This window comes from Nonomuraea sp. NPDC050783, assembly GCF_040802095.1.
GTDB lineage: Bacteria > Actinomycetota > Actinomycetes > Streptosporangiales > Streptosporangiaceae > Nonomuraea.
On the sequence record NZ_JBFAHK010000006.1, the window covers coordinates 467721 to 523703 of the forward strand.

Genomic DNA, 55983 nt, shown 5'->3' on the forward strand with positions numbered 1-55983 from the left:
CCGCGGGCGATCGGATGGCCGGGGGAGACCGTCCACACCAGCTCCCGCTCGCCGGCGTCGCGCCAGTTCAGGGTGCAGGTGGTGCCCATCAGCGCGCGGAAGATCTTGGAGTAGTGGCCGGAGTGCAGCACCAGCAGGCCCATGCCGTCCAGCACCCGCCGCCGTACCCGCTCGACGACCTTGTCCTCCACCTCCTCGTGCGCCATGTGCCCCCACCAGGTCAGCACGTCCGTCCCGGCGAGGGCTTCGTCCGTCAGCCCGTGCTCGGGCTCGGCCAGCACCGCGGTGCGCACCCGTACCCGCTCGCCCAGCACCTCGCGCAGGCCGGCGGCGATGGCGCCGTGGATGCCGTCGGGGTAGCGGCGGCGCACCTCCTCCTCGCGCGGCTCGTGGTAGTTCTCGCTCCAGACGGTGACGTTGACGGGGGCTCTGTCTGGGGCTCTGTCGGGGACGTCGGCGGGGACGTGAGCAGGGGCGTTGGCCGCCATGCGCTTCCTTCCGGTCGTGGCTCGTCGCCTCCTTCCTGCCCCGCCGCTCCGGTCCCGGAACGACCGCCTTTGTGATCTACCACGTAAAGTCGCCCGGATTATGATCCTCTTTACGAATATGTCGTAAGCGGAGCTAATATTTCGTCCATGGATAAGGCGGATCTGCCGGACGCCTTCGTCGGCGTCCTGACCGGCATCCACCGGCTGCTGCGGCGCAGGCTGCGCCAGGAGCTGCCCGGGCCGCGGCTGCGCGGCGCGCAGGTCGAGCTGCTGCGCCTGGTCTCCGCCAGCCCGGGCATCGGCGTCTCGGCCGCCGCCAGGGAGCTGTACCTCGCGGGCAACTCGGTCTCGACGCTGGTCAACCAGCTCACGGCCGCCGGGCTGCTGCACCGCGAGGCCCGCCCCGACGACCGGCGCTCGGCGAGCCTGCGGGTCACGCCGGAGGCCGAGGCCCGGCTGCGGGCCTGGCAGGAGCGGCGCGTCGCGCTCGTACGCGAGCAGGTGGAACGGCTGGCCGAGGAGGACAGGGCCGCGCTGACCGCCGCCCTCCCGGCCCTGCGCAGGCTGGCCGACGGCCTGCGGGAGGAGGCGACGACCCCATGACGGACGACCCCATGACGGACGACACCGCGCAGGACGACCCTGCGCAGGACGACCCCGCGCAGAACAAGCGCCCGGGAGACGGCCTGGCCGGGGAAGGCGTCGGCGGGCCCGACGCGCTCACCTGCACCGGCCTGCGTTACTCCTTCGGCGGCACCCCCGCCGTGGACGGGCTCGACCTGACGGTCGGCGCGGGCGAGGTGTTCGGCCTGCTCGGCCCGAACGGCGCGGGCAAGACCACCGCGATCCGCTGCGTGACCACGCTGCTGCCGGTGCCGCGCGGCATGGTCAGGGTCTTCGGCCACGACGCCGCGGCCGAGCGGATGGCGGTGCGCCGCCTGCTCGGGTACGTCCCCCAGCAGCTGTCCGCCGACGCGGGCCTGACCGGCCGCGAGAACGTCGCCCTGTTCGCCCGGGTCTTCGACGTCCCCCGGCGCGAGCGGGCCGCCCGCGTCGGCCAGGCGCTGGAGGCCGTCGGGCTCGCCGACGCCGCCGACCGCATGGCCGGCACCTACTCCGGCGGCATGGTACGCCGCCTGGAGCTGGCCCAGGCGCTGGTCAGCGCGCCGCGCCTGCTGATCCTGGACGAGCCGACGATCGGGCTCGACCCCATCGCCCGCACCGGCGTGTGGGAGCACATCCTGGCGGTGCGCGCCGCCGGCGGGATGACCGTCCTGGTCACCACCCACTACATGGACGAGGCAGACCAGTACTGCGACCGGGTGGCGCTCATGCACCGGGGCCGGGTACGGGCCGTGGGCACGCCCCGCCGGCTCACCGAGGACCTGCGCGCCCGCCGCGGCGACGGCTCGTCCCCGACGCTGGAGGACGTCTTCCGCGACGTCGCCGGCAGCGGCCTCGACGAGCAGGGAGGAGAGTTCCGCGATGTCCGCCGCACCCGCAACACCGCCTCCCGCGTCGGCTGACGCGACCGGCCCGAACCTGCTGCTGCTGCCGCCCCGCCGGCGGCCGTGGTGGCGGGTGGTGCCCGCCCGGGTGGCCGCGATGTGCGTGGTGGAGCTGCAGAAGCTGCGCCACGACCGCACCGAGCTGTACACGCGGGCGATCCAGCCCGCCCTGTGGTTGCTGATCTTCGGGGAGACGTTCACCCGCATCAACGTGATCCCGACCGGCGGCATCCCCTACCGGGACTACCTGGCGCCGGGGATCATCGCGCAGTCCACGATGTTCATCGCCATCTTCTACGGCATCCACATCATCTGGGAACGCGACTCGGGCGTCCTGACCAAGCTGCTGGTGACGCCGACGCCGCGGGCCGCGCTGGTGACGGGCAAGGCGTTCGCGGCCGGGGTGAAGGCGGTCGTGCAGGCGGTGGTCGTGGTCGTCATCGCGGCGCTGCTGGGCGTGAGCATGGTCTGGAACCCGCTGCGGCTGGCCGGCGTGGTGGCCGCCGTGCTGCTGGGCTCGGCGTTCTTCGCCTGCCTGTCGGTGACGATCGCCGGGATCGTCCGGACCAGGGACCGGCTGATGGGCATCGGGCAGGCCATCACGATGCCGCTGTTCTTCGCCTCGAACGCGCTCTACCCGACGACGGCGATGCCGGCCTGGCTGCACGCGATCAGCTCGGTCAACCCGCTCAGCTACGAGGTGGACGCGCTGCGCGGCCTGCTGCTGGGCGTCCCGTCGCACCTGCCGCTGGACTTCGCGGTGCTGGTGGTGGCGGCGGTGCTGGGGATCACGGCGGCGTCGGCGCTGCTGGGCCGCCTGGCCCGCTGACCGGCTCCCGCCGCGGCTCCCGGGGTGATCATGAGAGTGCTCTAATGAAGCGCTCACGGTGGTCTCACCGCGGGCTCCGAGAGTGAGCCCAGGTCGCAGCGCAGAGCAGCCGGGGGTGTCCATGGGGCAAGGAATGCGGTGGTTCCTGTCCACTGTCGCGGTCGCGTTCGTCCTGGTCTGCTGCCCGCTCTCCTGGACGGGCCCGCACCCGCCACCGCTGCCCTTCCCCGCTCCGGCCGCCGCCCACGCCGACGATGACGACGGCGGCGGCGGCGACGACGATGACGATGATGACGACACCGGCGCGCGGCGGCACCGGCCCCAGCCCGGCAGCCGCCCGAGCAGCCAGAACTCCCGCCCCCGCACCTCCACCACCAGGCGACCCGGAAGCCCTTCCTGCATCGCCCACGGCGCCCTGTGCGGCGCCTCCACCACCACCACGACCACCGGCGCTCCGGCGAACGGAGCCGGCAGCGCCTCAGGAGGAAACCGCACAGCCGCCGACCTCCCGGCGACCACCGCCCCCACACCGAACCAACCACCCCCTGGAAACCCGCACCCGAGCGCCCCGAACGGCGGGAACGGCCCCAGCGGCCGAAGCGGCGCAACCGGCACGAACGCGGCTGGCAGGAGCGCAACCGGCAGGAGCGCGGCCGGTGCCGGCCCGAGAAGCGCCGGCACCTCCGTAGGCAGCGTCACTCCCTCCGGCGCCGCCGTCCCGCCGGGCGGCCGCCCCACCTCGACCCCGCCCAATCCGCCCGCCACCACCAGCGGCCCTGCGCCGACCGGCAGGGCCTCCGGCGGCACCTCAACCACAAAAGGCCCCTCCACCACCGCGAAAGGCGCACCGGGCACCGACGGCCCGGCACCCGCCGGCGGCCCGCCCGCCTCCCAAGCCCCCATGACCACCACCGACCGCTGGGCCGCCGCCCCCGCCCAGCCCCCAGCCCAGCCCTCGGCGGCCCTGCCCCCGGCTCAGCCCTCGGCTCAGCCCCCGGCCCGCTCCGGCGACCCCGCCGCCGGAGCGGGCTCCCCCGATGACCTTGCGAGCGCCGGCGGCGGCACACCGGCCGACGCCGCCCTGCCTTCCCGCTTCCCGCACCAGGCCCCGCACCAGGTCATGCCGCCCCCCGTCGCCGAGACCGTGAGCGGCGACGGCCATCAGGCCCTGTTCGGGTTGCTCACCATCACGGGCGTCGCCACCTGCCTGGGCGGCGCCGCCTGGCTCGCGGTCAGGTACAACCCCCGCCTGGCCTTCCTCCTGTCGACCCGGCACGACGGCCCCGCACCACTCCCCGGCACGGCGGCGACGGGCGGCCCCGTCGAACGGCAGGGGAGCGGATGGCGCTGGCGACGCCCACCATGACGGCCGCCCCCGATGCCCGTCGCCCTCGGCGGCGCGGGTCGAGGGCGGCCGTAGGCTCAGCGCCGCTCCTGGACGCGGACCATGTTGCCCGCGGGGTCCCGGAAGGCGCAGTCCCGAACGCCGAACGGCTGCTCGATCGGCTCCTGGATCACCTCCGCGCCGCCGGCCTCCACCCGTGCGAAGAGGGCGTCGAGATCGTCGGTGGCCAGCAGGATGCCGGCATAGGTGCCCTTGGCCATCATCTCGGCGATGGTGCGGCGCTCGGTGTCGGTGACGCTCGGATCGGCGCTCGGCGGCTGCAGCACGATGGACGTGCCGGGCTGGCCGGCGGGGCCGACCGTGATCCAGCGCATCCCCTCGTAGCCGACGTCGTCGCGCACCTCGAAACCGAGGGCGTCGCGGTAGAACGCCAGGGAGGCGTCCGGGTCGTCATGGGGCAGGAAGCTGGCGTGAATCGTGACGTTCATGCACGTCACGCTAGGGCCGGCCGGGCACGCGCGCTTCTCGATTCCTGATCAGCCCGTCGCGGCCACCTCGTACGTGGACTGGACGACGCCCGCGCCGAGCACCCGGGTCGAGACGTGAACGAGCGGCACGTCGCCGCCCACCGGCCCGAACAGCGGACGCCCGGTTCCCAGCAGCACCGGCACCGTGGTGATGGTGATCCGGTCGATCAGCCCGGCGCGCAGGAACGTGCGGATGGTCCGGCCGCCGTCGACGTAGACGTTCTTGGCGCCGCGCTCGGCCAGGGCGTCCACGAGGGCGCCGAGATCGTGGTGGACGGTGACGCGCGGGTCGGCTCCGGGCCGCAGCGTGGTGCTGAGGACGGCGACGTCTCTGCCCTCGTAGGGCCACGGGTCGAAGCTCAGCCCCGTCTCGTAGGTGCCGCGGCCCATGACGATGGCGTCGATGCCGTCGATGAACTCCTGGTAGCCCAGGTCCGTGCCGGCCGCCTCGCCCCGGCTGGTGAGCCAGCCGAGGTCGCCGTCCTCGCGGGCGATGAAGCCGTCGAGGCTCGTGCCGATGAACACCGAGGACGTGAACGGGTGCCCGGAGGCCATGAGTGACTCCTCTAACGTTTATAAATGTTCGTTCGTTTATAAACGTATCCAGTGCCGGCGCGTTTGTAAACCGGCGTTCATGAACTGTGGTTCTGTCGGTGGCGCCGGGCATGATGGCGGTCATGGCTTCATGGCAGGAGTTCGAGCGGCAGGCGCCCCGGCTGGGCGGGATCGCCCGGGGGCTGATGGAGACCTACCGGCACAAGGTCCTGGCGACGTTACGCAAGGACGGCTCGCCCCGGGTCAGCGGCATCGAGACGAGCTTCAAGGGCGACGAGCTGTGGATGGGGTCGATGCCCGGCGCCGTCAAGGCCCTCGACCTGCGGCGGGACGCGCGCATGGCGATCCACGTGACCTCGCGGCAGCCGGAGGGCGACGACCCGTCGGCGTGGGAGGGTGACGTGAAGCTGTCCGGCCGGGCGGTGGAGATCACCGACGCCGGCGTGCTGGCGTCGTTCGGGCTGCCCGACGAAGGGTCCCACCTGTTCAGGATCGAGGTCACGGAGGTGGCCTGGACCCGGGTCGAGGGCGACGAGCTGGTGATCGACGCGTGGCGGGAGGGCGCCGGCGTGCGCCAGGTATGCCGTAAGTGATCTACTTTGTAAAGGCGCTTCTTCGTTAATGGACGAAGAAACCCCCGTCCACGAACAACATCTGGCCGGTGACGAAAGCGGAGGCGTCGCCGGCCAGGAAGACCGCCGCTCCGGCGAAGTCGGCGGGAAGGCCGTTGCGGCCGATCATGTGGCGGGCGGCCAGGGCCTCGACGCGGCCGGGGACGGCCTGGGCGGGAGCGGTGAGCGGGGTCAGCACGAAACCCGGGATGATCGTGTTGACGCACACGCCGCTGGGGGACCACGCCTCGGCCTGGGAGCGGGTGAGACCGGCGAGGCCGGCCTTGGCGACGCCGTACGCGCCGCTGTCACCGAAGGCGCTGATCGACTGCTGCGAGCCGATGTTGATGATGCGCCCCCAGCCGCGCGCGGCCATTTCCGGGCCGAAGCGCTGGCCGAGGAGGTAGGGGGCGGTGAGGTTGACGGCGAGGGTGAGCTCGTAGTCGTCGGTGGTCAGGTCGGCCATGGGCTTGCGGATGTTGTTGCCGGCGTTGTTGACCAGGATGTCGATGTCGCCGGCGGTGTCGCAGACGCGCCGCACGTCGTCACGGTCGGCCAGGTCGGCGCTGATGCTGGTGGCGGTGACGCCGTGCCGGTCCAGGCGGGCGACGGCCTCGCTCAGCTCGGCGGGGCGGCGGGCGACGAGCACGACCTCGGCCCCGGCGCGGCCGATCGCCTCGGCGATGGCGTAGCCGATCCCGGAGCTGCCGCCGGTGATCAGCGCGCGGCGGCCGTGGAGGGAGAACAGCTCACTCAGATAGTCCGACACGGTGGCACAAGCTAGCACCCGGTGGTGGGGGTGGGCGGGCCGGGGCGCTCGTACGGTCGGCACGTCCGGAAGGACGGGTCGCCCGGCTCGCATCGGCCTGCGGAGACGTCGTTGCGGGGTGCTCGCGTGCGCACCGGGACGTTCGGCGCGGGCCGGCGCGTCCGTCCGGGGACGGGGCGGGCCCGGCAGGGCGGGTGCCGGTCGGACGGGCCGTCTGCCGAGCGGTCTGCCGGGCCGTCTGCCGGGGTCCTCTGCCGGGCGGTCTGCCGGGCCGTCTGCCGGGGTCCTCTGCCGGGCGAGGCCGGTTGGCGAGACGAGACGTCGCCGGCGGACCGGCCGCGGGAGCACCCGGCGGGCCGATGCGCGCGGATCGGTCCTCTACGCCGGTCGCGGTCGGCCGGTCGCGGTCGGCCGGTCGCGGTCGGCCGGTCGCGGTCGGTTGGTCGCGGTCGGTTGGTCGCGGTCGGTCATGGTCGGGAGCGGGCGGGTAGGCCGATATAGGACGTCCAGACGAGGAGGGGCGGTGTGGCCGGTGCCGGTCGTGGGCGGCGATGATGTGCCCTGACGGCGCCGGGACGGCCCGGCGGGATGATCGATGGGCGTTCCGGGTGACCGGGTGGGACGATCGGCAGGTGACGTCCAGGAGAGAGGCGGGGGGATGGCCACGCGCGAGCGGCCGCGGCGGGTGACGATCGCCGATGTGGCGCGCCATGCCGGAGTGTCGACGACGGCGGTGTCGAAGGTGCTGCGCAACGCCTACGGCGTGAGCCCCGCCATGCGGGACCGGGTGAAGGCGGCGATCGAGGAGCTGGGGTACCGGCCGCACGCGGCGGCACGGGCGATGCGGGGACGGACGTTCACGATCGGGGTGCTGCTGCCGGACCTGCGTAACCCGTTCTTCCCGGACATCCTGGACGGTCTGAACGAGCAGCTCGCCGGCACCGACTACCAGGCGATCATGGTTCAGGGCGGGCCCGGCACCGAGGCGGAGGCGCGGGCGATCGACGCGCTGGTGGACCGGCAGGTGGACGGCATCCTCATGATCGCTCCTGAGCTGGGGCGGGCGCGGCTGGAGGAGGTGGCCGCGCAGACGCCGACGGTGGTGCTGGGGCCGCACGAGCGGTCGGCGGTGTACGACGCGGTGCACGACGACGACGAGCTCGGCGCTGAGCTGGTGGTGCGGCACCTCATCGCGCTCGGGCACCGGCGTATCGCCCACATCGGGCACAAGCCGGGCGTACGCGTGCGGGCGTCGGTGGCGCTGCACACGATCAGGGCGGCGACGTACGAGCGGGTGATGCGCGAGCACGGGCTGGAGAGCGAGATCGCCGTGGCGCTGACCTCCTACAGCGAGGAGGGCGGCTACGCGGGCGCGCGTGAGCTGCTGGCCCGCTCGCCGCGCCCGACGGCGATCTTCGCGGGCGCCGATCTGGCGGCGCTGGGCGCGTTGCGGGCGCTGCACGAGGCGGGGCTGTCGGTGCCGGGGGACATCTCGCTGGCCGGGTACGACAACACCCGCCTGGCGGCGCTGTCCAACATCTCGCTGACGAGCGTGGACCAGGACGGCACGGCGATGGGACGCACGGCGGGCCGGCTGCTGCTGGAGCGGATCGAGGGACGCGGCTCGTCGGTCCGCTTCTCGGTCACGCCGACCCTCGTCCCCCGGCACTCGACGGCCCCACCGGCGGCCCGCGAGGCCCCGCTGTGAGCCCGTCCTCTGAGCCCGTCCCCGGAGCCCGCGCTGTGAGCCCGCGCTGTGAGCCCGCACTGTGAGCCCGCACTGTGAGCCGACGCCCGTGATGCCGGGGCCCGCCGGGGGCTGTCTTATCGCTTATCGCGGACGCTGCTCGGCCTTGGCGAAGGCGCGCAACGCCTCCGCGTCCGAGTGGACCTGCATCACGTACTCGTCCACGAACTGCGCGATCCCCTCGAACCCGCTCTCGGCGATCAGCCGCTCCCCGGTGCGCCGCGCGTCCAGCGGGGTGTTGCGCAAGGTGACGCTGCCGCTCTCCCCGTCCAGCAAGGCCCAGTGCGCCCCGGGTCTCCCGTAGGGCATCCCCACAGATCCCGGGTTGACCGCCATCACCCGGTCGGCGAGCCGGACGAACGGCATGTGCGTGTGCCCCATCACGATGAGGTCGGCCTCCTCCCCGGCCAGCACCTCGGCCCAGCGCTCCAGGGCGCTGTCCACGAGGATCGTCTCCTCGTCGCCGCGTGGCGTGGCGTGCACGAACAACGCCGTCCCCAGCCGTCCGGCCTGGACGACCTGCCGCTCGGGCAGCGCGGCCAGCAGCTCGACCTGGTCCTGGCGCAGCCGCTGGCCCGCCCACTGGGAGATCGGCCACGGGCTCGCCCGCCCGCGCGCCACCTCCACCAGCTCCCGGTCGGCGTTCCCCCGCACCCAGAGCGCCCGCTCGCCCAGCGTGGTCAGCAGGTCGAGCGTCTCCACCGGCAGGGGCCCGGCGGCGATGTCCCCGGTGAGCACGATCAGGTCGGCGGTGGTGACGTCCGGCTCGGCCAGCACGGCCTCCAGGGCGGGCAGGACTCCATGGACGTCGGAAAGCACGGCGATGCGCATACCGTGACCTTCTCGTGTGCGGCCCGGCCGCGGGAAGACGTCCAGCCGAGAGCGAAAGCGCCCGCCGAGGACGCCGCCATCGTGCGGGACGTCCGGAACGGCGGGCGCCGGGGGGTCCGCGCCGGCCGCGGCCGGGGGGACCGGCCGGGCCCGAGGGCGCGGGTGTCAGTCGGTTCGGATGTCAGTCGGTGTGGGTGTCAGTCGGTGTGGATGCCCGTCCGTGCGGACGTCAGTCGGCGCAGATGGCGAAGACGCTGATGCCGACGTCGCTGTAGCCGTCCTGGCGGCCGAGAGCGATCCAGCCGCGCGCGTCGTCGGTGGGGAACGAGCCGACCAGGATGGCCCGGTTGCCGCGGGCCTCGGCGCCGCCGCCGAGGACCCTCTTGGCGCCGGGGCAGTACAGCGTGCGGCGCTGGAAGTTGGGGACGTTGGCGTTGGGCAGTATGACGAGCTGGTAGCCCGGGGGGAGGGCGGACTGGCGGGCAGCGGCGAGGGGGGCGACGGGAGTGGTCGTGGCGCTGGCCACGGTGGCAGTCGTCACGCAGGCTCCTGCTGCGAGAAGGGTGAGCGGAAGGGCCAGGAGCTTCTTGAACTGCATGGCTTCTCCTTGTTCGTGCCGCCGGCGAACGCACTCCGGGCAGCACGAGACACGCCGGCGAATGCGGTGCTGGGGGAGTGGCCGCGGGACAAAGGGGCTGACACGCTCAGTATCCGCTTCATCACCACCCGTGTCCATAGGTGTCCTGTGCGGATGTTGGCACCCAACTGACCTGGGACGTTGCCTCGCCGCGAATGGCCCTATTCCCGAAATCAGCCGAACCTGACGATCGCCGGCGGAGAGAGGTGGGCGGCGGCGCGAAAGGGCGCGATTGCGCGGGCGCACGGCCGGGGGTAAGCTCGAATGCTCCACCCCTACCAAGGACTTTCACAGCCCTCCCGTTAGGAGTATACCACCCGATGGCTAATCGTCAAGATGGTCTCGCTGAAGCTCTTGACACCGAGCAGCGCACCGTGTCGTGGCTCTACGGCCTGCTCGACCTCGCCAGGGAACACGCGCAGACGGCGCTGCGCCAGGTGTACGGCCACCGCGGCATCGGCCGCCAGGCGATGGTCGAGCGCGAGGTGCGGGCCTCGGAGCAGGCGCGGCGGCTGGCGCAGCTCAACGCGGTCGAGCGCGGCCTGTGCTTCGGCCGCATCGACGACGGGTCCGGGCACAGCGCCTACATCGGCCGTATCGGGCTGCGGGACGAGCGGCACGAGACGGTCCTGATCGACTGGCGGGCGCCGGCGGCGCGGCCGTTCTACGTGGCCACGGCCACCGACCCCGGCGGCCTGGTGCGCCGCCGGCACCTGCACCTGAAGGACCGCAAGGTCACCGCGATCGACGACGAGGTGTTCGACCTGGAGCGGATGAGCGAGGGCGACCGGCGCGCGCTGGTGGGGGAGGCGGCGCTGCTGGCGGCGCTGCGCCGGGGCCGCACCGGCCGGATGGGCGACGTGGTGGCCACCATCCAGACCGAGCAGGACCGGGTGATCCGCGCCGACCTGCAGGGCGCGCTGGTGGTGCAGGGCGGGCCGGGCACCGGCAAGACGGTGGCGGCGCTGCACCGGGCGGCGTACCTGCTCTACACCCACCGCGACACCCTGGAGCGGCGCGGCGTCCTGGTGGTCGGCCCGAACGCGACGTTCCTGCGCTACATCGGCCAGGTGCTGCCGTCGCTGGGGGAGACGCAGGTGGTGCTGACGACGGTGGGCGAGATGTTCCCGGGCGTGCGGGCGGTGGCGTCCGACCCGCCGGAGACGGCGGTGGTCAAGGGCGACGTTCGGATGGTGGAGGTGGTGGCGCGGGCGCTGGAGCTGCGCCAGCGGGTGCCGCGGGGCGACCTGGTGGTGGAGCTGGACGGGCACGCGCTGCGGGTGCCGCACGCCACGTGCGCGGCGTTGCGCGACCGGGCGCGCGCGGTGCGGCTGCCGCACAACATGGCCCGCAAGCTGTACGTCACCGAGCTGCTCAAGGAGCTGGCCAAGGCCGAGGCGCGGGCGCTGGAGGAGTCGCTGCACCTGGAGGAGCTGGTCGAGCTGGATCCCGGGCTCGACCCCGAGCTGGCCGAACCGCTCGACCTGGAGGGCGACCTGGACGAGCTGGACCTGGAGCTGGCCTCGCAGCGGTTGTGGGCCGAGCCGGTGGTGCGCCGGGCGATCGACGAGCTGTGGCCGGAGCTGACCCCGCAGTCCCTGATCTCCGGCCTGCTGGCCGACCCGGACGCGCTGTGGTCGGTGGCGCCCTCGGGCCTGGACTGGCCGTGCCTGGTGCGCCCGGCGGACGCGCCGTGGACGGTGGGCGACGTGCCGCTGCTGGACGAGGCGGCCGAGCTGCTGGGCGAGGACGACTCCCGGCGGCGCGCGGCGGCCCGGCTGGCGCACGCGGACGAGGCGGAGCAGCTGCTGTACGCCAGCGAGGTGCTGCAGACCACCGGCGTGGCCGAGGAGGGCATCTTCGCGCGGGCGGACGTGCTGGCCGAGCGGCACGCCGACGACGGGGCGGAGCTGACCACGGCCGACCGGGCGGCGGCCGACCGGAGCTGGGCCTACGGGCACGTGATCGTGGACGAGGCGCAGGAGCTGTCGGCGATGGCCTGGCGGATGGTGATGCGGCGGGTGCCGGCCAAGTCGCTGACGGTGGTGGGCGACATCGCGCAGACGGGGTCGGCGGCCGGGGCCCGCTCGTGGGGCGAGGTGCTGGACCCGTACCTGAAGGGCCGCTGGCGGGTGGAGCACCTGAGGGTCAACTACCGCACGCCGGTGGAGATCATGGAGGTGGCGGCGGACGTGCTGGCGGCCTTCGACCCGCACCAGCAGCCGCCGGAGTCGGTGCGGTCGGGCGAGTCGGCGCCCCGGGCGGTGCGCACGCCGGTGTCGGGGCTGCCGGAGCTGGTGGCGGGGGAGCTGGCGGCGATCGGCGAGGGCCGGGTGGGGGTGGTGACCCCGGACGCGCTGCACGAGCGGGTGGCGCGGCTGTTCCCGGCGGCGGACCTGGACGCGCCGGTGGCGGTGATGACGGTGACGCAGGCCAAGGGGCTGGAGTTCGACGCGGTCGTGGTGGTGGATCCGGCGGGGATCCTGGCGCAGTCGCCGATGGGCGGGCGGGACCTGTACGTGGCGGTGACGCGGGCGACGCGGCGGCTGACGGTGGCCTACGAGGGCGAGCTGCCGGAGGTCCTGTCCCGCCTCACCGACGAATCTACAAAGTAAAGGCGGCTGATTTTTTCACTCCAGCCCGTCCACCCCGTCGAGCTTCTCGGCGACAGCGTGGATGGCCCGGGTGACCTGGTCGAGGGCGCGCAGGGTCTCGGTGTCGAGGTGGTCCATGATGCGGCGCATCTGGCGGCTGCCGACGTTGCTGACCTCTTCGAGGAAGGCGGCGCCTGCGGGGGTGAGCTCGACGCGGCGTACGCGGCGGTCGTGGGGGTCCTCGTGGCGGCTGACGAGGCCCTGGGCGACGAGGCGGTCGACGATGCCGGTGACGGTGCCGAGGCCGACGCCGAGGCCGGCGGCCAGTTCCTGGCCGCTGGCCGAGCCGCTGGCCGACAGGAGCATGACGACCTTGAGCTGGCGCATGGTGAGGTTGGAGGTGAAGAGGGGGGAGTGGTGCTGGGCGAAGACGCGTCCCAGGCTGCGTTGTGTCTCGGAGATCCGGTGGATCAGGTCTTCGCGTTCGTCGTTCACAATCACCTCTCGCTTCCTGAGAAGGTTATCAGGATTGCTTGACGGGTCTAAATATTCGTGTGACGCGAAGTGTTAGTCTGGGCCGAACTCTTGGGAGGGGGAGCCTATGACCGCTTTCGCCAGATTGAGCTTGGTCAACCGCACTCTTGTGATCTTGATCGCGGTCGTGCTCAGCGCGTTCGGCGCGTTCACGATCCCGCAGCTGAAGCAGCAGTTGTTGCCGTCGTTGTCGTTCCCCGGCGCGTTCGTGATCGCCCCGTACCCGGGCGCGTCGCCGGAGATCGTGGAGGAGCAGGTCACCAAGCCGATCGAGGACTCCTTCCAGGGGCTGGCGGGGATGGAGGAGCTGACCTCCACCTCCCGCGAGGGCATGTCGCAGGTGCAGGTGGCCTTCGAGTACGGCACCGACATCGAGGCGTCGCTGAACCGGATGCAGCAGGCGCTGAACCGGGCCACGCTGCCCGAGGGCGTGGAGGCGCGGGTGGCGGCGGGCAACACCGACGACATCCCGGTGCTGGTGCTGGCGGTGGGCGACGGCGGTGACGAGCGGGCGATGGCCGACAAGCTGCGCCGGCTGGTGATCCCGGAGTTGCAGGGTGTGGAGGGCGTGCGGGAGGCGACGGTCACCGGCACCCGTGACGAGGTCGTCACGATCGAGCCGGACGCCGGGAAGATGGCGCTGGCGGGGGTGTCGGCCGCGCAGATCCCGGAGGTGCTGCGGGCCAACGGCACGCCGATCCCGGCGGGCACGCTGACCGACGGCGGCAAGACGCTGACGGTGCAGGTGGGCACCCGGGTCGACTCGATCGAGAAGCTGAAGGACCTCTACCTGACCCCCGCCCAGCCGCAGGCCGCGACCCAGCAGCCGGCCCGGCAGCCGGGGCAGGGGCAGCAGCCGGGCCGCTCCCAGGCGGGCACCCCGCAGGCCCAGCAGGCCCAGCAGCAGGCGCAGGCGCAGGGGCCGGCGCAGCAGGCGCGGCCGCGGGCGCCGAAGCCGGTGAAGCTGGGCGACGTGGCGACGATCACCCGGGGCCTGGCCGAGGCGACGACGATCACCCGTACCGACGGGCGTTCCAGCCTGGGCGTGTCGGTGACGATGGTGCCCGACGGCAACGCGGTGGCGATCTCGCGCGAGATCAACGAGCTGCTGCCGGACCTGACCAAGGCGCTGGGCGACGGGTCGGACACGGCGGTGTCGGTCGTCTTCGACCAGGCGCCGTACGTGGAGCGGTCGATCGAGAGCCTGACGACCGAGGGCCTTTTGGGGCTGGCGTTCGCGGTGCTGGTGATCCTGGTGTTCCTGCTGTCGGTGCGTTCGACGCTGGTGACGGCGGTGTCGATCCCGCTGTCGGTGGTGATCGCGCTGATCGTGTTGTGGGCGGGTGACTACTCGCTCAACATGCTGACGCTGGGCGCGCTGACGATCGCGGTGGGCCGGGTCGTGGACGACTCGATCGTGGTGCTGGAGAACATCAAGCGCCATCTCGGCTACGGCGAGGCCAAGCTGCAGGCGATCCTGGCGGCGGTGCGCGAGGTGTCGGGCGCGGTGACGGCCTCGACGCTGACCACGGTGGCGGTGTTCCTGCCGATCGCGGTGGTGGGCGGCATGGTGGGCGAGCTGTTCAGCCCGTTCGCGGTCACGGTGACGGTGGCGCTGCTGGCGTCGCTGGTGGTGTCGCTGACGGTGGTGCCGGTGCTGGCGTACTGGTTCCTCAGGGCGCCGCGGGTGTCGCCGGAGCAGGCGCGCAAGCTGCGCGAGGAGGCCGAGGCCAAGGAGCTGCGCTCGCCGTTGCAGCGGGCCTACCTGCCGGTGCTGCGGTTCGCGACGCGGTTCAAGCTGGTGACGGTGCTCATCGGGGTGGCGGTGTTCGTCGCGACGATGGGGATCGCCGGGGGGTTGCAGACCAACTTCCTGGACTCCTCCGGGCAGAACACGATCTCGCTGTCGCAGCGCATGCCGGTGGGCACGGACCTGGCCACGACCGACCGGGCGGCCAAGAAGGTCGAGCAGGTGCTGGCCGGGGCCGACCAGGTCGAGATGTACCAGGTGAACGTGGGCGGCGGCGGCGCGATGGGCGGCGCGTTCGGCGGGGGCGGCAGCTCGGACCGGGCGTCGTACTCGGTGACGTTGAAGGACGGCGCCGACACGCCCGCGGTGGAGCAGCGGCTGCGCGAGGAGATCGCGAAGCTGTCGGGGGTGGGCGAGGTCACGGTCGGCGCGGCCGGCGGCGGCGGATTCAACGCCGACACCATCAGCGTGATCGTGCGCGGCCCGGACCTGGAGACGTTGCGCAGCGTGTCCGGCCAGGTGGTCAAGGCGATGGGCGAGGTGCCGGGGCTGCGGGACGTGTCGTCGAACATGGAGGCGTCGGCGCCGCGGGTCGAGGTCGTCGTGGACCGGGAGAAGGCGGCGGCGCGCGGCCTGTCGGAGGCGCAGATCGGGCAGTCGGTGGCGCAGGCGTTCCGCGGCGCGCCGCTGGGCCAGGTGACGCTGGACGGGCGCAGCAGCGATCTGGTGCTGCGCGGCGGGGACGCGCCGGAGGACGTCGAGGCGGTGAAGGACCTGCGGCTGGTGACGGCCTCGGGCCTGGTGAAGCTGTCGTCGGTGGCGGAGGTGCGGCAGGTGGCCGGGCCGACGCAGGTGACGCGGATCGAGGGTGAGCGCTCGGCGACGGTGACGGCCAAGGCCGTGGACGCGGGCAACCTGGGCGCGGTGACGCAGGACCTGGACGCCAAGCTGAAGGGGCTGCAACTGCCGGCGACGGCCTCCTACAAGCTGGGCGGGGCGTCGGCGGACCAGGCGGACGCCTTCTCCGACCTGGGGATGGCGATGCTGGCGGCGATCGCGATCGTGTTCCTGATCATGGTGGCGACGTTCCGGAGCTTCGTGCAGCCGCTGATCCTGCTGGTGTCGATCCCGTTCGCGGCGACGGGCGCGATCGGGCTGCTGGTGGCGACGGGGACGGCGATGGGCGTGCCAGCGCTGATCGGCATGCTGATGCTGATCGGCATCGTGGTGACCAACGCGATCGTGCTCATCGACCTGATCAACCAGTACCGGGAGCAGGGCATGGGCGTGGTCGAGGCGGTGATCGAGGGCGGCCGGCGGCGGTTGCGGCCGATCCTGATGACGGCGGTGGCGACGATCTGCGCGCTGACGCCGATGGCGCTGGGCGTGACGGGGTCGGGCGGGTTCATCTCCCAGCCGCTGGCGATCGTGGTGATCGGCGGGCTGGTGTCCTCGACGCTGCTGACGCTGGTGCTGGTGCCCACGCTCATCGTGGCCACGACCAGGAAGCGCGATCGGGGGCCGCGGGCGCCGCAGGGGGCTGACCGGGCGCGGGAGAGCGCGGACGGCGCCGGTACCGGGGCCGGGGCCGGGACGGAGAACCTGGCCGGCCAGCGCGCCTGAGGTCTTCCCGTACGGGCGTGGCGGGGTGCCGGTCCCGGTGGCCGGTGGCCCGCCGCGTCCGTACCGGAGGGGGCGGTTTCTGGCATGTGTCCAGGTATGTGATGAGATAGACACGTCCGAACGTGGTTACGCGAAAGAAGCTTCGTCATAAGATTTTCGGGTAACGAGCGGTTCGTCACTCGGCGAGAGTGACGCGCGACCGGAAAGGAGGTGGGAACGGCATGAGTCCGGCGGGTGAGGCCCCGGCCACCTGGACCTTCCTCACCCATCACGCCCGGGTGCTGATCGAGATCGCCCGCGACCCGCGGGTGCGGCTGCGGGACATCGCGGCCCACATCGGCATCACCGAGCGAGGGGTGCAGAACATCGTCACCGATCTGTTCGAGGCCGGCTACCTGCACCGGGAACGCATCGGCCGCCGCAACCACTACAGCCTCAACCTCGACCGGCACTTCCGCTACCCGACCGAGGCCGGCCTGCCGGTGCGCCTGCTGATCGACATCTTCACCAGCCGCGACGCCGACTGACGCGCGCCCCTCGGCGAGCCGTGGGCCGTGTCGGCCGCGGGCGCGGCTGGTGCCTACACTTGTCGAACGTGACTTCCAAGCCGCGCATCCCCAACGTCCTGGCCGCCCGCTACGCCTCGCCGGAGCTGACCCGGCTGTGGTCGCCCGAGTACAAGATCGTCGCAGAGCGGCGGTTGTGGCTGGCGGTGCTGCGGGCCCAGGCCGAGCTGGGGATCGCGGTGCCGGAGGGCGCGGTGGCCGCCTACGAGAAAGTGGTCGAGCAGGTCGACCTGGAGTCCATCGCCGCGCGGGAACGGGTGACGCGCCACGACGTCAAGGCGCGGATCGAGGAGTTCAACGCGCTGGCCGGGCACGAGCAGGTGCACAAAGGCATGACCTCGCGCGACCTGACCGAGAACGTCGAGCAGCTGCAGATCCGCGACAGCCTGCTGCTGGTGCGCGACCGGGTGGTGGCGCTGCTGGCGCGCCTGGCGCGGCTGGCCACCGAGCACGCCGGCACGGTGATGGCCGGCCGCTCCCACAACGTGGCCGCGCAGGCCACGACGCTGGGCAAGCGGTTCGCGACGGCGGCCGACGAGCTGCTGGTGGCCTACGGCCGGCTGGAGGAGCTGCTCGGGCGCTACCCGCTGCGCGGCGTCAAGGGCCCGGTGGGCACCGCCCAGGACATGCTCGACCTGCTGGGCGGCGACCGGGCCAAGCTGGCCGAGCTGGAGGAGCGGGTGGCCGCCCACCTGGGCTTCGCCCGCCGTTTCACCAGCGTCGGGCAGGTCTACCCGCGCTCGCTGGACTTCGAGGTGGTCACGGCGCTGGTGCAACTGGCGGCGGCGCCGTCGTCGCTGGCCAGGACGATCCGGCTGATGGCCGGGCACGAGCTGGTCACCGAGGGGTTCGCCGAGGGGCAGGTCGGCTCCTCGGCGATGCCGCACAAGATGAACACCCGCTCCTGCGAGCGGGTCAACGGCCTGGCGGTGGTGCTGCGCGGCTACGCCTCGATGACGGGGGAGCTGGCGGGCGACCAGTGGAACGAGGGCGACGTGTCGTGCTCGGTGGTGCGCCGGGTCGCGCTGCCGGACGCGTTCTTCGCCTTCGACGGGCTGGTGGAGACGATGCTGACGGTGCTGGACGAGTTCGGCGCCTTCCCGGCGGTGATCTCGGCCGAGCTGGACCGCTACCTGCCGTTCCTGGCCACGACGAAGATGTTGATGGCGGCGGTGCGGGCCGGGGTGGGCCGCGAGCAGGCGCACGAGCTGATCAAGGAGCACGCGGTGGCGGCGGCGCTGGCGATGCGCTCGCGCGGCGCGGCCAACGAGCTGCTGGACCGGCTGGGCGGCGACGAGCGGTTCCCGCTGGGGCGGGCGGAGCTGGAGGGGCTGCTGGCCGACCGGGTGCCGTTCACGGGGGCGGCCGCCGACCAGGTGGAGGCGGTCGCGCGACGAGTCGGCGAGGTCGTGGCGGCGCACCCGCAGGCCGCGCAGTACCGGCCGGGCGCGATTCTGTGATCCGCGAGCTGCCCGGTGATCCGTGAGCTGCCTGGTGATCCGCGAGCTGTTCTGTGATCCGTGAGCTGCGCACGCCCGGCGAGGTGCGGGCGGCCTGCGGGGACGACGACCTGGTGATGTGGGTGGCGCAGGGCCTGCGCGGCGGCACGCGCGCCTGGCCGCTGGACGGCGCCACGGCCAGCGCCGCCGGGAGCGCTGTGGTGGCGTGCGGCCGGGCGCGTGCTTCTTCGGCTACCGGCGCCGCCACGTGATGGCTTCCTCCGTCACCCCCTGACCGCCGTCGCCCGCCGCCGGCCCGTCGCGGGGCGGGTCGGCTGGGCGAAAATCGGGTGAGGTTCGGGCGGTGCTGGTGCAGAGTTGACGGCGTGATGTCCGATTTCATGCCGGGTATTGAGTTGTCCCGGGCCTTCTACCACGAGGTGGTGGCGCCGCTGGTGCCGCGCATCGCGCACAGCGCCGCGCTGGTGGGCCCGGGGTCGGAGGTGCTGGCGTTCGACACCGCGCGCTCGGCCGACCACGACTGGGGGCCGCGGGTGCTGGTGTTCGTGGCCGGCGAGGACGTGGCCGAGGTGGAGACGAAGGTGCTGTCCGGCCTGCCGGAGCGCTTCCGGGGGCTGGAGACGGTGTTCTCCTATCACGGGCAGGTGCGGCCCGGGGTGCGGGTGTGCGAGCCGGGCGCGTGGCTGCGCGAGCAACTGGGGTTCGACCCGCGGGCGGGGATGACGCTGCTGGACTGGCTGTCGGTGCCGTGGCAGCGGCTGGCGGAGGTGACGCGCGGGGAGGTCTTCCACGACGGGCTGGGCGCGCTGGAGGCGGCGCGGGAGGTGCTGCGCTGGTATCCGCAGGACGTGTGGCGGTACGTGCTGGCCTGCCAGTGGCGGCGCATCGCGCAGGAGGAGCCGTTCCCCGGCCGGTGCGGCGAGGTCGGCGACGAGCTGGGGTCGGCGGTGGTGGGCGCGCGGCTGGCGCGGGAGGTGATGCGGCTGGCGTTACTGCTGCGGCGGCGCTACCCGCCCTACGCCAAGTGGCTGGGCAGCGCGCTGGCGCGGCTGCCCGGGTCGGCGGAGCTGGGGGAGTGCCTGAGGTCGGCGATGGCGGCGCGGTCGTGGCGCGAGCGGGAGGAGGGGCTGTCGGGCGCGTACGCGCGGCTGGCGGCGTTGCAGAACCGGCTGGGGCTGGCCGAGCGGCTGGACGAGGGGGTGCGGGGTTTCCACGACCGGCCGTTCCGGGTGATCGGCGGGGACCGGTTCGCCGAGGCGCTGATGGCGTCGGTGTCGGACCCGGCGGTCCTGGGGTTGCCGGTGGCCGGGTGCGTGGACCAGCTGTCGGACTCGACGGAGGTGCTGATGACGTCCGGGCGGGCGCGGGCGCTGACGGCCGCGGCGCTGGACCTCACCGCTTAATGATCTACAATGTAAAGAACGTGGGTTTTTACATCAAAAATCCAGCAGTTCAAAAGCAAGAACGGCGACGCGAGAGCGCCAGGCGGGCAGGGCGGACGGGTCGCCGGTGTGGGTGACGACGAGGCGGGCGCCGTGCCCGGTGCCCTCGGCCAGCTCCCAGCGGACGCCGCCGCCGGGGCTGTCGTAGTGCAGGAGCTTGCCGGTCTCGACGCGGGTGACGGGGCCGGCCGGGACGCCGGGGACGGTGAAGGGGGCGGGCGGGGGCTCGCCGACGGTGGCGCGGTGGCCGTCGAGGTGGTGCCAGACCTGGTCGGCGGGGCGGGTGAGCTGGCGTTCGAGGCGGACGGCCGCGCCGTCGGCTTCGCCCCTGGCGCCGGCGCCGGGGCTGGTGCGGGGGCTGGTGCCGGTGGGCTCGGCGGGGTCGAGGCCGAGGATGTGGACGTAGTCCTCGTGGAGGCGGGCGGTGGCGGCGGGGTCGGGGGTGTGGGGGCGGTCGTCGAGGTGGGCGAGCAGGGCCATGAGGCAGGTGTGCCAGCCGGCGCTGAAGCTGGCGGCGCCGTGGTGGTCGGTGAAGGTGTGGGTGAGGGTCAGGACGGTGCCGCCGGTGCCGTCGGGGTGGAGCTCCCATTGCAGGTGGTCCTCGCCCCAGGTGTGGGCGAACAGGCGGGGCGGGTCGTTGCGGGTGATGCGGCCGTCGGGGCCGAAGCCGTAGGTGATGCGGTCGCCGTCGAGGGTGACCTGGGCGGGGAACCAGGCGGCCAGGTGCTGGGGTTGGGTGATGGCGCGCCAGACCTTCTCGGGCGGGTGGGGGAGGCGGCGTTGCATGCGCAGGGTGGTGCGGCCGTCGGGGTGGAGGGTGAGGGTCTCGTTCATCGGTCGTCGTCCATGGTGTCGAGGTGGGCTTCGAGGCGGTCGAGGCTGTGGTTCCAGAGTTTGCGGTAGGGGGTGAGCCAGGCGTCGATCTCGGCGAGGGGAGCGGGGGTGAGCTCGTAGAAGCGGCGCTGGGCGTCCTTGCGGACGGTGACGAGGCCGGCTTGGCGCAGGGCGCGCAGGTGTTTGCTGGTGCCGGGCTGGGTGAGGCCGAGGTGGTGGGTGAGCTCGGTGACGTTGCGGGGGCGTTCGAGGAGGAGGTCGAGGATGTGGCGGCGGGCGGGTTCGGCGAGGACGTCGAAGGGCATGCCGTGAATATACCCGCCGGGTTATATGCCCGCAAGGGTATGTATCAGGGGCGGCGGCGGGCGTTGGCCTCGATCGCCTCGCGCAGGTAGGCGGCCAGGCCGGGCAGCTCGGCGTCGTAGAAAGCGGTGAACCGGGCATCGGTGACGTACAGCTCGCCCAGGCAGCGGTGCATGGCGTGGTCGCAGTCGTAGAACCAGCGGCTGATGTGGCCGCGATGGCGCTCGGCCAGGTCCATGGCCTGCTCGCCGCCGGGGGGCAGGCCGGCCTTGCAGGCGTCGGCGAGCCCGGCGACGATGGCGGCGGCCTCCGCCTTGAGCTGCAGCCAGTCGGCCTTGGTGTAGGCGGCGACGCGGCGGCGGCTCTCGGCGTAGCGGGGGCTGGATCCCCAGCGGCGCTCGACCTCGGGCTCGTGCTCCTCGGGGCGGAAGTCCCCGAACACCTCGAAACGCTCCTCGGGCGTCAGGGTGATGCCGCTGCTGCGGGCGTGGATGGCCCGCTCGACGGCGGCGATGACCTGGCCGAGGTGGCGGGCGCGGGTGGTCAGCAGCTCGTGCTGGCGGCGCAGGTGGGTGAGCTCGTCGACGCTCGGCTCGTCGAGGATGACCGCGATCTCCTCCAGCGGGAAGTCCAGCTCGCGGTAGAGCAGGATCTGCTGGAGCCGGACGAGGTCGGCGTCGGTGTAGCGGCGGTAGCCGGCGCGGGTGCGCTCGGTGGGGACGAGCAGGCCGATCTCGTCGTAGTGGTGCAGGGTGCGGACCGTGACACCGGCCAGGCGGGCGACCTGTCCTACCGAGTAGCTCATGCTCTCCACGATGAGGCCTGACGTGACGTGAGGGTCAAATCGGGTCGTACCGTCCTTCCAGGTGAGGCAAAAACTTCCTGTGGGTTTTGGCGTGAACTGCCCGGGATAAGGGACCGGACATAACCTGGGAGCAACAGCAGGGTGACGGTGCGCGTAGGCGGGCGCCGGCCAGGCCACGCGAGGCGCCATGACAACGATCGCCAAGACAGCGGAGACGACCACAGCCCGGAGCGGGCGGGCACCCGCGTACGCGGGTACAGGTGCGGGTGCGGTCCTGCGGCCGGTGCCGTTACGTGTTGGGCCCGGAGTCGGAGGAGGAGCGGCTGCTATGACATCACGTTCCGGTGTACGTCCTGGGGGCGGCCGGGTGTGCGGGGCCGGCCGGGCCCGGGGCGGGTGGGTGCCGGCGCGTTCCCGGCCGGCTGTCCGGGCCGGCGGGCAGGTGCGGCTCGGCGGTCGGGTACGGCCGGTCCGGGCCGGTGGGCCGGTACGAGCCGACGGGCGGGGGCCGGGCGGGCGGCGTCCGCGGGCTGTCGCGCCGGCTCGCCCGAGAGCCGCCAGCAGGGGATCGCGCTTATTACCTCGACCGGGACGCCCGCTCGCGTGCGCGGGTGTCCCTGTACGGCCGGACGGCGTCCCGCCGGCGGCCGGCGCCCCATGGGAAGGACTGTCGCCGGAGGGCCTGTCGTGGGGAGGTCTGTCGCCAGGTGGCCTGTCACCGGGTGGCCTGTCATCGGGGAGTCTGTCATCGGGGGGCGTCCCGCCGGGTGGAATCCCGCCGGCGGGAGGGATCCACTGGGGTGACAGCGCGTCGGGGGGCATGCGATCGGGCGGTACCCGGTCAGGGGGGCCGGCCGGGGCGCCGGCGGCGGGAGCGGGGCGGCCCTCGCAGCGCCCGGCGCGGTTGTCGCATCGAGCCGGGCAGCGGTACGAACGGGCAGGGCGCGGTCACCGGGCGGACGGACCGCTGGATCACCGGTTATTACCCAGTCCCGCCGGCCGGAACGGGCCCGCTGGATCCACCACGCCGGCAGCAGGGCCAAGCCGATCAGCCCGTCCAGCACCAGCAACCCCCAGCTCAATACCGTGAACTCGCTCGCCGCCGACTGGGACGGGGCGCCGGTCAGGAGGGAGCAGGGCCAGCCACACCGCGAGAGTCTCCAAGGCGTCCCACAAGGCGCGCAGCACCACCACCACGTACCAGCTAAACAGCGGCCAGGCCACCGGAGGCCGGCCCGCCTTCCAGGCTGCCATCCGGGCGGGGCGGCGGGCATTCCCGCCACCTGGAACCCCGCCGGCCCGGGGGAGAGGGCGGCCGGTTCGCCACGCCCCCGGCATCGGACGATAAAAATACCGGTATTCGGATCTCGCGGTATAGAGTGACCCTCATGGTGCGACCTCCGCTGACCCCTGAAGAGCGGCTCCGCGGCGAGCAACTCGGCACGATGCTGCGCCAGGCCCGGGGCGAGCGCAGCATCGTCGAGGTCGCCGCCGCGGCCGGCATGTCCGCCGAGACCCTGCGCAAGATCGAGACCGGGCGGATCGCCACGCCCGCCTTCTTCACCATCGCGGCCCTGGCCGACGTCCTCGGCATCAGCCTGGACCACCTCGCCACCCGCACCACCCCCGCCCCCACCTGACCCGGCCCCCTCCGGTCCGCGGGCCGGTGTCCTTGTTACCGTCGGTGACATGACAACGGGGGAGCAGCATCCCGCCCCGCCGCCCGGGCCCGGCCCGAGGCGGCGGATCCTGGTCGCCGCCGCGCTGGCCGCGGTGACCCTCACCGCCGCCGCCCTCGGCGCGGCGTCGTTCCTGCTCATCGACGCCGCCACCCGCTGACGCCGCCACCTCTTTGAACGACAACGCTCTTTGAACGACACCGGCTCTCTGAACGACACCGCTGCCTGAACGACGCGATCACCCGCTGAACGTCACGCCTGACCGGCCGCCCGCGCCAGCGGCGTGTCCGCGCCCGGCGCCAGCGGCCGCGACAGGAACACCGGCGCCTGCGCCATGAACCGCGGCCGTGTCCCCTGGTGCTCCTGCGCCGCGTGCACCGCGAACGGATGCACCACGTACACGTCGCCGGGCAGCCCCGTGGCCAGCGCCACCGGACGATCGCGGCCCACTTCCTCGAACCTCGGGCCGATCTCCATCACGTCCTGGACCCGCTCGTCCAGCAGCCGCGCCATGTCCCGCTGCGAGCCGGCCCGGATGCGCGTGGGCGCGTCCCGCGGCCCCACTTCCGACAGCAGCACCAGCAGCAGCAACGTGTGCGGCCGCCCGCTGACCCCGTACGTCCCGTCCGGGCGCGGGGTGTTGGCGTCGATGTGCCAGCCCCGGTCCTCGGCCGGCGGCACCCTCGGGAAACGCACCGGTATGTTGCCTACGCTGCCGAGCGGCAGCCACCCGCCGGCGCCCGCCACCGCGTCCAGCGCCGCCGCCAGCCGCGCGCTGCGCACGATCTGCCCGAACGGCCCCTCGCCCGTCAGGTCAGCCGTCCACACCACCGGCTGCGTCCACCCCGGCGGATCGTCCGGCGACAACCCGATCCGTTGCCACAGCAGCTCCTGGGCCGCCTCACCCACCTCGCGCGGGACGACCGCCTCCACCTTGGCGAACCCGTCGGCCACGAACCCCTCGACATCGACGACCTCACCGGCCGCGTTCATCTCGCTCATGCCCGGCGACGCTAGCAACGCCCACCCGGCCGCCACGACCCGTTTTTCTCCCGCGCCGACACCGGCCAGGACGACAGCGGCCAGAGAAGCAAGCGTCACACGAGCGACAGTTGCGCCGCCCGCGGCTCCCGCCGGCGCGGCAGGCCCGGACCGAACTCCAGCCCGTACACCCGGCACAACTGCTCGATCTGCCCCGTGATCCGCTGCTCGTAGTCCGGCGACGGCAGCCCCGCCCGGTCGTACAGCTCCTCGTAACGCGCCACCAGCCGCGGATGCGCCTGCTGCAGCCACTCCAGGTACCAGGCCCGCGTCCCCGGCGGCAGCCGCAGCACCACCGGCTCCACCCCCCGCGCCCCCGCACCCGCGATCCGCCGCACCGTCGCCCCCAGCTGATCGGCGGCGTCACTGAGCAGCGGCAGCACCGGCGCCATCAGCACCCGGCACTCCACTCCCGCCTCCGCCAGCGCCGAGACCAGCTCCAGCCGCGCCTGCGCCGTCGGCGCCCCCGGCTCCACCGCCCGCCGGATCCGCTCGTCCACGAACGCGATCGACACCGCCACCCGCGCCCCGGCCTCGGCCAGCAACGCCGCGTCACGCAGCACCAGGGCCGCCTTGGTGTAGACGGTGAACGGCACCCCCGACTCCGCCAGCGCCCCGATCACCCCCGGCATCAGCCGGTAGGTCTCCTCCGCCTCCTGGTAGCAGTCGCCGCTGACACCCACCGCCAGCTCGTCGCCGCCCCAGCGCGCCAGGTCCGCCCGTAGCCGCGTCACCGCGTTGGGCTTGACCACGATCCGCGTGTCGAAATCCCGCCCCGCGTCCAGCCCCAGCCGCCGGTGCCCGGCCCGCGCCCCGCACCCCCGGCAGGCATGCGCGCACCCCCGGTAAGGGGAGACGGCCCACTGCTGGGCGATGCCCGCGGCCGGCGGCACCCGCTCGATCATCGTGCGGGCCTGCGTCTCGTAGAAGCCGTCACGCAGCACCGCGCGCCGCTCGATCAGCGGTCGCTCATCGGCAGCGTCAACCAGCGCAAGCGCGTCCCAACCCACACCCTCCAGTGGAACACGTATTCGACTGTGTTTTCAAGCGATTCCGCGCACCCCGGGGGAGCGGACCGCCCCACGCTAAAATCAGACACCCGTCCCACTTCACCACCTCAGGGAAGAAACCTCCATGGCCTGGCTCCAGCTCGGCATGGGCACCGCCTACGCCGTCTGGTCCGGTGCCGGCACCGCCGCCATCGCCCTCATCGGCGCCGCCTTCATGGGGGAGACCCTCACCCCCCTCAAGATCGGCGGCATCCTGCTCATCATCGGCGGTGTCGTCGTCCTCAACCTCGCCGGTACCCCCCGATGATCGCCGAGCCCTCCGCCGAAAACGCGTTGCCACCCCCCACCCCTCTCCCTACACTGCCCCCCGTGATCCACCCCGCCACACCCGGCCACCACGACGAGCCCGCCCTCCAGCCCGCCTACCCGATCACCACCCCCCGCCTGACCCTGCGCCCCTTCACCCTCGACGACCTCGACGCCGTCCATGCCTACGAATCGCGCCCCGACGTCACCCGCTACCTCTACTGGCACCCCCGCGACCGCGACACCAGCCGCGAAGCCCTCGCCAAGAAAGCCATCCGCACCGCCATCCACCGGGAAGGCGACGGCCTCGACCTCGCCATCACCCTGCGCGGCAGCGGCCACCTCATCGGCTCGGCCCTGCTCATCTGGACCAGCCGCGAGCACCGCCAGGGCGAGATCGGCTACGTCCTCCACCCCGGCCACCACGGCCATGGCTACGCCACCGAAGCCGCCCGCGAAATGCTCCGCCTCGGCTTCACCGGCCTCCACCTGCATCGCATCACCGGCCGCCTCGACGCCCGCAACACCGCCTCAGCCCGCGTCCTGACCAAACTCGGCATGCGTCACGAAGCCACCCTCATCGACAACGAATACGTCAAAGGCGAATGGGCCAGCGAAGCCGTCCACGCCATCCTCGAAACCGAATGGACCCCATGACCAGCCCCACCGCGACCGGCCCCGCCGGCCGCCCCGCCATCCACCACCTCGCCCTGGCCGCCGACTGGCAGCACGCCACCCGGGCGGGGGAGTACCGCACCTCCACCCTCGGCCGCACGCTCGAGCAGGAAGGCTTCATCCACTGCAGCCGCGACCTCCACCAGCTCCGCGAGGTCCACGGCCGCTACTACACCCACGTCACCGAACCACTGCTCGTCCTCGACATCGACCCCACCGGGCTCGACGTCCGCACCGAGAACGGCTACCCCCACCTGTACGGGCCCCTGCCCGTGGCCGCCGTCACCGCCGTCCGCCCCTACACCGCCTGAACTACACCGCCCGAACCCGGCCCCCGGAGCCCACCCAGACCTCATGGACACCCGCACCGCAGCCCAGCGCTTCGCCGACACCTGGCAGCACGCCTGGACCCACCACGACGTCGCCGCCATCACCGCCCTCTACCACGACGACGCCGTGCACACCAGCATGCCGTTCCGCCCGCCGCACCACGGCAGGCAAGCCATCGCCGACTACATCGCCTGGTCCTTCAGCGGCGAGAGCGACCCCCACGTCACCTTCGCCACCCCCATCGTCGACGGCGAGCAGGCCGCCATCGAATTCCGCGTCCACGCCCTCGACAACGGCCGCCCCGTCACCCTGGCGGGCTGCGTCTTCGCCCGCTTCGGCCCCGACGGGCTCGCCCGGGAGACCCACGACTACTGGCACACCACCGACGGCCACCAGTGACACATCCCGGGGGAGCACCCACCCCGGAGACAAGCCCTAACGAACCACCCGCAACGACGTCCCACCCGGACGCCCACCAGCCACCGCCGGCACCCCCGGCATCGCGGGCGGCAGCACGGGCGGCAGTACCGGGGCCGCCTCGGCCACCGGCTCCGGACGGGCCATCTGCCGCGTCTGCTCCGACGCCTCAGCACGCCGCTCGGCGCACCCACCCCCGCAGTACCCGTTCGTCACGATCAGCCGCCCCCGCAGCGGCGTGTACGCCTCCCTGTCGGAAGCGGGCAGAACGCCCTGACACACCGGGCATAAAACCGATTGGCTCCCCACGTGCTGCTCCTCTCGCGGCGCGAATAGCAGGAGCTCCACCTTAAAGCCACCATCCCGCTCAAGGACAGACAATCAACACAACGTCAACACCACCGTCAGCGCCGCACCGCGCCCCGCAAGGGGACCGGACGCCCCACTCCGCTCACGGCGAAACACCCGCTCACCGCCCCGATCCGCGCCCCGCGCCGTCGGCCGGGAAGCGGCTGCCGGGTGCCGCCCGGCGTGAAAATTTTCACACCAGCACCGCCCGCCACACCCGTCGCCCGGGCGGAGGGGAACGGGCCGTGCCCGCCCGGATCCGCTCTACTTGACATAATGTTCATTATCGAGCAAACACACATCCCGCACCACCCGTCCCGAATAAACCCGCGCCCAGCGGGAAGACGCACCCCATGTACCCCCTGGAGATCACGACCCCGGGCCTCATCGCGCTCACGGCCGTCATCACCGCCGCCGCCATCTGGCTCATCATCCTCGCCGTACGCCTCACCCAGGCGCCACGCAACCGGCTCAACCCCAGCGCCGACCTCGTCGACCAGGCCCGCGAGCTCAAAGCCCTCGGCCAGATCCGCGAAGCCGTCTTCCTGGTACGCGGCGAGACCGGCATGAGCCAGCGCGCGGCCGCACGCTTCGTCAACCGCCTCTGACGAACGACGAATGACGAATGACGAGTCCGGATCCTGCGTCACCCTGTTGCCGCCATGTCGTCACCCTGTCGCTGCTGGGGCCCGCCACCGCCGCCGGAGGTGTTTGGCGGGGCCTCTCCCCGGTGACAATGGGTAATGCCCTCGAATGATGTCATACCGGACAGAATGTGGGTTCTGTCTGGTATGGCGTATTTTATGGCGGAAAGACCAGATTGGCGTGCCTTGCGGCTTGTGCTCGCGGTCCGCGCTTGACCATGATCGCGTCGCCGAGTGCGGGTCGTCTCTGGTCCTCGCGCCCGCAGGCGTGTGCGCCCTCGGGATCGTGCCCTTCCGGCGTGAGGACGTCCGGCGTGCGTGGCGCTCGTCGCGTGTTCCCGGCCGGCTGGGCGCGGAGCCGGAAGGTGCTCCCCTCTCCCCCGGCGTCGTGGCCGTAGGGTGCTGCGAGGGGTGTTTTTTGCTGGGTTTGTCAGCGTCAGTGGTGTTTTCGTGTCAGGATCGGATGCACGTATGGGCCTTATGGGACTGCCGTAAACGTCTGGGGCGTCCCGGTGGGCTCTCCCCTGCCCTGCTGGTGCTGATGCGAAAGAAGTGTTCGTCGTGCGTGTTCTGCTGCTGTGCTCGTCCTTCAACGGTCTGACCCAGCGGGTGTGGCTGGAGCTGCGCCGGGCCGGTCATGAGGTGAGTGTGGAGCTGGCGTTGTCGCCGGAGGTGATGGCGGAGGCGGTGGAGCTGGCCAAGCCGGATCTGGTGATCTGCCCGTTCCTGAAGGAGCGGGTGCCGGCGCGGGTGTGGCAGGGGGTGCGTACGGTGATCATCCACCCGGGGCCGCCTGGGGACCGGGGGCCGTCGTCGCTGGATTGGGCGATCGCGGAGGCGGAGCCGGAGTGGGGGGTGACGGCGTTGCAGGCGGTGGAGGAGATGGACGCGGGTCCGGTGTGGGGGTATCGGATGTTCGCGGTGCCGGCGGAGGCGCCGCGTAAGTCGGCGTTGTACAACGGGCCGGTGGCTGATGCGGCGGTGGAACTGGCGCTGGAGGTGGTGGCGAAGGCGGCGGATCCGGGTTTTCGGCCGGTGGTGGTGGAGGAGGGTGCTGCGGGGGTGCCGGGGCGGTTGCGGCGGGCGATGCGTCATGCCGATCGGGAGTTCTCGTGGGAGGAGCCGGTGGAGGCGATCGTGCGCCGGGTGCGGGCGGCTGACGGGGCGCCGGGTGGGCGTGGGGTGTTGTGCGGGGTGCCGGTGCGGGTGTTCGACGTGTATCGGGGGCCGGAGCTGGCGGGGATGCCGGGTGAGGTGGCGGGCCGGTGTGAGGGGGCGGTGCTGGTGCATGCGGGTGATGGGGGGACGGTGTGGGTGGGTCATGTGCGGGTGGAGGGTGAGGGGTCGGTGAAGTTGCCGGCGGTGGTGGCGTTGGGTGAGCTGGTGGCGGGAGTGCCGGAGCGGGCGGGGTACAGCGAGATCACGTATGACCGTAGTGAGGGGGTGGGGGTGGTGAGTTTTGATTTCTACAACGGGGCGATGTCGACGGATCAGTGCCGGCGGTTGGCTGCGGCGTTGCGGTATGCGGTGGCGCAGGATACGCGGGTGCTGGTGGTGCGGGGTGGTGAGGTTTTCTCGAACGGGATTCATCTGAATGTGATCGAGGCGGCGCGGTATCCGGAGATGGAGGCGTGGCGGAACATCAATGCGATGAATGAGGTGTGCCGGGAGGTGGTGGCGTGTGATCGGCAGTTGGTGGTGGTGTCGATCGGGGGGAATGCGGGTGCTGGTGGGGTGATGTTGGGGTTGGGGGCTGATCGGGTGTTCGTGCGGGAGCCGGTGGTGTTGAATCCGCATTATCGGACGATGGGGTTGTTCGGTAGTGAGTTGTGGACGTATACGTTGCCGCGGCGGGTGGGGGCTGAGGTGGCGGCGCGGTTGACGCGGGAGGCGTTGCCGGTGGGGGCTGCTGAGGCGGTGGAGCTGGGGTTGGCGGATCGGGTGGTGGGTGGTTCGCGGGTGGAGTTCGAGCGGCGGGTGCTGGAGTACGCTGAGCGGTTGGCGGTGGATGCTTCGTACGGGGGGTTGCTGGAGGCTCGGCGGCGGGGGCGGCGGGTTGATGAGCTGCGTAAGCCGTTGGAGGCTTATCGGGTGGAGGAGCTGGCGGAGATGAGCCGGGACATGTTCGATGACCGGTGTGGGTTCGCGGGGGCGCGGCGGGCGTTCGTGCGGAAGGAGCCGGCGGTGGTGACGCCGGGGCGGTTGGCGCGGCATCGGGAGTTGTCCGGCGCGTCGTGGGGTTGATGACGGCCTGCATCTCATATGTGAGATATGGTCTGCTGTTGTGACAGATGACTATCTTGTGCGGATCGGCCGGTTGATTCGGGATGCTCGTCAGCATCGTGGTTGGACGCAGCTGCAGCTGGCGGATGCGCTGGCGACGAGTCAGAGTGCGGTCAACCGGATCGAGCGGGGCAACCAGAACATCAGTCTTGAGATGATCGCCCGGATCGGTGAGGCGCTCGACAGCGAGATCGTGTCGCTGGGGTACGCGGGGCCGATGCATCTGCGGGTGGTGGGCGGCCGGCGGTTGTCGGGCAGTATCGATGTCAAGACGTCGAAGAACGCGTGCGTGGCGTTGTTGTGCGCGTCGTTGCTGAACTCGGGCCGGACGATCCTGCGCAAGGTGGCGCGGATCGAGGAGGTGTACCGGATCCTGGAGGTGCTGGCCTCGATCGGGGTGCGGGCGCGGTGGATCAACGAGGGCAACGATCTGGAGATCGTGCCTCCGGCGCGGCTGGAGCTGGAGGCGATGGACACCGAGGCGGCGCGCCGTACGCGTAGCGTGATCATGTTCCTGGGTCCGCTGATGCATCGTACGGATCAGTTCCGTATCCCGTACGCGGGGGGTTGTGATCTGGGGACGCGGACGGTGCAGCCGCACATGACGGCGTTGCGGCACTTCGGGCTGGACATCACGGCGACGGGCGGGTTCTATCACGCGGTGGTGGACCGGTCGGTGGTGCCGTCGCGGCCGATCGTGCTGACCGAGCGGGGTGACACGGTGACGGAGAACGCGCTGCTGGCGGCGGCGCGGCACGACGGGGTGACGGTGATCCGCAACGCCTCCTCCAACTACATGGTGCAGGATCTGTGCTTCTTCCTGGAGCAGCTCGGGGTCCGGGTGGAGGGGGTGGGGACGACGACGTTGACGGTGCACGGGGTGCCGGTCATCGAGCGGGACGTGGACTACTCCCCCAGTGAGGATCCGGTGGAGGCGATGAGCCTGCTGGCGGCTGCGGTGGTGACCTCTTCGGAGCTGACGATCTGCCGGGTGCCGGTGGAGTTCCTGGAGATCGAGCTGGCGGTGCTGGAGGAGATGGGGCTGGAGTGCGAGCGGGGGCCGGAGTACGCGGCGGCCAACGGGCGTACGCGGCTGGTGGATCTGACGGTGCGGCCGTCGAAGCTGGTCTCCCCCATCGACAAGATCCATCCGATGCCGTTCCCTGGGCTGAACATCGACAATGTGCCGTTCTTCGCGGCGATCGCGGCGACGGCGCAGGGCTCGACGCTGATCCATGACTGGGTCTACGACAACCGGGCGATCTACCTGACGGAGCTGACGCGGCTGGGGGCGTCGGTGAAGCTGCTGGATCCGCATCGGGTGCTGGTGGAGGGGCCGACGCGGTGGCGCAGCGCGGAGATGATGTGCCCGCCGGCGTTGCGGCCGGCGGTGGTGGTGCTGCTGGCGATGATGGCGGCGGAGGGGACGTCGGTGTTGCGCAATGTGTATGTGATCAACCGGGGGTATGAGGATCTGGCGGAGCGGTTGAACGCGCTGGGGGCGCGGATCGAGACGTTCCGCGACATCTGACGTTCCGGCGGTTTGCCCGGGCCCGGTCGTTCGGGCCCGGTTGCTCGGGCCCGGTTGCTCGGGTTGGGTCGGCCGCGGGTTTTTCGTCGGTGGGGTGGGTTACGGTCGTGGTGATCGTGTCGTCCTGGTGGCGTGAGGGGGTTGGCTGGTGCGGCCGGCGGAGCTCGAGCGGTTGACGGTGGCGCAGGCGGCGGACCGTTATGTGGAGCTGGTGCGGGCGCGGACGGTGACGGGCGGGTTGTCGCCGTCGACGGCCGAGGTGTACGCGCGTGACGTGGCGACGCTGGTGGAGCTGGCGGGCGCCGATCGGGTGCTGGACGACCTGACGGGCGAGGACGTGGACGCGGTGTTGCTGGCGTTCGCGCGCAAGCCGGACGGGCGTTCGGCGGCGGGCCGCTCCTCCCCCGCCGGCGGGCCGCCCGGTCCGGGCGCGGGGGCGGGGGCGGGAGTGGGGCAGTCTCCGTCGTCGCAGGCGCGTTTCCGGCGGTCGATCTCGGCGTTGTTCAAGCACGCGGCGCTGGTGGGGTGGGTGCAGGTCAATCCGATGCTGCACGCGACGGTGACGGCCAAGGAGCGGGGCGGGTTGCGTCCGCATCGGCGGGCGCTGACGCGTGAGCAGGCACAGGGGCTGATCGGGGCGGCGCGGCGGTTGCCGCAGGAGGTGCCGGGGCCGGGCCGGCGGCGTGACCAGCAGACGGGGTTGCGCGACGGGCTGATCGTGTTGCTGCTGGCGACGGTGGGTCCGCGGGTGTCGGAGCTGGTGCGGGCGAACGTGGAGGATTTCTACACCAACAACGGGGTGCGGTACTGGCGGATCTTCGGCAAGGGCGGGCGGACGCGGGACGTGCCGTTGCCGGACGACGTGGCGCTGGTGTTGCAGGCCTACCTGGAGGAGGGCCGGCCGGCGGGTGGTGAGGACAAGGCGTTGCTGTTGTCGTGGCGGGGGCGGCGGCTGGCGCGGGGGGACGTGCAGGCGGTGATCGACCGGGTGCAGGCGCGGGTGGATCCCGATCGTCGGCGGTCGGTGACGCCGCACGGGTTGCGGCACACCACGGCGACGCATCTGCTGGCCGACGCGGTGGACATGGACGCGGTGCGGCGGGTGCTGGGTCACCGTGACCTGTCGACGCTGGGGCGTTACCGTGACGAGTTGCCGGGTGAGCTGGAGGTGGCGATGCGTACGCATCCGCTGCTGCGGGGCGAGGGGCCGCGCGGCGCCGCATCCTGAGTGCCGCATCCTGGGCGCCGCATCCTGGGTCCGGCCGCAGACGCCCGTGCCGCTGTGGTGAAGGGCTCGGACCCTCGCGACGCGGGAGTTCGAGCCCTTCGTCCCGAGCCGGCGTCAGTAACCCTTCACCCACAGCTCGTGGGTACGCCACTCGCCCGGGCCGGCGACCGTGGTCCAGCAGGTGAAACTGCGCCAGGCCCCGCCGTGCACGCCGTCCCAGCCCGCGGCCAGGCATCTGGCGCAGGAGTCCGTTCCGACGAACGCGCGGGCGTAGACGTATCCCGGGCCGGGCGGATAGCTGGAGCAGCTGGCCTGCAGGGCCAGGGACGTGCCCGCCTGCGGGGAGCCGGAGATCTCGGTCGGTGCGCTCTGTTCGGCCGTGGCGGGTGCCGCGCCCAGGCTCGCGCCGATCAGCATCGGCAGGCTCAGCGCCAGGACTCTGAGCCCGGTCAGCGTTCTCGCGGTCATGGGAGTCCTTTCCTTCACCGGACGTCTTTGCAGGCGAGCCCGACGGACGGGCCCAGCGGGGCGTTCACCAGATCCCACCCCTCCGCGCAGGCCTTGCCGGCTCCCCGGCCGAGAGCCGTCACGACGGGGTCGGGGCCGATGTCCGAGTAGCGGTTGACGCCGGGTCCCCAGATGTGGACGTGGCCGAAGAATCCGTGCCCGCTGCCTTTGATGGTGTATTTCGTGGCGTTTCCGGTGAGAGTGACGCAGGTCTTATAATTACATCCGTAAGCGTCCATCGCGACGGACATGCCTTCGGGGATGACGCGGATGCACACCTGGCCGCTGCAGGTGTAGGCGGTGGACCGCTGCGCCAGCGCGGGGCCCGCGGTCGTGGCCATTCCCGTGAGCAGCGTGAGCGTCAGGCCCAGGACGGGAAAGAGCGTCTTGCGCCGTGGCGGGATGATGGGTTTCATGGCACCCATGCCTCCTGGTCGGTGAATGTCCGCGCCTTTCACGGCCAGGCGCCGATCGAATATCTCGTGGGGCTGCCGAGGGCGTAGCTCTCGCCGGGGCCCAGCTCGATCCCGCCGGTGCAGTTGCTCCTGGCCGACAGCTTCTGCGGCCAGGAGGTGCGGTTGTACGCCGAGCGGTAGCCGGGAATGATGGCTTTGCAGTCGCCCGGCTGGACGCGCAGGACGCGATACATGAGCCCGTCGAAATTCGGGCCCGTCCAGACGCACATGTAGCCGCCCGGGCAGTCATTGAGGTCCTGCCGTCCGGCTGTTTCCGCCTGTGCCGCCGATGGGGCCACCGCCGGTAATGCCAGTGCGGTGGTGAGCATGAGCATCGCACCGATTCTTCTCATTCGCATACGCCTCCATGAGGGTTTCCGGCTTTTGAATCCACCATGAGTCTTGTGCGCCGGGACAGGATCGGCCAGGACAATCAACCGGACATATGCAGGACTTTTCGCGAAGTTATCGCAGCAGTGCGGTTTCTCTTTGTCGACGTCGCTCAGCGGCGTCTGAGCCGCACCGCCGCTCGGAAGCCGCAAGGAGACGGCGAAATCGGTCGGCACACGGCCCAAGGCGTCCAGGGCCGCCGTGCCGTGCCGGGGAAGGACGGATGCCCCGCCGAGATAGGTGAAGCCGAGGCAGCCGTGTCGCGGATTCGGTGTCAGCCGTACGTGGTGGGAGAACATGGCCGCGTCGAATCCGAGATCACGATCGGCCCACAGGACCGCCATGTACCGGGAGGACCTCCGTCCCGCCGATCAGCGCGTGACAGGAGAGGAGTTTCTTCCGGTAGGCGCGCAGCGAATGCCGCGGGTGCGACTCGACCAGGGGTTTTCGGCGCTGGGCCGGCCGTTCGTGGCGGACCGTTCCGGCTCGGCCCGGCAGGCCGGGGTGCGGTTCCTGCCGGCCTCCGGCACCGTCCGCCGGAACGTCGCCTCCGGTGGGGGTTCTCGGCGGCTTGCCGGATGTCAGGAGGGCTGGATACACCCTCGGCTGGTCCACCGGCGGCGGTGATGCGAGGTGGCGCTCCCCCGCCGGTGGGGGTTCAGGACTTCTTGCCGTGCAGGGCGCTGCCCTTCTTCCACTGGGAGAAGGGCATCTGCCAGTAGCCCCAGCCGTTGTTCCACTCCAGCTCGCGGTTGGTGCCGGTGATGTCGACGACGTCGCCGCGCTGGACGTTGTCGTAGAACCAGCGGGCCTGGTCGGGGCGGGCGTTGACGCAGCCGTGGCTGACGTTCTGGCGGCCCTGGGCCCAGACGTTGTTCTTGGCGTGGACGTACTCGCCGGAGTTGGAGATGCGGACGGCGTGGTTGATCATGACGTCGTAGTAGCCGGGGTCGCCCTTCTTGCGGCCCGGGGAGATCATGCGTACGGGGTTACCGCGTTCCATGGTGAGGTGGACGCCGGAGGTGGTGGTGTACTCGCGGGTGGTGGCCATGCCGGCGCTGATGCGCATGGTCTGCACGCGTTTGCCGTCGCGGTAGACGTACATCATGTGGGTGCGGGTGTTGACCTTGCTGACCTGCTTGGCGCCGATCTTGAGGGTGGCGGTGTAGTCCTTGGTGCCGTACAGGCCCTTGCCGGCCTTGATGCCGGTGATGTCGGCGGTGAAGGTGACCTTCTGGTGGGCGGGCCAGTACTTGGCGGTGCGGTAGATGACCTTGGTGTCGTCGACCCAGCGCCAGGCGCCCTCGACGGGTTTTTCCGCTTCGACCTGCAGGGCGCGTTCGATGGTGGCCTTGCTGGTGACGGGCTGGTTGAAGGTGACGATGATGGGGGCGCCGACGCCGAGGGTCTCGCCCTTGGCGTTGGGGGTGACGTCGACGATCTGCAGCGACCGTTGGGGTTTGGCGGTGGTGAAGGCGCTGGTGGAGGTGGTGGCGCCGGCCTTGGCGGTGACGGTGTAGCCGGTGGAGGGCTTCAGGGGGGTCTTGGAGGTCCAGCGGGTCCTGTCGGTGTTGTAGCGGCCTTCGACCTGCTCGCCGCCGGCTTCGACGGTGACCTCGTCCAGGGGGGCGCCGGCGGCGGCCACGACGACCTTCTTGTCGGGGCTGACCTTGGCGCTGCCCTCGGCGGGGGTGATCTTGACGACGGGGGCTTCGGGGGTGGCGCTGGCGGTGGTTTCGGGTGCGCTGGGGCCGCCGCCGGCGGCGGAGCCGTCGGTCGTGGAGCAGGAGGCGGTCAGGGCCGCGGCGGCCAGCAGGGCCAGCGAGGCGGCCGGTTTCCGCCAGACGGGCGCAACGTTCAAGTCTGTCCTCTCCCCCGGGGCGGTCAATCACACCCCAAAGACCTTAATGCTCCTGCATGTAAGACGAGGAAACATATGGGAGAGTTCGGTCACATTTCGATCACTGTTGGCTGATAGGAGCAGCTCAACGCGGGGTGAGGCGATAGGTCAGGCCGGTGTGCCGGCGACCGGCGCCCTTGGTGCGCACGGCCTGGGCCAGCGCCCGCCGCGAGCCGACGATCACCACGAGCTTCTTGGCGCGGGTGATGGCGGTGTAGAGGAGGTTGCGCTGCAGCATCATCCAGGCGCTGGTGGCCAGGGGTATCACCACGGCCGGGTACTCGCTGCCCTGGGAGCGGTGGATGGAGACGGCGTAGGCGTGGGCCAGCTCGTCCAGCTCGTCGAAGGCGTAGTCGACCGGCTCGTCCTCGTCGGTCAGGACGGTCAGCTTGTGCTCGTCGGGGCGCAGGTCGGTGACGATGCCGACGGTGCCGTTGAACACCCCGGCCGCGCCCTTGTCGTAGTTGTTGCGCAGCTGGGTGACCTTGTCGCCGACGCGGAAGACACGCCCGCCGTAACGGCGTTCGGGCATGCCCTCGCGGGCCGGGGTCAGGGCCTCCTGCAGGGCGATGTTGAGGGCGCCGGCGCCGGCCGCGCCGCGGTGCATGGGGGCCAGGACCTGGACGTCGCGGCGCGGGTCGAGGCGGAAGCGGGCGGGGATGCGGCGGGCCACGACGTCGACGGTGAGCGCGGCGATCTCCTCCGGCTCCTCGCAGGGGAACAGGAAGAAGTCCTTCATGCCCTCCAGGACGGGATGGCGGCCGGTGTTGACGCGGTGGGCGTTGGTCACCACCCCGGACTCCTGCGCCTGGCGGAAGATCTGGGTCAGCCGGACGCGGGGGATGTCGCCGGCGGCCAGGAGGTCTTTGAGCACCTCGCCGGCGCCGACGGAGGGCAGCTGGTCGACGTCGCCGACGAACAGCAGGTGGGCGCCGGGGGCGACGGCCTTGACGAGCTTGTTGGCCAGCAGCAGGTCGAGCATGGAGGCCTCGTCGACGACGACGAGGTCGGCGTCGAGGGGGTTGTCGCGGTCGAAGGTGGCCTCGCCGCCGGGGCGCAGTTGCAGCAGCCGGTGGACGGTGGTGGCCTCGTGGCCGGTCAGCTCGGCCAGGCGCTTGGCGGCGCGGCCGGTGGGGGCGGCCAGGATGACCTTGGCGCGCTTGGCGCGGGCCAGGGTGACGATGGAGCGCACGGTGAAGCTCTTGCCGCAGCCGGGGCCGCCGGTCAGGACGGCGACCTTCTCGGTCAGGGCCAGGCGGACGGCCTGGCGCTGCTCGGCCGCCAGCTCGGCGCCGGTCTGGCGGTGCAGCCACTGCTCGGCGCGCTGCCAGTCGACGTCGGCGAAGGCCTTGAGCCGGTCGTGGCCGCCGCGCAGCAGCGACAGCAGGCCGGCGGCCAGCGACAGCTCGGCGCGGTGGAAGGGCGGCAGGTAGACGGCCGGCACGAGGTTGTCGCCGGCGGGGATGTCCTCGCGGATGACGCCCTCGTCGGCGGCCAGCTCCTGCAGGCAGGCGGTGACCAGGTCGGCGGGCACGTCGAGGATCTTGACGGCGTCGGCGACCAGGTTGGGGGCGGGCAGGTAGCAGTGGCCGTCGTCGGCGGCCTGCGACAGGGTGTAGCGCAGGCCGGCCTTGACGCGTTCGGGGCTGTCGTGGGGGATGCCGACGGCCTGGGCGATGGTGTCGGCGGTCTTGAAGCCGATGCCCCACACCTCGTCGGCCAGCTTGTAGGGCTGGTTCCTGACGACGGTGATGGACGCCTCGCCGTACTGCTTGAAGATGCGCACGGCGATGGAGGTGGACACGCCGACGCCCTGCAGGAAGATCATCACCTCTTTGATGATCTTCTGTTCCTCCCAGGCGGCGGCGATCATCCTGGTGCGCTTGGGGCCCAGGCCGGGGACCTCGACGAGGCGTTCGGGCTGCTGCTCGATGACCTCCAGGGTGGCGGTGCCGAAGTGGTCGACGATGCGCTCGGCCATCTTGGGGCCGATGCCCTTGATGAGGCCGGAGCCGAGGTAGCGGCGGATGCCCTGCACGGTGGCCGGCAGCACGGTGGTGTAGGACCACACCTCGAACTGGCGGCCGTAGCGGGGGTGGGAGGTCCAGCGGCCGTGCAGCCGCAGCGACTCGCCGACCTGCGCGCCCAGCAGGGGGCCGACGACGGTGAGCAGGTCGGTGCCGGTGCGTTCGGTGGCGACGCGGGCGATGGTGTAGCCGGTCTCCTCGTTCGCATAGGTGATACGTTCAAGTACTGCACACAATTCGGTAACGATGCCTTCGGCACCCGCGTCTGTCCTCCCCACACCGATGACATTAGGGCAGATCTTCGTCACCACGACACCCCGCCTGGGATGCCGAGCCAGCGATCTATCATCAACACATGGCCACCTCTCCCATCGACCAGCTCAACGCCTTGCACAACAAGCGAGCACTAGCGCTTGCGTCAGCGGGCCGCCTCCTCGCCCGCGCCCGCGCCGAACGTGACGCCCTCTCCCCCGCCGAGGCGGCCCGGGTTGCGCATCGGCCAGGACGGCTCTCCCGGGCGGAGCTGGAGGCGTCGATCCGCGCCCAGCGTGAGCGAGCACGAGTCCACAGAGCCACCTCTGTCGCTTGATGCAAGCACTTTCGATTTCTTGAAGCCGCCCCTGCAGAAACCTCCCTGCAGGGGCGGCTGCGTGCTATTGCCCCCTGGCTCGCCGCTCACGGTCCTTCTGTTCCTGCACCATCCGCTTCGCCTCCCGCTGAGTCCCCGGCGACGCCCGCTTCTTCCCCGACGCCACATGCCGCGCGTCCACCTTCCACGTCTCGGCCGAGCTGACCGGGTACCGCGTGGCCGGCATCCACGACGGGCACATCCGGCAGTAGCACCGCAGCGGGGCGCAGTACCCGCCGCCCGGCTCCGGCCGCCCGGCCAGCGCGGACGGCGTGTGATCAGCGCAGCGCCACCCCTGCAGGTACGGTCTCGCAGGAGTGGCGCCGCAGTAGCGCTCCTCGGCGCCCATCCAGTGGCGGCAGGGCTTCACATCACCTCGTCGCGGCCTGCGACGATCAGCGCTGCCACCCACAGCCAGGCCATGTGCCACGCCTGCTCCGTTGACTGCACTATCTGGTTGCCTGAGAGCCTGCTGACAAAGGCTTAAGTGCTGCCGGGCATGGGCCCGTAGAGGGCTGGCCCGATCTTGTTGATGGAGCCCTGATGGGACCATTGAGACAGCTGGACGCGGAAGCTGTTGACGTTCTCGATGCCGAGGATGGCGGCCAGTTCGCTCCCCTTCCAGGCTCGCCAGGACTGAGCGGCCAGCAGTTGCAACACCTTGCCGCGCCGGTCGGGGCTGGACAGGACCGGCAGCGGCGGCGGGTCGCCCCAGCGGCCAGGGGGTGGCACGCCGGCCAGTTCGCGGGCCAGGCGGCGGTGGCGGACCAGCCAGGCGAACGTCCGCTCCACCACCCACCGGCGGGGCAGCACCACGAAGCCGCTCAGGCCGTCACTGCGCTTGACGATCGTGACGGCCAGGCCGAGGACCTGCCCGGCCCAGGTGACCAGCCGTCCGGCGTCTCCACCATCGGCCCAGACCAGGCCGATGGTGGAGAACTTCTCGCGCAGCAGCGCCAGGACCGGATGGGCGGCGTCGCGGTCTTGCACCGACGCGGCGGTGACCATCACGCACAGCAGCAGGCCGAGGGTGTCGACCACGACGTGCCGCTTTTGCCCCTTCAGTTTCTTGCCCGCGTCGTACCCGCAGGCTGCCGCGCTGACGGTCTCGCCCGCCCGGACCGTCTGGGAGTCGATGCACCCGGCGGTCGGCAGCTCCGCCCGCCCGGCCAGGACGCAGCCGGCCGCGCAACCTGCCGGCCGGCCGTTCGGGCAGACCACGCCGCGACCAGCGCGCGAAGAACGCGTACACCGCCTCATGCGGCGGGAAGTCGACCGGCAGGGCCCGCCACTCGATCCCGTACCGGGTCACGTAGCCGATCGCGTCCAGCATCGCGCGCAGGTCATGCACCATCGACCGGCCCGAGACCGCGACCAGCTCGGCCATCACCCCCCGCGCCTCGCCTTCCAGCACCCGGCACTCGGCATCGGTCAGATCCGACGGGTATGCCGGTTTGCGGTCTCGACATGCGCATCCCGGTGAGGCGCAGTCGCTGGCGTTCACGGCCGCAGGCGTGTAGACGGACAACCACGGGCTCCTGGCCGCTGAGCTGCTTAGACACCACCTCAGCTACCGGGAGCCCGCTCCTGTTCACCGGTCAATGGTCCGATCCTGACCACAGCACGCCCCTGTCCTGACCCGGGTCCGACACCAGAGCCCTTTGTCAGCAGCCTCTAAAACAAAAAGAGATCAAAATCGGCATCTCGCGAAAGTGATCTTGGGGTGCATTATGATGCCTACACGAACGTCCTGGGTATTATATTGGTCTCCGTCTCGATGTTTGCGATAGTTGTATTCCATCTCATATCCCGAAAGTCAAATAAAAACAAGACGCTCTGGATGTGGTTGGAACGCACTAGTTGGTTAGCAGGGATTACCGGAGCGATCGCCTTATTGGCGACAGTGGTACAGCCACCGATTAGCTCGATCGCGAACCCGGCCTCGACTCCCACAGCATCGACCTCGCTACCCTCAAAATCCACGTCAGACGTCGACCGCAGTCTGGCCCCAACTACGGGCAGTCCGACCAACCCAGCCGTCGCATCGACACCACCACCTTCGCCATCTTCGCAAAGCAAAGCATTAATCGTCAACATCACCATGGGTGGAAGCGGCAAAGTCGGTCCTAATGAGTACAAGCGAGGCTCCGCGCCTGGCGCTGGCGTCAATGTATACAGCGATCAGGGGCAGCTGGACTACAACTGCTATGTGGCCTGGAAGTTGGAACGCAACGGGGAAGTCCTCAAAAAGAGCCGTAATGGCGCATGCATATCACGCGGCTTTACGATGTTCTCGTTTGACGAGAACCTCGGCAGAGCAGGCCATTACATACTTACCGCCGAGGCCACCACAGATGATGGGAGCAGCGGCAGTAAAAGCATCGAGTTCGACGTTGTGGATTAGCGGCTGCGTACTATGGCCAGTGTGCCGGGCCATCGTCGCCGTGCGGGCACTCGACGGCGCGGATGTCGGTGAACTTCACCTTGTCGGGCCAGGTGTAGCCGGACTCGAACACGCCGTCGCCCTTGCGGGTGCCGTACACGAGGGTGCCGTCCTCGTGGGTGTGCCTGATGATGATGGTCAACGTGCCCCTCTTCTGGGTTGGTTGGGGTGGAAGGGGGGTGGCGGTGGGTGGCCGCCGCCCCGGGTGGGTGATCGTGCGTGGTCAGGACCGCTTGAAGGTCCAGCCGGGCGGCAGCGACACCGGCCGGTCACAGTCGGAGCACTTGAACCCCTCGTGCTCGGCCTGCTCGTCCACGACGCCGGAAGCTGCGACGGTGCGCTCCTCAGCGATGTGGACCGGGTACTCGTCGCCGCTGGTGATCTCCACGATCGAGTCGCCGCCGCACCCGCTGTACGGGCAGGCCAGGCTCATGCGGAGGAACAGGGTCGCCGTGTCGGCGCGCACGGGCACGGTCTCGTTCACCGCATGCTCACGCTGTCGGGGTCGTCCGCGGTGCGGCACTGGTCCTTGTGCAGGTAGCCGATCTGGTACTGGTCGGCCCGGCCCTCGATCGCGGCGGCCCGCGTCTTCACCGCCAGCAGCGTGGCCGGCTTGCCCTGGCCGACGGTTCCGATCTCCGCGTCCTCGGGCAGCGGCTGGCCGGGCCGGATGACCTGCACGAAACACGTGCGGGCCTGGACGTTGTGCTCACACACTGGGATGCCGGTGAGCGGGTCGGTGCCCTTCGGCTCGGGCAGGAACGGCACCTGCAGCCAGGAGTCGTCCCACGGCAGGCCCATCTCGTGCGCGGTGTCACCGATCGCGCCCTCGTACGCGTTGGCGATCTCCTCCAGCGTGTAGCCGTGATCGGCGATGTAGCGGCTGATCTTCCGGACGACGGCCTGCGGCGTGATCTCGACCATCAGGACGGCGTCGTCCGCGTGCCAGCCCTCGGCCATGGGCTGGTTGCCCTTGACGATGAACAGGTAGTGGCCGCCGGCGGCGTTGATGTGCCGGGCGTGCTCGTGCTGGGTGTGCAGGGCGTCCGCGGTGATCACCACGCCGGTCATGCCCAGCCCGGACAGCAGGGGCGTGAAGGCGGGGATTTCGTTGCTCTTGGCGTCGATCTGGCGTTGGGCCACGACGGTCTGGGTGTCATGCCGGGTGGCGGCCAGCAGATGGACCGTGGTGCCGTCGGCGGTGCGGCTGCCGCGCAGGGTCTTGCCGTCCACGGCCAGGCCGGTGAGCGGAGCCCGGCTTGGCGGCGGGCTGCTGGTGGGTGGCGTATCGGTGGTGAGGATGGCCAGGTTAGTTGCAGGTGGCGGTGTCGAAGGCGTCGCCGTCCAGGCGGGCGAGCAGGCGTCCCAGGGTGCTGGCGCCCAGTCGCACGGTGCCGGGCAGACCGGCTCGTTGGCGTAGCTCCGGGTCATAGCCGGCGATGAACCGGGTGATCCGTGCCAGGGATGTCGCTCCGCTGAGTACGGCGAGCAGGGATAACGCCAGTAGCGGGCCGAGCTGGTAGCGGCGTCCTCGGCGGCTGCGCGGGTCGGGGACGGTGTCCAGTACCTCAGCGAGGGTGAGCAGATCGGGCAGGTCGCCCGGCGGGTTGGCGACGGTGACGTGCTCCAAGTGGCGGGCGAGCACGTTGATCGGGGATGATGGCACGCGAACGCGGCCCCTGTTCTTGATCGACTGGCGTAGACACCCAACGATCATCAGGGGTCGCGTTCGCCATGTGTATCCCGGGGTGCCCTCAGCCGCCTGGCCTCACCGAGCCCGCGATGCGTCCCACCAGCCGAGAACGCATCGGTCCTATCCGAGACGCGCCCTCAGAGACGCTCACGCGCGATTCTGGCCACGCGTAGAAGCAAGCGAGCGCAGCGCCAAGAGAGGGGATGAGCCTCGGATCCTTTGCTCGGATTCGTGCGATGAAGGACCCGGCTCGCCGACCGGAGATCCAAGTACGACGCCGCATCGCTGACATGTTGATCAAACCTTGGGTGCGCAGATGCGATCAGAATTTCGTGGTGGTATCAACACGGGCCACTTTCCTGATTTCGCTTTCTGTGATTCCCTGTACGGACTTCAGGTTTGCGCCGTACAGGTACGCACCGGACAGGTTCGCGCCGACCAGATTCGCGCCGACCAGGTTCGCGCCCGTCAGGTTCGCGCCGGTCAGGTTCGCGCCGGTGAGATTCGCGCCGGTCAGGTACGCTTCGGCCAAGCCGCCCGTCCTCATGTCCGCTTCGGTTAGGTTCGCTTCGTCCAGGTGTGCGCCCTTAAGGTTTCCGTGCAGGATTGCGTGAGTCAGGTTTGCACCGACCAGGAACGCACCCTCCAGTTGCGTGCCGGTCAAGTTCGCGCCGGTCAGGTCCGCGCCGTTCAGGTCCGCACTGTCCAGGTTCGCGTTGAACAGGTTCACGCCGCGTAGGTTCGCGCGCTCCAGGTCCGCGCCGTAAATGGGGCTGCGGGATAGGTCGAGTGCACTCACATCTCGGGTGCCGTTGCGACGGCCGATGATGGTCAATGCGGCTTGCGCGTCAGCGGCGGGGTCAAAGGACGATTGGTCTTTTTCGTCAACGGACTTCCGGTCACGCTCGCGAACGAACGCGGCCAGCACGTCGTAAACGGTTTGATGGTCGCGCGGGGAGTCTTGCGCGATCCGTTCCAGGGCGTATATGCCGCCCAGACGGACGTTCATTTTCGTGGCGCCGAGTTGTTCCACGGCCTTGACATATCGGTCGGTGATCTGCCCCTGCTCGGCGGTCCGCTGGGCCTGCTGGGAGGTGTTGAGGGACTGCGCGGTGTACCACAAGCCCTGCGCAGTGAAGACGACACCGCCGATGACGACCAGCCCTGTGGCGGCCTGGATCAGGGTCTGGCGGGCGGCGTTAACGGCCTCCACGCGTTCTGTGGCGGTCATCTGCTGACGCTCGTCCTGGGTGAGCGGCTGGCGTTCGCCTGCCAGGCGGCGTGCGGCCGGCCCGATGAGTACGGCGATACCGAGGACGGCGGCAGCGGCCAAGGCGGTACCGGCCAGGGTCCAGCGTCCCCAGTCCGGGATGCTCTGGTCGGTCGCCTTTACAGCGGCCCCGATGATCACCAACAGCGGGGGGATGAGCCACAGTAATGGGCGTATCCACGGCCGCGCCCAATGCCCCGAGCAGGGTGGTGCAGGCGGAGGAGACACGTCTGCGGCTTTGGCCATGCGACGTGCCCTGGCTGTGGCCGCCGCCGCAATGACCTGCTGGGCCGGTGGTCGCGGCTGCCTCGCTCTCATGTCCCTATTTGATCTCTTCCTGAATGCGGGGCGGTGCCACGGTTCCCCAACCGTTACCAGAGGGCGTTCCGTTTGTTCGTTCACCGGCGCCGTCATCGCCACGTCGGCTATCACGCCCCCACCGCCCGACGCCACGCCTCCTCCCCCGGATCCACCAGCGGCTAAGGCTCCGGCTTCCACGTCTCAGCTGCGGCGCCAGGCACCCATCTGAGACCGCCCTTGACACTGGGAAACGCGCCTCTCAGAGCATCTCTAAGCGCTCCCAAGCGCTCCCAAACGCTTTGCGATCATCGGGCACAGGGCGGGCGATCAGAGGCGCTCACGCGCGATTCTGGCCACGCATAGATACGAGCAAGAGGGCTCGTAACATGCCAGAGACGGGTGGGAGTAATCGCGGCCTGCGAGCCGGGTGGCCTCAGCGCCAATACGATCATCGCTGCCGAAACAACGTCACAGTGCCCTGGCAACTAGCTTCGCTATAACGGCCCGCCGCGCTTCACGACGTGGCGGGCCGTGCCATCCTGGGAACCACCGCGCCAGGAAAAGGCCGACAGCGACCTCACCTCCCGGACTGGCTGCCGACTCTCCCGAAGGTCATCTCTCCCAAGGGAGGAGGAATTGGGGCGGTACGGGAAGGCCCCAGCCCTCCCACCGTAGGAATAGGCCGATCTTGTACACCAACCAGAGTCCGACCACGGATACCACCGCGGCGCCGATCATGAAAGCAATCGAAACCCAGTCTGGCCCGTGGGAGTGAGGGGCGGAGTAGAGCTCCGGGTAGCGGGCTCTCCTCTCGGCGTCATCAGCTTCGATGCGGCGCTGCCGTTGAGCCCGCTCCCACGCCTGGTGCTCGCGCTGTTCCCGGTCCCACTTTTCCTGCTGCAGCTGGCGCTCGCGCATCTTCAGAGCTTCCAGATCGGAACCGCCACCAGGCATATCAGCCTCCGCGTTGTATCGGTCCAAATCCCTATGCTGCATTTCTTCTGTGCCGTTTTCAAGAGGGGCAGAGCGTCGTTAAGAAGCACTCCTCTGGGCTTCACCCTGTTTGCTCGTCAACCGATGCGTTTTCGCACTGCTGCTCTGGCATCGACACAGCAGCCCGCATTCAACGAGCCAGCGATCACGGCAGACGACCATGAAGAGGGCCGATTGCAACCGCAGAGCAAGGCCCTGCTTCTACGCTCGGCGCATGACGGAGAAGCGTCGACGCCCGCCCTCCCAGCGCACGCTCCTGCTCGTGACTGCGCTGTTACTTCTCGCTGGTCTCATCTGGGTTCTGGGCCCCGGCGCCCGATGGGCCGTCGACCTCGACGTTGACATAACCAAGCTGCCGGAGAAGGATCTCGCGGCCGCGGCCGACGCTGTACGTGGCCGAGCGCTCGCCATCGTCACCGGATTGGTTGCGCTGGCTGCCGTCTACTACACAGCGCGCAACGCCGAAACCGCCCGCCGGGCCGTCGAGCTGACCCAGCAGACCTCGAACCGTACGTTGGAGCTGACCGAGCAAGGCCAGGTGACCGACCGCTACACCAAAGCCATCCAGCAGCTCAGCGACTCCGACAACCTGCACATCCGCATTGGTGGCATCTACGCACTTGAACGCATTGCCCGCGACTCCGAACGCGACCACGGGACCGTTCAGGAGGTCCTTACTGCGTTCGTTCGCGAGTACGAACCCGAGGCCGAACGGTCATCGACTCAATCAACGGCTGCGGCCTCGATGTCGGGCACCCATTCGGCCAGCACGTGTTGCGTGATCAGGCTCGTAACGCTCGGGGCCGTCCTCGGGCGCGGCAAGGGTCCTGTCGTGGTAGAGCGGGTGTCGGCTCCGGCCGCGCCTGATGTACCCGAACTGGGCGGCGCCGAGCGGCGGGAGTCCTCGGGCGAGGCGGTTCTGGAACGCCTCTCCCCACTGCTCACCGGCTCGGTCCGACTCGAACGCGGCCAGCTCGAACAGCATGCCGCGCGTGAGCTTGCCGACCGCTGTACTGGCATCGACTTCTTCAGTCGCGGAGACCAGTTCGCCGCCGGCCTTCTCGACGCGGGCGAGGTTGAGCTGGTTGCCGGTCCGGTTGCGTCCGAACCTGGAGTACTTCCAGACGAGGATCGCCTTGGCCTTGCCCTCTTCGATGTCGGCGATGACCTCCATGATCTGCCGCTGGAAGGTCCTGCCCGAGACGTCGAGGTCCTCCACCCACTCGATGATCTGATAGCCACGGCGGCGGGCCAGTTCCTTGATCGCGGCTCTCTGGATGTCCGGAGAAATCTTCTCCTCCAACATCATCGAGACGCGGATGTAGCCGATCGCGGGGATCAAGCCCTGACCAGGGGGATGCGCTGTAACATGCGATCAGGATAATTACTGATTCGCGGGCGATGCGTTCGAGTACCGCATTCAGGCCGGTAGCGACTTCTGTGCCCGCGCCCGGGCCTCCCTCTGGCCTGCCCACATCGCAGGGTGGTACGCCTCGGCGACACGGGAGGTGGGGTCCCCCACGCGCCGCGCGTTCTGTCGATGCGGTCATCGACGTCCAGCGCGACGACATCGGGTACGTCCGACGGAAGCCGTGCTCAGCACACCGGGTCGGGCGCCACGGACACGTCGTAGGCCCGCCGTTCCTGCTCCGTCAGGTCCCGCCCCACCGCCCGGCACAACGCTGCCACCGCCGCGTCCGGGTCGAAGGTCCAGCGGATGATCCGGCCGTCGTCCGCGCCCGCGATCAGCGAGCCGTCGGCGAGGAACGCCAGCGACCTGATCGCGGACTGGTGACCTGAGAGGGTCTCCGTGCGCCTCCGGGTCGCGACGTCCCACACCTGGACGGTCTGGTCCTCGCTCGCGGCGGCCAGGCGGCGCCCGTCCGGGCTGAAGCCGACCGCGGAGACCGGCCTGCTGTGCCCCCTGCTGTGCCCGCCCAGCGTCGCGACGGGCGCGCCCCCGGGCAGGGACCAGAGCCTGACGGTGCGATCGGCCCCGGCCGTGGCGGCGAGCCGGCCGTCCGGGCTGATCGCCACGTCCTGCACCGCGCCCTGCCCCGTCTCGATCACCTGGTGGTCCCTGCCCGTGGCCAGGTCGCGGACGATGAGCCTGCCGTTCGGGCAGCCGAACACCAGCAGCCGCCCGCCGGGGACGAAGGCGACCGTCGAGACCGTGTCGGGCAGCGACCCGGCCGCGGGCCGGACCTCGGCGCCTCGATCCCACACGAACTGCCGCACGGCCGTGGCCGCGACCCGGTCGCCGGTCGCGTCCAGCGCCACGTCGGTGGCGGCGCCCATGCCGGCGAAGCGGATCACCGGGCCGCGCCGCCGCAGGGTGGTGGCGTCCCACAGGGTGACGGTGTGGTCGCGGGTCAGCGCGGCCAGCAGGCGGCCGTTCCCGCTGAGCGCCAGGGCCAGCACCTGGTCGCCGTGCGCGGGCAGGACGCTCGCCCGCCGCCCGCCGGGATCCCACAGCCGCACGGTGCGGTCGTCCCCGGCCGAGGCGACCGTCCGCCCGCCGGCCGCCAGGTCGTTCACGGGCGAGGTGTGCCCGGCGAACGGCGGCAGGACCGGGCTGCGCAGGGTGATGTACCTGCCGAACCCGGCGGAGGCCAAGGTGGTGCCGTCCTCCGACAGCGCGATCGCCGCGGTCTCGGTGAGACCCCTGTCCTGGTAACTGGCCAGGGGTTCGCGGCGGGCGATGTCCCAGACGGTGACGGCTCCGTTCTCGTCGGCCACGGCGATCCTGCCCCGTACGGGGGCGGAGATGCTCCAGGCGTAGGTCGGCCGGCCGGGCAGGCGCCAGGTCATCGTGGGCCTGGCGGGCCGGTCCAGGTTCCACAGCCGCACGCCGTTGCGGTCGGAGGTCGTGGCCAGCGTCCTGCCCGTCACGCCGAACGCCAGCTCGTGCACCTCCTGGGCGTCGAGCTCGGCCCGCGGGGTGACCGTCGCCGCGTCCCACACCACCGGCCTGCCGCTGGTCAGGCCCACCGACACCAGCAGCCGCCCGTCGGGGCTGTAGGCCAGGGCACGGACCGGCTCGGCGCGCCCGTGGCGCGGGTGCGCGGTCCACGTGCCGTGCGCCCAGTCCCACAGCGCGATCTCCCCGGTCGCGGTGCCGACCGCGACCGTGGTGCCGTCGTGGCTCAGGTCGATCGCGAGCGGCGCGGCGGCGAAGGCCCGCTCGGCCAGCTTGCGGCGGGACGGCACGTCCCAGACGGTGACCAGCCCGCCGCCGGAGGTGAGGGCGGCGGTGGCCAGCCGCAGCGCGTCGTCGCTGAAGGCCACGCGGAAGGCGTACAGGCCGGGCCCGGCGAGCGTGGCCAGCCGGGTACGCGTCCGGGGCGACCACAGGCTGACGTCCCCGCCGTCCTGCGCCGCGGCCAGCAGCGTGCCGTCCCGGCTGAAGTCCAGCGCGTAGGCGCCCCTCTGGCCGGTGTCGAGCTGGGTCCTGCGCGGTACGGCGGCCGCGCTGAGCAGGCTGCCCCTGCTCTCGGCGTCGGGCCGGAGGCGGAAGGCGGCGATCGCCAGCAGCGCGGCCAGGTCGGGATCGGTGGAGGACAGCAGCCGTGACTCCCCCGTCAGGTGCCGGGCCAGGATGATGGCCTGCTGCTCGCGGGCCTCCACGCCGCTCCGCACGACCGTCACGCCGCCGAGCAGCGCCAGGACCAGGAGCACCGCCATCGCCACGAGCAGCCGGCGCAGCAGGCGGATCCGCCCGCGCGTGGTGCGCTCCTCGGCCTGGCGCAGCTCGTGACCGGCCCGCAGGAACGCCCGCTCCAGCAGGTTCGGCTCCTGGGGATGGCGGCCGGCCCACGCCGTGGCGGCCTCCAGCTGGGCTCCGCGGTACAGGGCGCCCTGGTCGCGTCCCAGCGACTCCCACACCAGGGCGGTCTCGGTCAGCCGCCGGTGGACCACGAGGTCGGCCCGGTCGTCGGTGAGCCAGCGGTGCAGGCGGGGCCAGGCCCGGATCAGCGCCTCGTGGGCGAGCTCCACGGTGTCGCCGTCCACGACCACGAGCCGGGCGGCGACCAGGCTGCGCAGCACGGCGGCGGTCAGCGGGGCGTCGGCCACGCCGTCCAGCTCGCGGCGGGCGATGGGCCTGCGGGTGTCCTGCGTGCCCTCGCCGAGCGCGCACAGCCGCAGCAGCACGGCCCGGCACGCCTGCCGCTCGCCGGGGGTGAAGGCGTCGTAGGTCTTCTCGGCGCTCTGGGCGATCGCGCCGCGCACGCCGCCGGTGCCGCGGTAGGCGTCCACGGTCAGCGCCGAGCCCGTACGGTGCCGCCACGTCTCCCGCAGCGCGTGCGAGATCAGCGGCAACGCGCCCGGCTCGGCCGCCGCCTCGGCCAGCACCGTGGCCAGGAGGTCGGCGTCCACGCCCAGCCCGGCGCCCGCGGCGGGCATGACGACGACCTCCCGCAGCTCCTCCTCCGACATCGGGCCGACCAGCACCTGGCCGTCGTGCGACAGGGCCTCGACCAGCTCGGGGTACTGCGTGAGATGCGGCAGGAAGTCGGCGCGCACGCCCAGCACCAGCCTCGCCCGCCGTCCCGGGCCGTGCGCGGCGTCGACCAGCGCCCCGATGAAGCGGGATCGCTCCTCCTCCCGCGCGCACAGCGTGAACACCTCCTCGAACTGGTCGACGACCAGCAGGACCCGCACGTCGCCGGGCCCGGTGGCCAGCGCGTTGCGTACGGCCACGTCCAGGGCGGGCGGGGCGCCGCCGCCGAGCCCCGGCGGGACGTCCGCGCCGGACAGCTTGGCCACCTGCCGCGCCAGGGCCTCCAGCGGGTCGGCGGTGGGCGTCATCAGGACCACCCGCCAGCGCGCCGACAGCTCCGGCTCCCGCGTGATCCGTCCCACCACTCCCGCCCGCAGGAGGGAGGACTTGCCGCTGCCCGAGGCGCCGAAGACCGCGACCACCGGCCGGCGCGCCACCCTGTCCAGCACGTCGCCGACCAGGCGGGAGCGGCCGAAGAACAGCTCCGCCTGCTCCGGCTGGAACGCCACCAGCCCCGGATACGGGCAGATCTCGCCGCCGGCGGGATCGCCGGGCGCCTCGGGGGCGGCCGGCTCGCGCGCCGCGGCCCTCCACCGTGCCTCCCACTCGGCCCGGTCGCCGCCGCAGGCGGTGGCGTACGCCAGCGTCACCGCCAGGGAGGGAAGCCGCTCCCCGCTGGCCGCCTCCGCCAGGGTGCTGGCCGAGAAATGGGCCTGGTGCGACAGCCGGCGATAGCTGGGCCTGCCCGCCTGCTCCCGTAATCGCCGCAACTCCCACGCCAGCGACTGCACCGGGCCGTCCCGAGGATCCAAAGGTCGTTCAGGCCGTCCCATGACCACATTGTCCGGCGTTGTTTGTCCTGCCGCGCGGACCATGCCGGACAAACCTGCCACGGCCTATACCGGAGGGTGCGGGCCGGGGGACGGCGGCGGACGCCTCCGCGTCTCCCCCTTCTGACCTGCGTTCTCACCCACGACGAAAGGAGATGCACGTGCACGCATGGGTGAAGGCGGGTGTCCGGGCCACGGCCGCGGGCGCACTGCTCACGCTGCTCGCCTCGCCGGCCACCCCGGCGCTCGCCTCGGCGGTGACCCCGGCGGTGACCCCGGCGGTGACCCCGGTGTCCGCCTCGGCGGCGCTCGGCTGCCTCACCGAGACCCTGAACGAGTCCTGGGGGGCGGGGAGCGTCACCGCCTGCTCGGGCGGCCAGTCCGGATCGGGCTGGACCAGGGACAAGAAGTCCGACGGGAAGTGCGTCCAGGCGGTCGTCGTGTTCCTGTTGCCGCAGGGCGGCAGGTCGAGCTGGCAGGCGCCGCGGTCCTGCCCGAAGGACGACTACGACAACTTCAGCATCCCGTCGCCGGGCAACTCCATCGGGGTGGCCGACATCGATTTCCTGAACCTCTGACCTGATCAGGAGGAGGCGCCGGCGTCCGGGGAACGGGCGCCGGCGCCTCCGCGCGCGGTTCTCGGGGGCTGTTCTCGGGGGCGGCGGGGGCGGTGGGGACGGTTCCTGTGCTCCGTGGATCCGCATGTCGCCTACGCTGAAACCTGACGTTGACGTCAGAGGCTAGCGTGGTGATGGAGGTCACGATGCGTATCGGCGAGTTGGCGGCGCGGTCCGGCGTCAGCGTGCGGGCCCTGCGCTACTACGAGGAGCAGGGGCTGCTGAAGGCGGGCCGCAGCGGGTCCGGGCAGCGCCACTATCCCGACTCGGCGCTCGAGCGGGTTCACCTGATCCAGATGCTCTACGCGGCCGGCCTGTCCAGCAGGACCATCGCCGAGTTGCTGCCCTGCGTCGAGGCCAAGGCCAGCACTCCGCAGTCCCGGGCGCGGCTGCTGGCCGAGCGCGATCGCATCGACGCGCAGATCTCCGGGCTGACCCGTACCCGTGACCGCCTCGACGCGGTCATCGCCGCGACCGAGAGCCCCGCCGGCTGCTGCGCGTGGGAGGCCGACGCGGAGGGCGCCGACGCGGAGGCCGTCGGTGGAGGAGGCGCCACGCGGGTGGTACGAGCGTAGCCGGGCGAGCGCCGGCCGCTCAGCCCAGGGCCAGGGCGAAGCGGTCGCCGAGGGTGGCCAGGCGTTCGACGGGTTCGTTGGCGAACACCAGCCGCAGGTAGTGCCCGCCGCTGGGCCCCCAGCCGTCCATCGGGGTGGCGGCGACCTTCGCCCGGTCGAACAGGCGCCGCGACAGCTCGGCCCCGGTCAGCCCCAGGGGCCGGGCGTCCAGCAGGAGCGACCAGCCGCCGTGCGGCCGGACGAGCGGGTAGGCGGCCAGCCGGCGCAGCACCTCCTCGCAGCGCCGCCGCCACACGGCGGTGGCGGCCGCGACGTCGGCCTCGGCGTCGGGCGCGGCCAGCGCGGCGGCCACGGCCTCCTGGGCCAGGCCGACCTGGCAGACGACGTTGGTCAGGCCGACCAGGCGGATGTCGGCGAGGACGGGCGCGGGGCCGACCACCCAGCCGACGCGCCAGCCGATGAGCCGCAGCTCCTTGGAGGCCGAGCCGACCGTGATGGTGCGCCGGGCCAGGCCCTCGTGGGCGGCCGGATGGCTGGGCGGGCGGCCGTCGAAGCGGATGCGTTCCATGGCCGCGTCGTAGATCAGCCAGGCGTCGTGGCGCTCGCAGGCGGCGGCCAGCGCCGACCAGTGCCGCTCGTCCAGGACGAGGCCGGTCGGCATCGCCGGGCTCATCATCAGGACCGCCGCCGTGCCCGGCCCGACGGCGGCGGCCAGCCGGTCGGGATCGACGCTCCAGCCGTCCGGGGCGGGCCGCGCGGGGACGAAACGGGGCACGCCGCCCGCCAGCCGGACCCGGTTGACCAGACCGGCGTAGATGGGGTCGCACAGCACGACCTCCTGGCCGGGCTCGACGGTCGCCAGCAGCGTGTTGAGGATGCCGTTGAGCCCGCCGGCCACGCTGACGCACTCGGTGGCGGCGTCGTAGCGGCGCCCGGCCAGGCGCCCGACGTGCGCGGCGGCGGCCTCGCGCAGGCTGCGGCGGCCCTGGAAGGGCAGGTAGCTGTTGGCCGCGTCGTCGTCGACGGCCGCGCGCGTGGCCGTCAGGGCGACGGCGGGCGGACGCAGGTCGGTGTCGAGGTTCTCCAGCCGCAGGAACTCCGGGTCGTCCGCGGCGTCGGCCGCGTCGCCGACGGCGTCCACGCCGATGCCGGGAATGTCGCGCAGCCGCGTCACCGTCATGTGCCCTCCCGCAGGCAGGCCCGGTCCGGCCACCCGGCCGGTCGGTACGGTCAACGCCACTGTGCGGGCAGGCGCGGGCCGGGCGCAAGGGGGCCGGTGTCCCGGGGGGTGAGGGGACGCGGGTCGGGGACGGCGCCGGAGGACAGGCAGAGGGCGGGCGTGTCAGGGACGGTGGTGGGAGACCGGAGGCGGGGAGCGCAAGGTCGGGGGCGGCGGGAGGCCGGAGCGGAGGACGCGGGTCAGGGACGGAGGGTGCAGGTCAGGGACGGAGGGTGCAGGTCAGGGACGGAGGGTGCAGGTCAGGGACGGAGGACGCGGGTCAGGGACGGAGGGCCAGGAACACGTGCTCCCTGCCGGGCCGGTCCGGCGCGTCGCGGACCTCACGCACGACGTACCCGTGCGCGGCCAGGTCCGCCTCGACCTCCTCGCGCTCGCGGAAACGCAGCGTCGAGTCCGACGTCAGCACCGCCCCGTCGCGGGCGAAGACCCACGTCCCGCGGAAGGTCACCAGCGGCCCCTGGACGTCGAGCAGGTCGTACCACTGCTCCACCCGGCCCACCCCTTCGACGTCGGTCGCCTGGTAGGAGTCGGCGCGGTTCCACTCCAGCCACGCCCGCCGGGCCGGCACCCGGGTCTCGAACACCAGGTGCCCGCCCGGCCGCAGCGCCTGCCGCACCTCGCGCAGCGTCGTCCGCCAGTCGTCCGGCTCGGTGATGGCCTGGGCGACGTTGCCCGTCATGGTCGCCAGGTCCGCGCGCACCGGCGGCGCCGCCCCCGGCAGGGCGCGGGCGTCGCCGTGGATCCAGCGCACCCGGTCGGCGCCGGGCTTGGCGCGGGCCACCGCCAGCGACGCCGCGGCCGGGTCCAGCCCGGTCACCTCCAGGCCGCGCCCGGCCAGCAGCAGCGCGAACGTGCCGGTGCCGCACCCGACGTCCAGCACGCCGCGCGCGCCCAGCTCGGCGGCGATCGCCGCATAGAGGTCCAGGTCGGAACGGTCGGGATCGAGCGGGTCGTAGACGGACGCCAGCCGGGGGTCCTCGAACTGCTCATCTGCCATGCCCGGACACCCTAGATCGCGGGCCCGGCCGCCCGCCACGGGATATCGGCGGCCTCCGCCCGGGGGGCGGGCGGGCGTTCAGAGGCGGAGCAGGCTGCCGTGCTGGTCGATCTGGTCGGCCGCCTCGTCGTCGAACCAGAGCCCGCCGGTGGCCAGGTAGCGGAAGCGGTGCGTGCCGGGCGGCAGGATCACCGACACCGTACGCGTGCCGTCGCGGCGCGCGCGCAGCTCGTGCCGGCCGGGTGACCAGCCGTTGAAGTCGCCGACGACGCTGACGACGCCGTCGGGCTGGTGGGCGGGCAGCGCGAAGGTGATGCGGGTCTTCTTGCCGAACAATGCCGTACGCCTGAGCATGGGACATCCTCCCAGGGGGATGGGGAACGGCCCTAGCTTGACGGGTCCGGCAGCCGGGAGGAACAGGACGCGCCCGTCGTAACCCACATTTCACCAGAAATCACGGTAATCGGCGGGAATCGGGTAGCAGGCCCAGCCGGCGCCCGGCCACGGCGAAGGCCGCGCCGATCCGGTCGAGCTGCCGCCCGGTATGGGCGGCGGTGAGGCTGACCCGGATGAGCGCCTGCCCCGCCGGCACCCCCGGCGCGATCATCGCGGTGGTGAACACCCCCTCGTCGAACAGCTCCCGCCACAACCGGAAGCACAGCAGGTCGTCGCCGACCGGCACCGCGACGACCGGCCGGTCCGACGGGACGACGGCGTACCCCAGCGCGGCCAGCTCCCCGCCGACCCGGGCCGCGGCCGCCCGCACCCGGGCGCGGCGCTCCGGCTCGGCCGCGACGATCTCCAGGGCGGCCAGCGCGGCCGCCGCGCAGGGCGGCGACAGCGCCGCGGTGAACACCATCGGCCGCGCGTAGTGCCGCAGGTAGGCGATGACCTCGCGCGGCCCGGCCACCGCGCCGCCGATGGTGCCCAGCGCCTTGGAGAAGGTCAGGGTCTGCACGTCCACCGCGTCCTCCAGGCCGTGGTGCTCGGCCGCGCCCCGCCCGTCCTCGCCCAGCAGCCCGGCGTCGTGGGCGCTGTCCATGACGACGCGGGCCCCGTACGCGCGGGCGAGCTTGGCCAGCCCGGGCAGGTCGCACAGCGCGCCGGAGGTGGAGAACATGCCCTCGGTGATGATCAGCCGGCCCGCGTCCGGCGCGGTGGCCTCCAGCAGCCGCTCCAGGTGCTCCAGGTCGTTGTGGCGGTAGCGGCGCAGCCGCACGCCGCCCAGGCGGGCCGCGTCGATCAGGCAGGCGTGCACCAGCCGGTCGCCGAGCACCGCGTCGCCCGGCGCCATCAGCGCGGCCAGCGACAGGTTGGCCAGGTAGCCCGCGCTGGTCACCATGACCGCCGGCCGCCGCAGGAAGGCC

Annotated in this window: 57 protein-coding genes and 1 pseudogene (2 of these 58 running past the window's edge); 25 read left to right on the forward strand and 33 right to left on the reverse strand. The window is 71.6% G+C overall.

Annotation, left to right across the window (positions count from 1 at the left end; translation table 11 throughout):
- On the reverse strand, window positions 1–488 hold the 5' portion of the coding sequence (locus AB0H75_RS19640) for a ThuA domain-containing protein (RefSeq protein ID WP_367797968.1). 298 nt of this gene lie to the left of the window's left edge; the window shows 488 of its 786 coding nt (coding positions 1–488); it begins with the start codon at window positions 486–488; its stop codon lies beyond the left edge, outside the window.
- Between the two features lie 147 nt (window positions 489–635).
- On the opposite strand from AB0H75_RS19640, the gene AB0H75_RS19645 reads away from it, so the two are divergent.
- From AB0H75_RS19645 to AB0H75_RS19660, 4 genes are all read left to right on the forward strand, one after another.
- A complete protein-coding gene (locus tag AB0H75_RS19645; RefSeq protein ID WP_367797970.1) occupies window positions 636–1091 on the forward strand; it encodes a MarR family winged helix-turn-helix transcriptional regulator in 456 nt (151 codons plus the stop codon).
- Window positions 1088–2014 carry an ABC transporter ATP-binding protein gene (locus AB0H75_RS19650; protein ID WP_367797972.1) on the forward strand — a complete coding sequence of 309 codons (927 nt, stop codon included), beginning with the start codon at window positions 1088–1090 and terminating at the stop codon, window positions 2012–2014. The genes AB0H75_RS19645 and AB0H75_RS19650 overlap by 4 nt, the downstream gene beginning before the upstream one ends.
- The gene (locus AB0H75_RS19655; protein WP_367797974.1) at window positions 1974–2825 is read left to right on the forward strand and encodes an ABC transporter permease; all 852 of its coding nucleotides are present in this window, start codon (window positions 1974–1976) and stop codon (window positions 2823–2825) included. The genes AB0H75_RS19650 and AB0H75_RS19655 overlap by 41 nt, the downstream gene beginning before the upstream one ends.
- 901 nt (window positions 2826–3726) lie before the next feature.
- Complete coding sequence (locus AB0H75_RS19660) at window positions 3727–4191, forward strand: hypothetical protein (RefSeq protein WP_367797976.1); 465 nt, start codon at window positions 3727–3729, stop codon at window positions 4189–4191.
- A 56-nt stretch (window positions 4192–4247) separates the two neighbouring features.
- Here AB0H75_RS19660 and AB0H75_RS19665 read toward each other — a convergent pair whose 3' ends face one another.
- A complete protein-coding gene (locus tag AB0H75_RS19665) occupies window positions 4248–4658 on the reverse strand; it encodes a VOC family protein (RefSeq protein WP_367797978.1) in 411 nt (136 codons plus the stop codon).
- A gap of 48 nt (window positions 4659–4706) precedes the next feature.
- Window positions 4707–5252, reverse strand: a complete 546-nt coding sequence (locus AB0H75_RS19670; protein ID WP_367797980.1) for a dihydrofolate reductase family protein — start codon at window positions 5250–5252, stop codon at window positions 4707–4709.
- 122 nt (window positions 5253–5374) lie between these two features.
- Here AB0H75_RS19670 and AB0H75_RS19675 point away from each other — a divergent pair, with 122 nt between their 5' ends.
- Complete coding sequence (locus AB0H75_RS19675; RefSeq protein ID WP_367797982.1) at window positions 5375–5845, forward strand: pyridoxamine 5'-phosphate oxidase family protein; 471 nt, start codon at window positions 5375–5377, stop codon at window positions 5843–5845.
- A gap of 25 nt (window positions 5846–5870) precedes the next feature.
- Here AB0H75_RS19675 and AB0H75_RS19680 read toward each other — a convergent pair whose 3' ends face one another.
- Window positions 5871–6632, reverse strand: a complete 762-nt coding sequence (locus AB0H75_RS19680; RefSeq protein WP_367797984.1) for an SDR family NAD(P)-dependent oxidoreductase — start codon at window positions 6630–6632, stop codon at window positions 5871–5873.
- 658 nt (window positions 6633–7290) lie between these two features.
- On the opposite strand from AB0H75_RS19680, the gene AB0H75_RS19685 reads away from it, so the two are divergent.
- Entirely contained in the window at window positions 7291–8340 is a 1050-nt protein-coding gene (locus AB0H75_RS19685; protein ID WP_367797986.1) for a LacI family DNA-binding transcriptional regulator, read from the forward strand.
- Window positions 8341–8463: 123 nt separating this feature from the next.
- Here AB0H75_RS19685 and AB0H75_RS19690 read toward each other — a convergent pair whose 3' ends face one another.
- Both AB0H75_RS19690 and AB0H75_RS19695 read right to left on the reverse strand, forming a co-directional pair.
- On the reverse strand, window positions 8464–9210 hold the full coding sequence (locus tag AB0H75_RS19690; protein WP_367797988.1) for a metallophosphoesterase: 747 nt from the start codon (window positions 9208–9210) through the stop codon (window positions 8464–8466).
- 229 nt (window positions 9211–9439) lie between these two features.
- Complete coding sequence (locus AB0H75_RS19695) at window positions 9440–9808, reverse strand: hypothetical protein (protein ID WP_367797990.1); 369 nt, start codon at window positions 9806–9808, stop codon at window positions 9440–9442.
- 359 nt (window positions 9809–10167) lie between these two features.
- On the opposite strand from AB0H75_RS19695, the gene AB0H75_RS19700 reads away from it, so the two are divergent.
- Window positions 10168–12462 carry an ATP-binding domain-containing protein gene (locus tag AB0H75_RS19700; protein WP_367797992.1) on the forward strand — a complete coding sequence of 765 codons (2295 nt, stop codon included), beginning with the start codon at window positions 10168–10170 and terminating at the stop codon, window positions 12460–12462.
- Window positions 12463–12477: 15 nt separating this feature from the next.
- On the opposite strand, the gene AB0H75_RS19705 is transcribed toward AB0H75_RS19700, so the two are convergent.
- Window positions 12478–12942, reverse strand: a complete 465-nt coding sequence (locus tag AB0H75_RS19705) for a MarR family winged helix-turn-helix transcriptional regulator (RefSeq protein WP_367797994.1) — start codon at window positions 12940–12942, stop codon at window positions 12478–12480.
- 100 nt (window positions 12943–13042) lie between these two features.
- On the opposite strand from AB0H75_RS19705, the gene AB0H75_RS19710 reads away from it, so the two are divergent.
- The 5 genes from AB0H75_RS19710 to AB0H75_RS19730 all read left to right on the forward strand — a co-directional run bounded on the left by AB0H75_RS19710 (window position 13043) and on the right by AB0H75_RS19730 (window position 19777).
- Window positions 13043–16348 (forward strand): efflux RND transporter permease subunit, encoded by a 3306-nt coding sequence (locus tag AB0H75_RS19710; protein WP_367797996.1) that lies wholly within the window; start codon window positions 13043–13045, stop codon window positions 16346–16348.
- Between the two features lie 221 nt (window positions 16349–16569).
- On the forward strand, window positions 16570–16875 hold the full coding sequence (locus AB0H75_RS19715; RefSeq protein ID WP_367797998.1) for a helix-turn-helix transcriptional regulator: 306 nt from the start codon (window positions 16570–16572) through the stop codon (window positions 16873–16875).
- A gap of 68 nt (window positions 16876–16943) precedes the next feature.
- Complete coding sequence (gene purB / locus AB0H75_RS19720; protein WP_367798000.1) at window positions 16944–18374, forward strand: adenylosuccinate lyase; 1431 nt, start codon at window positions 16944–16946, stop codon at window positions 18372–18374.
- Window positions 18375–18427: 53 nt separating this feature from the next.
- Window positions 18428–18625 carry a hypothetical protein gene (locus AB0H75_RS19725; protein WP_367798001.1) on the forward strand — a complete coding sequence of 66 codons (198 nt, stop codon included), beginning with the start codon at window positions 18428–18430 and terminating at the stop codon, window positions 18623–18625.
- A gap of 129 nt (window positions 18626–18754) precedes the next feature.
- Window positions 18755–19777 (forward strand): DUF4037 domain-containing protein, encoded by a 1023-nt coding sequence (locus AB0H75_RS19730; RefSeq protein ID WP_367798002.1) that lies wholly within the window; start codon window positions 18755–18757, stop codon window positions 19775–19777.
- A gap of 33 nt (window positions 19778–19810) precedes the next feature.
- On the opposite strand, the gene AB0H75_RS19735 is transcribed toward AB0H75_RS19730, so the two are convergent.
- The 3 genes from AB0H75_RS19735 to AB0H75_RS19745 are packed head-to-tail and all read right to left on the reverse strand — an operon-like array spanning window position 19811 to window position 21758.
- Window positions 19811–20650, reverse strand: coding sequence for an SRPBCC family protein (locus AB0H75_RS19735; RefSeq protein WP_367798003.1), 840 nt, complete (start codon window positions 20648–20650; stop codon window positions 19811–19813).
- Window positions 20647–20955: an ArsR/SmtB family transcription factor gene (locus AB0H75_RS19740; RefSeq protein ID WP_367798004.1), complete on the reverse strand. Its 309-nt coding sequence runs from the start codon at window positions 20953–20955 to the stop codon at window positions 20647–20649. The genes AB0H75_RS19735 and AB0H75_RS19740 overlap by 4 nt, the downstream gene beginning before the upstream one ends.
- Window positions 20956–20999: 44 nt before the next feature.
- The gene (locus AB0H75_RS19745; RefSeq protein WP_367798005.1) at window positions 21000–21758 is read right to left on the reverse strand and encodes a MerR family transcriptional regulator; all 759 of its coding nucleotides are present in this window, start codon (window positions 21756–21758) and stop codon (window positions 21000–21002) included.
- 1388 nt (window positions 21759–23146) lie between these two features.
- Between AB0H75_RS19745 and AB0H75_RS19750 the strand changes: the two genes are divergently transcribed.
- Entirely contained in the window at window positions 23147–23398 is a 252-nt protein-coding gene (locus tag AB0H75_RS19750) for a helix-turn-helix domain-containing protein (protein WP_367798006.1), read from the forward strand.
- 49 nt (window positions 23399–23447) lie between these two features.
- Window positions 23448–23597 carry a hypothetical protein gene (locus AB0H75_RS19755; RefSeq protein ID WP_367798007.1) on the forward strand — a complete coding sequence of 50 codons (150 nt, stop codon included), beginning with the start codon at window positions 23448–23450 and terminating at the stop codon, window positions 23595–23597.
- A gap of 92 nt (window positions 23598–23689) precedes the next feature.
- Here the strand turns inward: AB0H75_RS19755 and AB0H75_RS19760 are convergent, their stop codons facing one another.
- Both AB0H75_RS19760 and AB0H75_RS19765 read right to left on the reverse strand, forming a co-directional pair.
- On the reverse strand, window positions 23690–24439 hold the full coding sequence (locus AB0H75_RS19760; RefSeq protein ID WP_367798008.1) for a phytanoyl-CoA dioxygenase: 750 nt from the start codon (window positions 24437–24439) through the stop codon (window positions 23690–23692).
- A gap of 95 nt (window positions 24440–24534) precedes the next feature.
- Window positions 24535–25422, reverse strand: coding sequence for a radical SAM protein (locus AB0H75_RS19765; protein ID WP_367798009.1), 888 nt, complete (start codon window positions 25420–25422; stop codon window positions 24535–24537).
- Between the two features lie 190 nt (window positions 25423–25612).
- Between AB0H75_RS19765 and AB0H75_RS19770 the strand changes: the two genes are divergently transcribed.
- The 8 genes from AB0H75_RS19770 to AB0H75_RS19805 all read left to right on the forward strand — a co-directional run bounded on the left by AB0H75_RS19770 (window position 25613) and on the right by AB0H75_RS19805 (window position 33250).
- Window positions 25613–25795: an SMR family transporter gene (locus tag AB0H75_RS19770; protein WP_367798010.1), complete on the forward strand. Its 183-nt coding sequence runs from the start codon at window positions 25613–25615 to the stop codon at window positions 25793–25795.
- Window positions 25796–25857: 62 nt separating this feature from the next.
- Window positions 25858–26451, forward strand: a complete 594-nt coding sequence (locus AB0H75_RS19775) for a GNAT family N-acetyltransferase (RefSeq protein WP_367798011.1) — start codon at window positions 25858–25860, stop codon at window positions 26449–26451.
- Entirely contained in the window at window positions 26448–26780 is a 333-nt protein-coding gene (locus AB0H75_RS19780) for a DUF952 domain-containing protein (protein ID WP_367798012.1), read from the forward strand. The genes AB0H75_RS19775 and AB0H75_RS19780 overlap by 4 nt, the downstream gene beginning before the upstream one ends.
- A 43-nt stretch (window positions 26781–26823) precedes the next feature.
- Window positions 26824–27198 carry a nuclear transport factor 2 family protein gene (locus tag AB0H75_RS19785; RefSeq protein WP_367798013.1) on the forward strand — a complete coding sequence of 125 codons (375 nt, stop codon included), beginning with the start codon at window positions 26824–26826 and terminating at the stop codon, window positions 27196–27198.
- A 719-nt stretch (window positions 27199–27917) separates the two neighbouring features.
- Window positions 27918–28172: a hypothetical protein gene (locus tag AB0H75_RS19790; protein ID WP_367798014.1), complete on the forward strand. Its 255-nt coding sequence runs from the start codon at window positions 27918–27920 to the stop codon at window positions 28170–28172.
- Window positions 28173–28769: 597 nt separating this feature from the next.
- Window positions 28770–30452, forward strand: a complete 1683-nt coding sequence (locus tag AB0H75_RS19795; protein ID WP_367798015.1) for an enoyl-CoA hydratase-related protein — start codon at window positions 28770–28772, stop codon at window positions 30450–30452.
- A gap of 40 nt (window positions 30453–30492) precedes the next feature.
- Entirely contained in the window at window positions 30493–32022 is a 1530-nt protein-coding gene (locus tag AB0H75_RS19800) for a helix-turn-helix domain-containing protein (protein WP_367798016.1), read from the forward strand.
- A gap of 148 nt (window positions 32023–32170) precedes the next feature.
- Complete coding sequence (locus AB0H75_RS19805) at window positions 32171–33250, forward strand: tyrosine-type recombinase/integrase (RefSeq protein ID WP_367798017.1); 1080 nt, start codon at window positions 32171–32173, stop codon at window positions 33248–33250.
- Window positions 33251–33364: 114 nt separating this feature from the next.
- Here AB0H75_RS19805 and AB0H75_RS19810 read toward each other — a convergent pair whose 3' ends face one another.
- From AB0H75_RS19810 to AB0H75_RS19845, 8 genes and pseudogenes are all read right to left on the reverse strand, one after another.
- Complete coding sequence (locus tag AB0H75_RS19810) at window positions 33365–33718, reverse strand: hypothetical protein (RefSeq protein ID WP_367798018.1); 354 nt, start codon at window positions 33716–33718, stop codon at window positions 33365–33367.
- Between the two features lie 14 nt (window positions 33719–33732).
- Complete coding sequence (locus AB0H75_RS19815; RefSeq protein WP_367798019.1) at window positions 33733–34173, reverse strand: hypothetical protein; 441 nt, start codon at window positions 34171–34173, stop codon at window positions 33733–33735.
- A gap of 38 nt (window positions 34174–34211) precedes the next feature.
- Entirely contained in the window at window positions 34212–34946 is a 735-nt protein-coding gene (locus AB0H75_RS19820) for a peptidase inhibitor family I36 protein (RefSeq protein ID WP_367798020.1), read from the reverse strand.
- Window positions 34947–35260: 314 nt separating this feature from the next.
- Window positions 35261–36463, reverse strand: coding sequence for an Ig-like domain-containing protein (locus AB0H75_RS19825; RefSeq protein WP_367798021.1), 1203 nt, complete (start codon window positions 36461–36463; stop codon window positions 35261–35263).
- A 124-nt stretch (window positions 36464–36587) separates the two neighbouring features.
- Entirely contained in the window at window positions 36588–38765 is a 2178-nt protein-coding gene (locus AB0H75_RS19830) for an ATP-dependent RecD-like DNA helicase (RefSeq protein WP_367798022.1), read from the reverse strand.
- 182 nt (window positions 38766–38947) lie between these two features.
- Window positions 38948–39097, reverse strand: coding sequence for a hypothetical protein (locus tag AB0H75_RS19835; protein ID WP_367798023.1), 150 nt, complete (start codon window positions 39095–39097; stop codon window positions 38948–38950).
- A gap of 543 nt (window positions 39098–39640) precedes the next feature.
- Window positions 39641–40378, reverse strand: coding sequence for a transposase (locus AB0H75_RS19840; RefSeq protein WP_367798024.1), 738 nt, complete (start codon window positions 40376–40378; stop codon window positions 39641–39643).
- Window positions 40379–40424: 46 nt separating this feature from the next.
- Window positions 40425–40544, reverse strand: a pseudogene (locus tag AB0H75_RS19845) (hypothetical protein); the annotation flags it as partial.
- A 336-nt stretch (window positions 40545–40880) separates the two neighbouring features.
- Between AB0H75_RS19845 and AB0H75_RS19850 the strand changes: the two are divergent.
- Window positions 40881–41561: a hypothetical protein gene (locus tag AB0H75_RS19850; RefSeq protein ID WP_367798026.1), complete on the forward strand. Its 681-nt coding sequence runs from the start codon at window positions 40881–40883 to the stop codon at window positions 41559–41561.
- Between the two features lie 10 nt (window positions 41562–41571).
- On the opposite strand, the gene AB0H75_RS19855 is transcribed toward AB0H75_RS19850, so the two are convergent.
- The 9 genes from AB0H75_RS19855 to AB0H75_RS19895 form a co-directional block, all read right to left on the reverse strand.
- Window positions 41572–41742 (reverse strand): hypothetical protein, encoded by a 171-nt coding sequence (locus AB0H75_RS19855; protein WP_367798028.1) that lies wholly within the window; start codon window positions 41740–41742, stop codon window positions 41572–41574.
- Between the two features lie 81 nt (window positions 41743–41823).
- Window positions 41824–42084 carry a hypothetical protein gene (locus AB0H75_RS19860; RefSeq protein ID WP_367798030.1) on the reverse strand — a complete coding sequence of 87 codons (261 nt, stop codon included), beginning with the start codon at window positions 42082–42084 and terminating at the stop codon, window positions 41824–41826.
- Window positions 42081–42908, reverse strand: coding sequence for an ISAs1 family transposase (locus AB0H75_RS19865; RefSeq protein WP_367798198.1), 828 nt, complete (start codon window positions 42906–42908; stop codon window positions 42081–42083). The genes AB0H75_RS19860 and AB0H75_RS19865 overlap by 4 nt, the downstream gene beginning before the upstream one ends.
- A 1-nt stretch (window position 42909) precedes the next feature.
- Window positions 42910–43266, reverse strand: coding sequence for a transposase family protein (locus AB0H75_RS19870; RefSeq protein WP_367798032.1), 357 nt, complete (start codon window positions 43264–43266; stop codon window positions 42910–42912).
- Window positions 43267–43615: 349 nt separating this feature from the next.
- Window positions 43616–44704: a pentapeptide repeat-containing protein gene (locus tag AB0H75_RS19875; RefSeq protein WP_367798200.1), complete on the reverse strand. Its 1089-nt coding sequence runs from the start codon at window positions 44702–44704 to the stop codon at window positions 43616–43618.
- Between the two features lie 771 nt (window positions 44705–45475).
- On the reverse strand, window positions 45476–45844 hold the full coding sequence (locus AB0H75_RS19880; RefSeq protein ID WP_367798034.1) for a hypothetical protein: 369 nt from the start codon (window positions 45842–45844) through the stop codon (window positions 45476–45478).
- Between the two features lie 286 nt (window positions 45845–46130).
- Entirely contained in the window at window positions 46131–46511 is a 381-nt protein-coding gene (locus tag AB0H75_RS19885; RefSeq protein WP_367798036.1) for a hypothetical protein, read from the reverse strand.
- Window positions 46512–46583: 72 nt separating this feature from the next.
- The gene (locus AB0H75_RS19890) at window positions 46584–47198 is read right to left on the reverse strand and encodes a recombinase family protein (protein WP_367798038.1); all 615 of its coding nucleotides are present in this window, start codon (window positions 47196–47198) and stop codon (window positions 46584–46586) included.
- 254 nt (window positions 47199–47452) lie between these two features.
- The gene (locus AB0H75_RS19895) at window positions 47453–51190 is read right to left on the reverse strand and encodes a WD40 repeat domain-containing protein (RefSeq protein ID WP_367798040.1); all 3738 of its coding nucleotides are present in this window, start codon (window positions 51188–51190) and stop codon (window positions 47453–47455) included.
- A gap of 158 nt (window positions 51191–51348) precedes the next feature.
- Between AB0H75_RS19895 and AB0H75_RS19900 the strand changes: the two genes are divergently transcribed.
- Together AB0H75_RS19900 and AB0H75_RS19905 are read left to right on the forward strand one after the other, a co-directional pair.
- Window positions 51349–51765 carry a hypothetical protein gene (locus AB0H75_RS19900; protein ID WP_367798042.1) on the forward strand — a complete coding sequence of 139 codons (417 nt, stop codon included), beginning with the start codon at window positions 51349–51351 and terminating at the stop codon, window positions 51763–51765.
- A gap of 185 nt (window positions 51766–51950) precedes the next feature.
- The gene (locus AB0H75_RS19905; protein ID WP_367798044.1) at window positions 51951–52379 is read left to right on the forward strand and encodes a MerR family transcriptional regulator; all 429 of its coding nucleotides are present in this window, start codon (window positions 51951–51953) and stop codon (window positions 52377–52379) included.
- Between the two features lie 19 nt (window positions 52380–52398).
- On the opposite strand, the gene AB0H75_RS19910 is transcribed toward AB0H75_RS19905, so the two are convergent.
- The 4 genes from AB0H75_RS19910 to AB0H75_RS19925 form a co-directional block, all read right to left on the reverse strand.
- Window positions 52399–53559, reverse strand: a complete 1161-nt coding sequence (locus AB0H75_RS19910) for a pyridoxal phosphate-dependent aminotransferase (RefSeq protein WP_367798046.1) — start codon at window positions 53557–53559, stop codon at window positions 52399–52401.
- Between the two features lie 319 nt (window positions 53560–53878).
- Window positions 53879–54616 (reverse strand): class I SAM-dependent methyltransferase, encoded by a 738-nt coding sequence (locus AB0H75_RS19915; protein ID WP_367798048.1) that lies wholly within the window; start codon window positions 54614–54616, stop codon window positions 53879–53881.
- A 78-nt stretch (window positions 54617–54694) separates the two neighbouring features.
- Window positions 54695–54970 carry an isoamylase early set domain-containing protein gene (locus AB0H75_RS19920; protein WP_367798050.1) on the reverse strand — a complete coding sequence of 92 codons (276 nt, stop codon included), beginning with the start codon at window positions 54968–54970 and terminating at the stop codon, window positions 54695–54697.
- Window positions 54971–55070: 100 nt separating this feature from the next.
- A protein-coding gene (locus AB0H75_RS19925; RefSeq protein WP_367798052.1) for an aminotransferase class I/II-fold pyridoxal phosphate-dependent enzyme crosses the window boundary here: on the reverse strand, window positions 55071–55983 show its 3' portion. The gene runs 293 nt beyond the window's last position; 913 of the gene's 1206 nt are visible here — the last part of the coding sequence; its start codon lies beyond the right edge, outside the window — the gene reads right to left on this strand; its stop codon occupies window positions 55071–55073.

Excerpts from the sequence above, each read along its gene's own strand:
- AB0H75_RS19730 (WP_367798002.1), top strand. The coding sequence starts at position 18,755 with ATGCCGGGTATTGAGTTGTCCCGGGCCTTCTACCACGAGGTGGTGGCG.
- AB0H75_RS19895 (WP_367798040.1), bottom strand. The coding sequence starts at position 51,190 with ATGGGACGGCCTGAACGACCTTTGGATCCTCGGGACGGCCCGGTGCAG.
- AB0H75_RS19790 (WP_367798014.1), top strand. The coding sequence starts at position 27,918 with ATGTACCCCCTGGAGATCACGACCCCGGGCCTCATCGCGCTCACGGCC.
- AB0H75_RS19690 (WP_367797988.1), bottom strand. The coding sequence starts at position 9,210 with ATGCGCATCGCCGTGCTTTCCGACGTCCATGGAGTCCTGCCCGCCCTG.
- AB0H75_RS19750 (WP_367798006.1), top strand. The coding sequence starts at position 23,147 with ATGGTGCGACCTCCGCTGACCCCTGAAGAGCGGCTCCGCGGCGAGCAA.
- AB0H75_RS19695 (WP_367797990.1), bottom strand. The coding sequence starts at position 9,808 with ATGCAGTTCAAGAAGCTCCTGGCCCTTCCGCTCACCCTTCTCGCAGCA.
- AB0H75_RS19760 (WP_367798008.1), bottom strand. The coding sequence starts at position 24,439 with ATGAGCGAGATGAACGCGGCCGGTGAGGTCGTCGATGTCGAGGGGTTC.
- AB0H75_RS19655 (WP_367797974.1), top strand. The coding sequence starts at position 1,974 with ATGTCCGCCGCACCCGCAACACCGCCTCCCGCGTCGGCTGACGCGACC.
- AB0H75_RS19915 (WP_367798048.1), bottom strand. The coding sequence starts at position 54,616 with ATGGCAGATGAGCAGTTCGAGGACCCCCGGCTGGCGTCCGTCTACGAC.
- AB0H75_RS19685 (WP_367797986.1), top strand. The coding sequence starts at position 7,291 with ATGGCCACGCGCGAGCGGCCGCGGCGGGTGACGATCGCCGATGTGGCG.
- AB0H75_RS19660 (WP_367797976.1), top strand. The coding sequence starts at position 3,727 with ATGACCACCACCGACCGCTGGGCCGCCGCCCCCGCCCAGCCCCCAGCC.
- AB0H75_RS19910 (WP_367798046.1), bottom strand. The coding sequence starts at position 53,559 with ATGACGGTGACGCGGCTGCGCGACATTCCCGGCATCGGCGTGGACGCC.
- AB0H75_RS19920 (WP_367798050.1), bottom strand. The coding sequence starts at position 54,970 with ATGCTCAGGCGTACGGCATTGTTCGGCAAGAAGACCCGCATCACCTTC.
- AB0H75_RS19905 (WP_367798044.1), top strand. The coding sequence starts at position 51,951 with ATGCGTATCGGCGAGTTGGCGGCGCGGTCCGGCGTCAGCGTGCGGGCC.
- AB0H75_RS19715 (WP_367797998.1), top strand. The coding sequence starts at position 16,570 with ATGAGTCCGGCGGGTGAGGCCCCGGCCACCTGGACCTTCCTCACCCAT.
- AB0H75_RS19810 (WP_367798018.1), bottom strand. The coding sequence starts at position 33,718 with ATGACCGCGAGAACGCTGACCGGGCTCAGAGTCCTGGCGCTGAGCCTG.
- AB0H75_RS19650 (WP_367797972.1), top strand. The coding sequence starts at position 1,088 with ATGACGGACGACCCCATGACGGACGACACCGCGCAGGACGACCCTGCG.
- AB0H75_RS19820 (WP_367798020.1), bottom strand. The coding sequence starts at position 34,946 with ATGGCGGTCCTGTGGGCCGATCGTGATCTCGGATTCGACGCGGCCATG.
- AB0H75_RS19735 (WP_367798003.1), bottom strand. The coding sequence starts at position 20,650 with ATGAACGAGACCCTCACCCTCCACCCCGACGGCCGCACCACCCTGCGC.
- AB0H75_RS19665 (WP_367797978.1), bottom strand. The coding sequence starts at position 4,658 with ATGAACGTCACGATTCACGCCAGCTTCCTGCCCCATGACGACCCGGAC.
- AB0H75_RS19645 (WP_367797970.1), top strand. The coding sequence starts at position 636 with ATGGATAAGGCGGATCTGCCGGACGCCTTCGTCGGCGTCCTGACCGGC.
- AB0H75_RS19710 (WP_367797996.1), top strand. The coding sequence starts at position 13,043 with ATGACCGCTTTCGCCAGATTGAGCTTGGTCAACCGCACTCTTGTGATC.
- AB0H75_RS19755 (WP_367798007.1), top strand. The coding sequence starts at position 23,448 with ATGACAACGGGGGAGCAGCATCCCGCCCCGCCGCCCGGGCCCGGCCCG.
- AB0H75_RS19745 (WP_367798005.1), bottom strand. The coding sequence starts at position 21,758 with ATGAGCTACTCGGTAGGACAGGTCGCCCGCCTGGCCGGTGTCACGGTC.
- AB0H75_RS19670 (WP_367797980.1), bottom strand. The coding sequence starts at position 5,252 with ATGGCCTCCGGGCACCCGTTCACGTCCTCGGTGTTCATCGGCACGAGC.
- AB0H75_RS19675 (WP_367797982.1), top strand. The coding sequence starts at position 5,375 with ATGGCTTCATGGCAGGAGTTCGAGCGGCAGGCGCCCCGGCTGGGCGGG.
- AB0H75_RS19785 (WP_367798013.1), top strand. The coding sequence starts at position 26,824 with ATGGACACCCGCACCGCAGCCCAGCGCTTCGCCGACACCTGGCAGCAC.
- AB0H75_RS19770 (WP_367798010.1), top strand. The coding sequence starts at position 25,613 with ATGGCCTGGCTCCAGCTCGGCATGGGCACCGCCTACGCCGTCTGGTCC.
- AB0H75_RS19815 (WP_367798019.1), bottom strand. The coding sequence starts at position 34,173 with ATGAAACCCATCATCCCGCCACGGCGCAAGACGCTCTTTCCCGTCCTG.
- AB0H75_RS19780 (WP_367798012.1), top strand. The coding sequence starts at position 26,448 with ATGACCAGCCCCACCGCGACCGGCCCCGCCGGCCGCCCCGCCATCCAC.
- AB0H75_RS19700 (WP_367797992.1), top strand. The coding sequence starts at position 10,168 with ATGGCTAATCGTCAAGATGGTCTCGCTGAAGCTCTTGACACCGAGCAG.
- AB0H75_RS19740 (WP_367798004.1), bottom strand. The coding sequence starts at position 20,955 with ATGCCCTTCGACGTCCTCGCCGAACCCGCCCGCCGCCACATCCTCGAC.